This is a genomic window from Amycolatopsis circi (assembly GCF_003385235.1).
Lineage (GTDB): Bacteria > Actinomycetota > Actinomycetes > Mycobacteriales > Pseudonocardiaceae > Amycolatopsis > Amycolatopsis circi.
In genome coordinates, this window is the sequence record NZ_PQIA01000008.1 from 1 (window position 1) to 54,800 (window position 54,800).

The window sequence follows — 54,800 nt, forward strand, 5'->3', positions numbered from 1 at the left end:
GAAATCGGCAGCGGGATCCGGCCGCCGCGGGCGATCCGCACTCCGGCGGCGGCGACGGTCTGCCCGGCGAGCAGGGCCGCTCCGACGCCGTTGATCCCGAAGACCGGCATGAAGACCACCGCCAGCGCCAGCACGAGGATCGACAGCGTGGCCAGCAGGCCCGCGACGACCCCGACGCGCCGCCGTGCCCTGGCCTCGCTGACCGCCGCCGCGACGATGACGTTGGGGAGCGCGGACAGGGCCATCAAGACGAGCGCCCAGCGACCGGCGTCGGCGTAGCCCGGGCCCAGCAGCCGCAGCGCCCACGGACCCGCGCCGGCCACCAGGGCGACGGCGGGACCCAGCAGCAACAGGGATCTCCGCTCGATCCCCCGGCGCGCGGCAGCTGCCTGGACCGGGTCGCCCGCCGCGTGGGCGACCAGGGACTGGCCCATCGCCGCGGGAACCAGATACAGCGCGTACGCGATGGTCCACGCGATCGAGAACACCGCGGTCGGGCGTGCGCCGAGCGCGCCAAGCACGAGTACCGGAAGCAGTTGGGTGCAGGCAAGCCAGCAAGTCGCGCCTGCGAAGTCGCCGCCGAGGTACCCGGCCAGCGCGCGGACCGAGATCCGTTCGCTCGGCAAACCGGCGCGCTGGTGCGCGGGAAGCGCGCGAAGGAAGAGGTACGCCGTCGTGGCGAGCACCGCCGCCGCAGTGGCCGCCATCCAGGACACGGTGATCCCGCCGGCGGGCAACGCCGCGGCAAGCCCCGCCAGCAAACCCAGCTTCAGCACGGAGAACACGAGGTTCTCCACCGGCACCACCCGCGCGCGGCCGACCGCGGTCAGCACTCCGTCCTGCATCACGAAAATCGCCCAGACCGCGCAGGCCGCGGCGATGCCGGCGATCTGCGCGGGGCCGTTCACCAGCCCGCCCAGCTCCGGTGCCCACCACCGGACGCCGAGCGCGAAGACCAGGCCGGCGAGGCCGGCGAGCCCGCCGCCCACGAGATAGGCGAGCGCCACCAGTCGGACCGCCCGCGTGCCGGCGACCGGCACGAACCGGATAAGCACGTTGAGCAGATTCAGTTGCGCCACTCCGGCCAGGAACATGATCGCCGCGATCAGCGCCGAGTTCCGGCCGAGCACTGCCTGGTCGTAGCCCCGCGCCGCGACGACCCAGAACAGCAGGCCGATCGCGGACGTCAGCGCCGAACTCAGCACCAGCGCGTACCCGTGGCCGTAGAGCATCCGCCGTGCGGCGGTCGGCGGGCGGACAGCCGGCTCCGGTTGCCCCTCGATCGCGGTGGTCATCGACGCAGGCCTGCGGCGACCAGGCATCTCGCGATCGCCAACGGCAGGCCGCGGGCACCGCCGTTGGACGCGTCGAGGACCGTGAGCAAGGTACGGGTGCGTCGGCTCCGGGCCGGCGGACGGCACGCGTCGCACGTTCCAGGGCGATGTCCCAGCAACCGTTCGGCCGCTTGCGAGACCGCCCGCGCGTAGCCGCGGCGGAGCACTCGAACTCCCGACGCGCGCACCGCCCGGTCGGCGTTGGCGGGTGCGCACCCGACGGCTGCCAGACGCAACATCGGCAGGTCGGTCCCGGTGTCGCCGATCGCCAGCGCTACCGGCGCGCCGAGTTTCTCCGACAACAGCCGCAGTGCAGCGCCCTTGTCGACGCCGGCGGAGACGAAGTCCGTCTGGCCGACGCCCCTGATCACGCGAACCTGGGCCGCGTCCGGCAGACCGGCCAGCACCCGGTCGGCCAGCTCGCCGGGGAGCGCGCCGCCGGAAGCGCGACGGGCGCGGACGACGTGCTCGAAATCCATGTCCAGCAGGACGTCCTCGCGCGCGGAAAGGGCCGCCCGGACAGCGCTCAAGGCGTGCTTCCCTGCGGCGGGAACGAGGTCGTGCGCGGTGCCGTCGACGAAGATCGCCGAGCCGTACTCGGCTACTCCTCCGACCAGTCCGTACGTTGCGCAGCGCTCGGCCACCTCGTCAGTGCTGCGGCCGGTGGCCAGCACCGGGCGGAACCCGTGGACGTGCAGCGCACGGAGAGCGACGACCGCGGTCGGCGTGGCCATCGAGAAGCCGAGGGCGTCGGACTCCAGGACCCCGTCCACGTCGAACGCGACGAGTTCGCCGTCCGGCGCCGGAGGCGCGGCGGGCAGCACCTCCGCGAGGTAGCGCTGCATCGCCCGGGCGCCGGCCCTGGGCGCCGCGCGGCCCGCCCGCTCGCGGTCCCAGAGGTGCACCAGTTCGTAGAGCAGGAACCGTTCCGGATCGGAGGGGAGCTCCCGGCGCAGCGCGGCCACGAACTCCGGATCGCTGCTGCCCGGGTCGATGCCGGCCAGGTCGTATACCGGGTCGTAGCAGGCGAGGTCGGTATTGGCAAAATCCCGGACGTCGGCGTCCGCTTTGGACAGTCCGGCCGGCCCGCGGAACCAGTGCCTCAAGCCGGTCGCGCCGTCGACCACGGACGGGACGGGCACGGTGCACAGCCGGCGCACCGCGCGGTCGAGCAGGACCGGCCGCAACGCCACTCCGGCGCGCCCGTAGTTGCGCTGCAGGACTCGGCTGGCGGCTTCCCAGACAGGTTGCCGTCCCGCGAGTTCCCGGGAACGGTCGGACCCGGCCGGCATGGCCGCCGCCCGGTCGCGAACGTAGCCGGCCAGCGCTCGTGCGTCCGCGGGTTCGGCGATCGTGACGCGCTGGTGTTCCGGCAGCCAATCGCGGAACACGATCCCGTCCTGGACGCCGTAGGTCCGGGGCAGGCGGCCGGGCAGCGCGGCCGCGACCGCCAGCGCGTGCCGGCCGAAGAACCCCAGTCCCGCTCCGGCCGCGGCGATCCGCCTCGTCGTCCCGTCCGGGAACTCGACGTCGAACACGGCGCGCGCGTGCTCGCGGCCCTGAGAAAGGCTGGTGCCCGACACCCGGCCGACGACGCGAACCGGATGACCTGCCAACGCCGACAACGACCGCACGACGTTCTCGGTCTCGAGCCGGGCGTGCACGGCCCAGTCGCGGTAGGGGAGGGCGACGGTGTCGTACCCGGCCAGCGCGCTGGGCGCTGTGTCGCCGAACAGGGGAAGCAGCAGGGTGATCCCCTCGGCCGGGACCCCGGCTCGGCGCACAGCTTCCGCGACTTCGGCGATCGACTGCCCCGTTTCGGGCGGATCGTCGACCACCGCGACGCGGCCTCCGCGTCGCGCGACCCCTCGAAGCAACGCGCGCAGCGACGGCCGTATCCGGTAACCCGGTCGGACGGTGTCGGCGTGCACGTCGCGGTAGCCCTCGGCCCGCAATGCCGCAGCGGCCAGCGGCGCGAGGTAACTGCCCGAAGTGCGGACTCCGAGGACGACGACGGGCCGCTCGCGCTCCGGGTACCGTAGCCGGAACCGGGCGGCGAGGGCGACGAGGTCGGCCGGTTCCTGGTCGAAACTCCGAAAACATGACGGTATTCGCAGCACCGCCGAGGCGAGCTTCTGATCGAGCGACAGCAACGATCCGCGGAGCCGCGTCGCGGCCGCGAGTCGCCGTTCGCCGGACCCGCCGGGAACGGCGGCGACGACCTCCAGGGCGGCGTCGTCCCGCAGCTTGGCCGCGGCGGTTCGCCAGCGGAACGCCCTTCGGGCAGCTGGCCGCAATGAAGTGACGCCGCCAACCGCGGTCGCGGCCGCGCCCATGACTTCGGGCATCGGGCCAGCGGAGGCGTGCTCGCGGAAGTATCCGGCCGCGCGGCGCAACGCGAAAACGTCTCGCTGCAGGCGGTCCTCCACAACCTGAACCGCGGCGGACGCCAGCAAAAAAGTGTCGAGCGCGTCCTCTGCGACCGCCCGCCCGGCCAGGAGATGGGCGATTTCCGACAAATCGCAGAGAAGATCGGCAACGACGAGACGGCCACTGTCCGAGATCGGTTTGTCGCCGTATGAATACGCCATCGAAGATCCGTTTCTGCCGACCCGTCCGAGTTGTATTAAGAGAACTCGCCGATACCTGGTCCGCCGTTACAGTCCCGGGCCGCATCCGAAAATATTCCGGCAGAGTTGTAACCCCAGCGCTGCTCATGACGAACTACCTGGTGAGCGACCCGCGGCGATGGCGTCGAGGGGGCGAGGATCGAACGGACCGCGTCATGCATCGGCCCTACGCAACGAGCCCGGGAACGGCGACTGCCGACGCGCCCGTCGTGCCCGGGCTCGCGAAAATTGTCAGCCCCGCGCCGCGTGCGGAATGGAAAGCGATTCTGCACGCAGATCCTTATGCGTTGGAAAGTCAATCACCGGACTGGGCTGACGCGATGTGCGAAGCCCACGGATTGCGTGACGTCAGCAGAATGTACGAAACTGCCGCCGGGCGGAAATTCGTGTTGCCGATGCTGCGCGGCGCGCGAGCGGCGGGCTTGTTCCCGGCCGAATATTCGAATCCGCCGGCGTGCGGCCTCGGGGGAGTGATCGCACCGGGCGGGGCGCGCACCGACGATGTCAGCGTTGTGCTGGAGGATCTCGCGGGCCGTCGCGTCGTGGTCCAGTCGGTGTATCCGGGGCCGCTCGCGGCAGACGCGTGGCGCGATGCTCGGCACCCGCGTGCGCTCGTGCGTCAGCACCACGTCCATCTGCTCGACTTGCGCGCCGGTTGGGACGAGATTCTGGAACACCGGTTCACGAAGAACACCCGTCGCGGACTCCGGATCGCCACGCGCCGGGGCGTCACGGTGGAGCGCGGTCTGGGCGGCGAGCTGCTCCCCGAGTTCTACGGGCTCATGGAACACGCGGTGCTGCGGTGGGCTCGCAAGCAGCACGAACCCGCGTGGCTCGCCCGGGCCCGCTTGCACCGCCGTGATCCGCGTGAAAAGTTCGAAGCGATCGCCCGCCGGCTCGGGGACCGTTTCCAAGTGTGGCTGGCGCGTTCGGACGGCCGGATCGCCGCCGGCTGCCTCGTCGCGCGCAGTGCCAACGCGCACGACTTCAGGGCGGCGATGGACGAAGAACTGAAGCAATGCCGGGCCACTGACCTGCTGCAGGCGTTGGCGATCCGGGACGCCTGCCTGGCCGGCTGCCGGTACTACTACCTCGGCGAGTCCGGAACCGGCACTCTCGGGCAGTTCAAGGAACGGTTCGGAGCCCGCCCGTTCGTCTACCCCGAGTTCCGTCTAGAACGGTTGCCGGTGAGCCGGGCGGAACAGGGCGTGAAGACGATGGTGAAGAAGACGATCGGATTCCGGGACTGACGCGCCGCAGCCGGCTCCCGACGAGTGGACGACCGGCGTGCACATCCTGACTGTCGCTTGCGGACTGCCCGCCGGCCCCGACGCGTTCGACCGGGTACTACGCGCGCATTCACCGTCCGCTGGCGCAAAAAGTCCCCGGGCTGCTGGAGTTCACCGCGCGGCGCTGGACGGGGCGGAGCAGCCTTACTGCCTGTCTCCGAGCTGTCGCTCTCGTTGCCCGACAGCCTCGGGGCCGCGCGCTCCTCGCCGGACGGGCAGCCGCCGGCCTCGACAACTTCGCCGGCGGCGGCGCGACGATGTTCGTACAGCACGACTGACCTCAGTGGACGCCCCCGGCGCCGCGGGCCGAGCGATCACAACGACCACTTTCGGTTCGGAGAACGGCTTGGTCGCCGAGTTGGAGGACCTGTGCGTGGCGACGGCTTGTCGCCGGCACGGATTTCACGACGACATGCGACGGCTTCTCGCGCGCCGCCTGCCTGAACGTTGATCTTGGCGGCGAGCCAGATCTGCCGCGCCGGTCAAGACTGTCCTGGCGCGGTGCGGCGCTCGATGCCGGCGAGGATCCGGAGCATTGCCGGATGGCTGCGAAAATCCTCGCGCAGCTGGTCGTGATCGGCCGGGGTCAGCCAGCCTTGCCGGAGTCCGGTGCCGAGCTGCCGCAGGTGCTCGACTCGCTGGACGGTGTCGCGGCCGCAGGTCCGGACCAGAATGTCGTGGTATGCCTGGGCTTCGTCCGGTCTGCCGTCGTCGGCGGCGTCGAGGGCGAGCGTCTGGAGCCTCAGCGCGAACAGGAATGCCGGCGTCTCGCGAACTTCGGCGGCGAGGTGGTTCGCGATCCGCCGGGCCCGGGAGAAGTCGCCGGTGCGGCGGCCCTCGACCAGCGCCGTGCGCAGGTCCGCGCCGTGCCGGGAACCGAATATCTCCGGCAGCGGGATCGGATGGTCGGCCATGATCCCTCCTGAGCCGGGGATCCGTTGCCTGCTCGGCGATTTCGCCGGGCAGCCCGGCGTCGCCCGTTCGTCAAGGCGCGTCATCAATGAGTCGGAGCCGGAGCGGTCGCTGTTACGGCGGAGAAGCGGCCGCTCCGGTATGCGAGGAGCCGATTCTTCGCGTTTCGCTTCCTGGCGGCAAATCCGCTTCCTGCACGTCCGAGCGCGAAGTCCGCTCGGATCACTTGATCCGGGTCGTCCGGGCGGCATCGGCGGACCCTCCGGCTCGATGGATTCGTTCACGCTGAAGGGAATTGTCGCGATGCGCTCGACGAGCCGGACAACTCGGCGCTGTCGAGAAGACGTGATTGGAGGGCAACGTCGGCTCGGACCTATTCGGACACCTCGCGCTGCCGACGTCGTCCTCGGTGCGTTGAATCCGATGCCGGTCCGGGCACACCGGATTCTCCCGCCTTTGCTCGTGCCGGGTGTGCCGAGGCTGCCGGCACGAGCAAGGCGGGGTTACCCGAGGGCGGCGAGCAGATCGTTGAGCGCGGCCTTTTCCGCGGCGGGGTCGGGGCTGGTCGCGCGGAGCTGGCGGAGAACGGTGTCGATCTTGCCGTCGACGGTTGTCCAGGCTGCCTGGTTCTTGGGCTTGAGCCGGGCTTCGGCGTTGTCCCAGCCGGTTTCGAGGTCGTCGACGCGGCTGGTCGCGCCGGACTGGTCGCCGGAATTGAGCTTGGTCAATGTGTCCTGGGTGATGGTCTTGAACTGGGACAGGTCGCCGAGAGGCGACTGGTGGACCGGCGGGGCGGCGCCGGTTCCGGTCTGCGCGGGCGTCACCGCGGAGGCGGCGGAGGCGGAGTCGCTTTGGAGCGCGGAGGTCCGCACCGCGTATCCGATGACGGAGGCGACGACCGCCAGGCCGACGACCAGGATTGTTTGCCACAGGCCGCCGCGGACGGTGGCCGGCGGCGGCGTTTCGCGGGGCGTGACGTCGATTTTGGACAAGCTGAGGTAGATGACGACCGCGACGATGCCGAGGGTGAAGATCAGGCTGGTTGCCGTGGTGCCGAGGCCGAGCCCGCCGTTGTCGGGGGACTGGGAGAGGTAGTCGCCGATGGACGCGCCGAGCGGGCGGGTGAGCACGTAGATGAACCAGAACGCGAGCACCGGGTGCAGGCCGAGCCGCCAGCCGAGCGCGAGGACGGCGATGAGCCCCGCGACGATCAGGCCGGTGGGCAGGTAGCCGAGTCCGAGGACCTCGGCCATCAGGTCGCCGGTGGCGGTGCCGAGGGCGAAGGTGAAAAGGATCGCCAGCCAGTAGAAGGCTTCGCGGCGCCGGGTGACGATGGAGTGGATGGACAGCGTCTTTTCCGAGGCGTACCAGGCGAGGAATGTGATCGCCAGCAGCACGCCGAAAACGATCGTGCTGGTTTCCAGCGGTATGCCGGCCGCGTCGGTGAGGTTGTCGGTCACCAGGGTGCCGAACACGCTGACGAGCGCGACGGTGAGCCAGTAGGCGACGGGGCGGTAGCGGTCCGCGCGGAACTGGAACACGAGCGCGACGGCCAGCAGGACGCCGGTGACGACGGACACGCCGGTCAGGCCGAGGTTCAGGTTCACGTTCAGGAAGTCCGCCGCGGACTCGCCGACGGTCGTGCAGAGAACCTTGACGATCCAGAAGTAGGCCGTGACTTCGGGAACCTTGTTGAGCAGGGTGCGCTGCCCGGCCAGGGTGCTGCTGGGTGCGGTCATGGGCGTGCTGGTCCGTTTCGGGTCTGGGACAGGGATAGGCCGGCTACTGCGCGTAGCGGGCGGACCTTTGCGACGTTAGGGGAGAGCGGGTGAGGAGTTGGCGTGCGCGGGGTAAGGGCGCGGCAAACGATCTCCGTGCGAGCGGCCTACCGCGGCCGGAAGCCGAACCGGCCGGTGCGCGACGGAGCGGATCCGGCAGCGCGGAGGCGTTGTTCGCGCAACGCGGCGACTTCGGGCAGCGGCAGGGGCCAAGCGCCGTGCCGAGTGCCCAGCTCAGGAGAAGGTCGGCCAGCGCGGGGTTCCGCGCGAGCACCGGCCCGTGCAGGTAGGTCGCCACGATCTTGCCGGTGACGGCGCCGTCGGTTCCGTCTCCGTTGCCGGTCCCGGCCGTGACGCGGCCGAGCGGCTGGCTGCCCGGGCCGAGCCGGGTCCTGCCGAGGTGGTTTTCGAATCCGGTCAGGAGCCCGATGCCGGAGCCTGCCCGCACCACGATTTCACCGACCGACCGGCGCGTACCGGGGCTGGTGGTCAGGTCGAGCAGCCCGGCGCCGGGCTGCCAGGCGCCAGTGCCGGTGGTGAATCCCTGGCCGAGGATCTGCAGTCCCGCGCACACCTCCAGGACCGCCGCGCCCCGGCCGGCTGCTCGCCGCAGGCCGGGGTCGCTGCGCAGGCGGCTGGCGGCGAGTTCTTGTGCGGCGTCCTCGCCGCCGCCGACCAGGTAGAGATCGAGGGACGACGGAATCGGCGTGTCGTGGTCGATCTCGGTCACGGCCGCGGGGATCCCGCGCCAGCGCAGGCGCCGGACCAGGACCGTGGCGTTGCCGGAATCGCCGTAGGTGCCGAGCATTCCGGGAAGCACGAGCCCGATGCGCGGCGCCGATTCACGCATCGGCGTGCGGGACGAGGCGGGCTGGTCTGTTCACCCGTCCGATCATGCGCCGGATCGGGGCAGCGCGAGGTAAACCGCGGGTTATCCGTGCACAAGGTCCCGGCCGGGCAGGGCAGGCCAGGGCTCCTCGCCGATTCGGCGTCCGCGGCGACGACCGCACCGACCATCTACTACATTGCTGTAGAATTTCAGGACCGGCGAGGGTTGTGGAGGTGCGGATGGGCAGCCTGCTCGATCCGAAGTCGCTGCTGGGGACGTTCGGTCCGATCGGCGTCTTCGTGGCGATGTTCGCGGAAACCGGCTTGCTCGTCGGGTTCTTCCTGCCCGGCGACTCGCTGCTGTTCACCGCCGGCGTGCTCGCGGCGACGAGTGCCGGCTCGGCTTTGCACGTGTCGCTGCCCGTGGTGATCGCCGCCGCGGCGGCGGGGGCGCTGCTGGGGGCGCAGACGGGCTTCGTCATCGGCAGGCGCGGCGGGGCGGCGTTGCTGGCGAGAGTGAAGAACCGGCACCTGCACGAAGGCGTCGCGCGCGGGTCGGCGCTGCTGACGCGGTACGGCCTCGGCAAGGCGGTGGTGCTGGCGCGGTTTGTGCCCGTGGTGCGCACTGTGCTCAATCCGCTGGCCGGGATCACCGCGATGTCGCCGCTGAGGTTCCTGCTCTGGCAAGTGGCCGGCGGTCTGCTGTGGACGGTCGGGGTGACCGTGGCCGGATACGTGCTGGGCGCGTCGATCCCCAATATCGACACGTACCTGCTGCCGATTATCGCGGTGGTCGTGATTTTGTCGCTCAGCCCGTTGCTGGTGGAGGTTGTCCGTGCGCGCCGCTCGGGGCGGGATGTGGCCTGAACCTGTTCGCCTGACCTGGAACTCCGATGATCGGGGAGAAACTCGTGACGGCTGAAGACCGGGTGCGTTGTTCGGATTCCGAGCGGGAGAAGGCGGCGCAAGCACTGCAGACGGCAGCGGCCGAAGGCCGGCTCCCACTCGCCGAGACCGAAGAACGCACCGTCGCCGTCTACGCGGCGCGGTACCGGGAGGAGCTGCAGGCTGCTCTGTCGGAACTGCCCCGCCGAATCCCCGCCGTCGCCGGAGGCAGCAGGCTGGCTCCCGGTTCTCACGCTGTCCGGGAAGCAGCTTCTGGCGGACCTGGCGTTGCTCGCCGGTCGGCAGAGCGTCCCCGCCAACCGGCGGCGCCGGATTGCGCTCGCTGCGCTGGTCGTGCTCGGGGCTGTGTTCCTGGCATTGCTCGCCGTGCACGGCATCACGGGCGAAGGACATGAATTCGGAAGGCATTGACTCGGGACTTGCTGTCGCCGGTCCTGGATCCGAGGCCGCGCTGCCGGGTACCGCCAGGGCGCGGCGAATCCCGCCGCGCACAACGAGGCCAGCGCATCGCGCTGATGCCGCAAGCCGATTCCGGCGGATTCGAGACGCGGCCGGACTGGCTCGGGCCGACTGCCTGTGGTCATCGCGCGGTGCATGGGCGGCAAATACCGTCGTCTGCCCGACAGGGAAACGAGGCCCGATCGTCGGCACGGTGCGCAAGCGAGGCCGTCGAGCCGGGTCTCGGTACCTGCACCGGGATCTTGCGTCGGGTTCCGCGCGGCCGCGCGATTTCGGATTCAGGTTCTCGTCGCGTGCCGCCAACGGCCGGACGTCGTCGTCTGACCGCGCGTTCTCGCCGCGAGCAAGTCCTCCGGAGATCATGTCCCGGCAACGCCGCGCGGTGCGCCGACGGGCAGCGACCCAAACGATCGCAATGCGGTCGCGAAGAAGTCGCGCTGGTCGGGCTGCAGGTACCGGTCGGCCGCACCCGGGATGCCCGGGAGCAGTTTCGTCGGGCCGCGGCCGGGAAGATCGGGGCGGTAGCTGTCGAAGGTGACCATCGGCGAGTGGATGTCGAGTTCCATGCCCTGTTGGATGCCGGCTTGGGCCATCGCGGCGGCGAGCGTGTCGAGGGTGAGGCCGTTGCCCGCGACGTAGATCAGGTCGCCTGCCCGGTCGGTGCCGAGTCCGGAGCGCCAGGTGTACTGGTATTGGTTGGAGGCGCTGCCCCACGCGCCGGCGGGGTTGCGGCCGAGATCGGGGACAGTGCTCCCGTGGTCGACGACGAGGTCGAGGTTTTGCCGGACCGCGACGACATGGTCGGTGAGGGAGGCGTCGCGTCCCCATTGGGCGATCGAGACGCGTCCGGTGTCGTCGACCACCGCCGAGGCTCTGCCCGGCCGCAGCGGGGCGACAGTCGTGCCGTCGAGATAGACGCCGCCGTTGCTGTCCTTGAGTTTGAAGCCGGAATTGAAGACGGCGACCAGGGAGCTGCGCAGCGTGGCGGGCACGACGTTGGGCCCGGGGCCCCGGAAGTCTTTCGTGCCGGCGAAGAGCCGGGTGCGCACGAGACCCTGGTCGAGCCAGGCGACTCCGGCGACGACGCTGGCGTGCCGCGGGTCCGGCTGGAGGAACGTGGTGTATTCGGCGGTCCGGTCGCCGCTGCGCGCACCGGCGACCCAGACGCCTTCGCCGGCCGGCGCGCCGAAGCGGTGCCGGATCGGAGCCGGGCGCGGACCGGCGGCCGGGGTGCGGGAGGCAGCGGGGGCAGGCAGGTCGGACGGAGCGGGTGCCGCGTTGGCTGGCGGATGCCGGGTGTACCACCAGTTCTCGGCGGCGTTGACGACACCGCCGAGTCCGATGTCGCGGAGCCAGTCGACGGTGCGGACCGCGAAGCTGGCATTGCCGGGATAGGCGAGCGCCCGTACGTAGCTGCCGGCCGGATAGGCCAGCACGACGGCGAGGAGAACCAGAGCGATGCGGCCCCGGTGCCGGCGTCGCCGAGGAGCGGGAGTGGTCAGGATCGGTGCGGCCGCCATGGCTCAACGCTAGATTCGCCCCGGTGTGCGGCCGGGCAACGGAACGTTAGAGAACGGGAAAACATCTCCTCGGCGAGGTTTCGGGGAAATGGCCGGAATCGGGAAACATTCGGTTAACGCGCGGCAAGACGGTGCGTGACCGAATACCGCGATCGTGCCGCGATAAACTGCGTCGCATGGCCGGGATTCTGCTCGTGGAAGACGACGAAGCGATCGGCGAGATGCTGCGCACCAGCCTCGTCCAGCACGGGCACGAGGTCGTCTGGGTCACGCAGGGGCGGGCCGCGGTGCGCACGGGAGCGCGGCAGAGCTGGGATCTCGCGCTGCTGGACCTGGGGCTTCCCGACCTGGACGGCACGGAGGTGTGCCGGGAGCTGCGCGCGCAGTGCCCCGGCTCGGTGATCGTGGTCTTGACCGCCCGCGGCCAGGAAATGGACGTGATCGTCGGGCTGGAGGCGGGCGCGGACGACTATCTGGTCAAGCCGGTTCCGCTCGGCGAGTTGCACGCGCGGCTGCGGGCGCATCTGCGGCGCGTCAGCGGCCAGGCGGCTCCCGACCTCGCGCTGGGGCGGCTGCGCATCGACTCCGTGGCGCGTCGCGTGACCGTGGACGGGGCGGAAATAGCCTTGCGGGCCAAGGAGTTCGAGCTGCTGCTGCGCCTGGCCGCGGTCGCCGGCCAAGCGGTCAGCCGGGAGGATCTGATGGCGGACGTGTGGGACGCGCATTGGTTCGGTTCGACCAAGACGCTCGACGTGCACATCGCGGCGCTGCGGCGCAAACTCGCCGACGCCGGAGGGAGCCGGGAGATGCCGGAGATCGTGACGTTGCGCCGGCACGGTTACCGCCTCGAAGCCCCGGCGAGCTGAGCGCGTGCGGCGGCGGATCGCGGTCGGCACCATGGTCGCCGCGCTCGTGGCGATCTGCCTCTTCGGCGTCCCGCTCGCGGTGGCCGCGACGCGGTACTTCACCGCCACCGAACGAGCCGAGCTCGAACGGGCGGCGGAGGCCTACGCGCTGGACGTTTCGGCGGACGTCCTGCGCAATCGCACCCCGGACCCTTCGGCCACTGGCGAGGATCCGACCGAACTGGCCGTCTACCGCGCGTCCGGGAGCTTGCTGACCGGCAGCGGCCCGGCGGCATTGGACGGGGCCGACCGCGACGTCCGCCCGAACGAGGTCCGGGCTGCCGACGATCCCGAGAATCTCGTCGCGATCATCCCGATCACCGAGGACGGGGCCGTCGTCGGCCTGGTGCGGGCCGCGACGCCTCGGACCGAGCTCTATCAGCGCACCGCCGCGGTCTGGGCGGCCATGGCCGGCCTGGCGGCCGTGGCGCTCTTGTCGGCCTATCTGGTGGCTCGGCGGCAGAGCCGGCGGCTGGCGCGCCCGCTGGAGACGTTGTCGGCGACCGCGGCCCGGCTCGGAGACGGCGATCTCACTGCGCGGACCGGGCGGTCCGGGATCGCGGAGATCGATTCGGTGGGGGAGACCCTCGACGCGACCGCGGCCCGGCTGGACGATCTCCTCGCCCGGGAGCGGGCCTTCACCGCGGACGCCTCCCACCAGCTTCGCACGCCGCTGGCGGCGATGCGGCTGCAGATCGAACTCGCCATCGAGGACCCCGACAGCGACCCCCGCGCAGTCGTCGAAGCGAATCTGGACGCTCTCGACCGGCTGGACCGCACGGTCACCGACTTGCTGGCACTGGCGCGGGACACGCCCCCCGTCCGCGACGCCGCGGCCGCGCGCATCCAGCTGTCCGAGATCGAACGAGAATGGGCGCCTGTTCTCCGCCGTTGCGGGCGCGAGTTCACGATGACGGTCGAGCCGGGCATCGCCGACCGCCAGGTCTCGGAGGCGGTGCTGCGCCAGGTGTTGTCCGTCCTGCTCGACAACGCCGCTCGGCACGGCAGCGGTGCCGTGACCGTCGTGGCACGGGATGCGGGCGGAGCGCTTGCGGTCGACGTGGGCGACGAGGGCCCCGGCATCGCCGACGGCGCGGACGTCTTCCGCCGGCGTTCGCCGGCTGCCCAGGGCGCCGGGATCGGGCTGGCGCTGGCGCGCAGGCTGGCCGAGGCCGAAGGCGGCCGGCTGCGCGTGAAGCAGCCGAAGCCGGCGGTATTCACGGTGCTGCTGCCGCTGCAGGGCTGAACGGGCTACGCGCGAGGCGGCGCTGTGCGGTCGCCGAAACCGCGCGGTTCACCGCCAAACGGCGGCCGCAGGGCGAGCGGACCTTGATGCGCATTTCGCGGCTCTGCGTGGAGCAAGACTGGCCTCGCAGTGCTCGTCCTGGCCGCCAGTGCCTGCTGCGACGTGTACCGCATCGGCCGCTTGGACGCGGAGAAGAACGTGGACGACCTCCTCCGGGCCCTGCCGAAAGTCCCGACCCTGCACGCCACGCTCATCGGCGACGGTTCGTGCCGGACGGGGCTGGAACACCTCGCCGCCCGCCTGGACGTCGCGGACCGGGTGACGTTCCGCGGTTTCGTGCCCGACGCCGAACTGGTGCGCGCGTACCGGACCAGCCACCTGTTCTGCATGCCGGGCACCGCCGAACTGCAGAGCCTGGCGACGATGGAAGCGATGGCCGCCGGCCTCCCGGTGCTCGCCGCCGACGCGATGGCCCTGCCCCACCTGGTCGCCCCGGGCCGCACCGGGTGGCTCTACCCGCCCGGCGAGACGGAGACGCTGGGGGAGCGACTGCTGGAACTGACCGGAGACCCCGCCCTGCGCGCGAGAATGGGCCGAGCCGGTCAAGAAGCCGTTGCCAGGCACGGAATAGCGCGGACCTTGGACGCCTACGAGGGCCTCTACCAAGCCGCGACCGGGACGCTCCTGCACACTCCGGTGACCGGCCAGGCGGCGTAGCCCTTCACGGACCAAACCCCAGAACCGCCGGTGCTCCCCGCCGCCGATCCAACGCCCATCCATGAGTTCCGGTCATTCGACCCAGCGGCTGATCCGGCCGCGAAAAAATTAGGTAAGGGGGGAGCCGCTGGTGTTCCACCGCAGCGGGTTCCGGCCGCTGGCCGCTCACAGCGTTAGCCGGGGCACTCCCCGTTGGCGGCGAGCCGTGGCGGGTCGCCCCGTGTGGCTGGCAGGATGATCGGCGTGAGGTGGGTGCTCGGGGTCGATCCGGTGTTTCGGGCGGAGATCGAACGTCGGAATCCGGAAAGCTCTGCCTGGCTGGAGGGATTGCCGACGTTGTGCCGCGCCCTGGGCCGGCGTTGGGGAGTGGTGCAGGACGGGGCACCGCGTCATGGCCGGACCAGCATGGTGGTCCCGGTCGTCGGTGCGCGTGGGCCCGCGGTTCTGAAGCTGGTCAGCCCGGTCGGGCGGGTCGAGGCCGAAGCACGGGCGTTGTCGGTGCTTGCCGGGCGCGGCGCCGTCTCGCTGCTGGCCGTCTCCGTCGATGATCGAGCTCTGCTTCTCGACCGGATCGACGGGCCGTCGTTGGCCGGGCTGGATGATCCGCACGAGGCGGTCGGCCTCGCGGGTGAGGTCGCGGCGCGCGTGGCAGGTGTCCCGGCCCCTGATGACGCGCCGAAACTCGCGGCGCTGGCCGCCACGTGGCTGCGTGAACTGCGAGCACAGCACGTGAAGGCGCAGGAAGCCGGAGTACCCGTGCCCGAGGAATTGTCCTGCGCCGCGATCGACGTGATCGAGGCCCTGACGGGCGACACCACGGACACGCTGACACACGGCGATCTCAGCTTGGAGAACATCATGAGATCCGCAGCGGGCCGTTGGCTGGCCATCGACCCGCTGCTGCTGTGCGGACCGGTCGCGTACGAGGCGCACACCGTGGTGCGGAGCCTGCTGCCCCGCATCGTCGCTTCAGAGCGGCCTGCCGCCCTGCTGCGAGAGCTGACCCGACGCTTCTGCGACACCGCGCACGCCGACTACGAGCAATCCCAGCTGCTGTCGCTAGCCAGATCGGTGGCCTCCTACTACTGGGAGGCCCAGCATCACGGCAACCCGGCGAACGTCGAACGCTTGCGCCGCCTGTCGATGCTGACAGGTCGCATGCTCGCCTAGGCTTGACGATCCATCAGGTGGCCGGTCGGGACGCGCTCACCGCCATCGCCAGCCTCACGCTCCGGCACGTCCCCCACGAGTGAGGCGGCACCGCCGCTAACTGACGAACCCGAGGCGGACGGCCGTCGCGGTTAGTCGTGCGTCCGGTGAGCCTGATCCGTGCCTTGTGCTTCAGCCCGTTGCGTTGTGCAGGCGGGCAGTGCGTTCGGTCTCGGCATACCGAGCCAGCACACGTGCGTTTGCATCCGCTGCCCGCTGCTGCGCATCTTCACCTGTGTCCCTCCGAGCGGGTTCGACGTCGGTCTGCGGGCTGCGGTCAGCCGCAGCTTTCTCCCAATGTGGGTGTCTCTTGGTGCGGCGGGCGGCTTCGGGAAGACTCCGGGGTCCACTGTGGACTTGAGTGTGAGGCTGACGAGGGCGGCGGCGAGGTAGAGGGCGACGAATGCCCAGATCGCGCGGTCCATGTGGGCGCTGCCGCCGAGGAGGCCGACGAGGGCGGGCCCGGCGAAGGCGGAGAGCCCGGCGGCGAGGGTGTAGATGGCGAGTGCGCTGCCGGAATCGGACTCGGGCATGAGCGCGGTGAGGGGGACGAATCCGGCGAGCCCGATGCCGTAGACGGCCCAGCACAGCAGGGCGACGGCGAAGTTGGGGCCGAGCGCCAGGGGCACGTAGTAGAGCAGCAGCGCTCCGGCGGCGCACATCACGCAGCTGAACCAGGTGACGGTGCGACGCCAGCCGAAGCGGTCGCCGACGATGCCGAAGACCAGGTTGGCGAAAATGTTGGCGGTGTAGACGCAGGTGACGAGCAGCAGGTACTCGCCTTGGCTGAAACCGATGGTGTGGGTGAAGAAGAGGGGGGCGACGACGAAGAGGGCGAAGTTGGGCGCGGTGTTGACGAGCCGGACGAACGCGCCGGCGGTGACGCGGGGTTCGCGCCAGAGAATAGTGATGCCTTTGACCAGTTCGCGCAGCGGTGCTTCGCCCTCGGCGCGGACCGGGCCGGCGTGTCTGAGGTCGCGCACCCCGATCAGGGCGGCGAGCGCGCCGAGCAGGACGATTCCGAGCCCGACCCAGAACAGTGCCGTATTCGCCGACGACGGGGATGCAGGCGCCGGCCACGAGGGAGCCGAGGGTGGGCCGGCCGGCGCCGAAGGCGAACCAGAACCAGCCGACCGAGGTGCCGCGCTGCCGGGCCGGAGTCGCGGCGTTGATCCACACGAGGAACGCGTAGGCGAAGAAGGGGTAGCCGAGGCCGCGGATCCCGTAGACCACGGTGACCAGCACCTCGGAACCGCTCGGCCAGGTCCTGACTGTGGCGAGTCGCTCTCATTCTGGATCGGGCGCACCGCGCTGGCGACCGAGGAAGGGGTCTGACCGACAACCTGGCCGAGGTATCGGCCGTCGCGCGGGCGTGCGTCGACATCGCCGCGTCCCTGCCGAAGCTGAACCTTATTCTCTGGCTTTTACCTGTCGTGCGGGAGACTGGTCTGCCGGGTTCAGGTGGGCTTGTTCGTGCCCTCCTCCGACAGCGTGTCTGCGTCGCGGTGCTCTGTCGAGGGCTGTGCGAGCCGTGACGACTGCAGCGCTTCGGTGGCGGCCCAGGTGGCGAGCAGGTTGAGGCTGTCGGCTGAGGGGCTGGCGGGTTCGGCGGTGTAGGCGGTGAGCACGAGTCCTGGTGCTGCGACGAGTTCCATGGAGTCGTAGGCCAGTTCGAGGTAGCCGACGACGGGGTGGTTGAAGGTTTTGACGCCGCCTTTGTGGGAGCGCACGTCGTGGGCTCCCCAACGGGTGCGGAACGCTTCGCTGCGGGTGGCGAGTTCGCCGATCAGTTCGGTGAGGGCGGGGTCGTTGGGGGTGCGGCCGGCTTCGGTGCGCAGCAGGGCGACGGCGACGGACAGAGCGCCGTCGTGGTCGGGGTAGTAGTCGGCGGCGCGGGGATCGAGGAAGTCGAACCGGGCGATGTTGCCGCGGTGCGCGGGCTCGTCCAGGACGGGGGAGTACAGCGCTCGGCCCAGTGCGTTGGCGGCCGCGATGTCGAGTCGGCCGGTGCGCACGAACGCGGCGGTGCCGGCCATCGAGTCCAGGATCCGCTGCACGCTGGCCGGGATTTTCGGCGCGGTTCGCCGTGGCGGTGTGCGTACCGGTTTGGCTGCTCGGGCGAGGTTGAACAGGTGCTGGCGTTCGATGTCGCTCAGTCGCAGGGCGCGGGCGACGGCGTCGAGCACGTCCTCGGACACGCCGACGATGTGGCCTTTCTCCAGCCGCGTGTACCACTCCGGGCTGACGCCGGCCAGGACGGCGACCTCCTCGCGGCGCAGCCCGGGCACGCGGCGCCGCCCGCCTCCGGGCAGCCCGACCTGCTCCGGGGTCAGCTTCGCGCGCCGGGTCAGCAGGAAGTCCCGGATCTCTTCACGGTTGTCCACGCCGACCACGCTACGTCCCGGGGGCGGCGGCGAGGGGGGTTGAGGTTGTACCCCCGTAACGCGACCTGTCTGGCCTGCGCGAACTGCGGTGTGCTGGTGTGCGTGAACGACCCATGCATGTCAACGTCCGCCGGATCGCCGGCCGCTGCCGTGCTGGAACCCCCGCCGAGCCGCGACCGGCAGGCCGGGGCGGCGTTGGCGGCGGCGGTGCTCGGGTTCTTCGTGGTGACCCTGGACGCGGTGGTGGTGAACGTGACGCTGCCGACGATCCGGACCGATCTGGGCGGCGGCGTGGCGGGACTGCAATGGGTGGTCGACGGGTACACGCTGATGTTCGCCGCGCTGCTGCTGACCGCCGGATCGTTGTCGGACCGCCTGGGCACCCGACGAGCCTTCGGCTTGGGGCTGGCGGCGTTCGTGCTGGCCTCGGTCGCCTGCGGGTTCGCGCCGGGGTTGGGGACGCTGGTCGCCGCCCGGTTCGTGCAAGGCGCGGCCGCTGCGGCGGTCATGCCGGCGTCGACGGCGCTGCTGCGCGAGGCCTACCCCGAGGCCCGGGCTCGCGGCCGGGCCGTGGCGGTGTGGGCGATGGGCGGTGCGGTCGCCTCGTCCTGCGGGCCGGTGCTGGGCGGTGCGCTCACAGCGGTGGACTGGCGGCTGATCTTCTTCCTGAACGTCCCCGTGGGCGCGGTCGCGCTGGTGCTGCTGGCCCGGGCCCGGCGCTCGGCGCCTCGGGCGGCGCCGTTCGACGTGCCAGGCCAGGTCACCGCCGCGGTCGCGATGGTGGCCCTCGCCTTCGGGGTGATCGAGGCGGGAGCCCGCGGCTTCGGCGACCCGGCCGTGGCGGCGTCGCTGGCGGCGGCTGGCCTGGGCATGGCCGGGTTCGTGCTCGCGCAGCGGCGGGCGGCGCACCCGATGGTGCCGCCGGGCCTGTTTCGCTCCCGGACCGTCGTGATCACCGTGGTCACCGGGTTCGCGTTCATGGTCGGGTACTACGGGCTGCCGTTCGTGGTAAGCCTGTTCCTGCAGCAGGAGCGGGGCCTGACCGCGCTGAGCACGGGGATCGTGTTCCTGCCGATGATGGGGATCGGGCTGGCCCTGACCCCGTTCTCCGCGCGGCTGGCCGAGCGGCTCGGCCGCAAAACCCTGATCGTGACCGGGCTGGTGCTCATGACCGTCGGGCTCGCCGCCGTCGCCGTGCTGCCCGCCTCCGCGCCGCTGGGGGCGTTCGCCGCGCTGATGGTCCTGGTCGGCCTCGGCGGACCGACCGTGTCCCCACCCGCGACCGCGGTGCTGCTTGATGCCGTGCCGCACGCCCAGGCCGGGGTCGCGTCCGGGGTGTTCAACACCAGTCGCCAGATCGGGGGCGCGCTGGCGGTCGCCGTGTTCGGCGGTCTCCTGGCCCGGCCGGGAGCGTTCGTGCACGGCGCGCAGGCGAGCCTGTGGATCGCCGCCGGCGTTCTGGCCCTGACCGCGATACTCGCCCTTTTCCTGCCCACCGCGAAGGAGACCTCATGAACGACACGACACCGGCCTGGAGCGGCAGCGAACTGTCCCGGTTCGGCGACGCCGAGGAAATCGAGATCAGCACTCGCCGCCGGGACGGCAGTCTGCGGCCGTTCGTGCCGATCTGGGTCGTCGCCGTCGGCGGCGCGCTCTACGTCCGCTCCTACCGCGGAGCGGCCGGAGCCTGGTACCGCTACGCCGCCGGGCGCCCCGCCGGCGCCATCCGGATCCCGGGCCAGCAGGCCGAGGTCGTCGCTGCCGCCGCCGACCCAGGCGTGCGCGAGCAGGTCGACGCCGCCTACCGGGCCAAGTACGCCCGCTACGGCACCACCTATCTGCGGCCGATGCTCGCCGACCAGGCCGTGGCCGCCACCCTGCGGCTCGCTCCCGCGCACTGACCGTCCATCCGATCGAAAGGAACCCCGCTCATGACCGACAACCAGAACGAGAAGAACACCGGATGGACCGGAGGCCAGAACGCCTTCGGAGACTTCGCGCCCGGAATGGTGCACTACACCGACAAAGTCCTCTTCGACGAAGTATGGGAGCGCGCCGGCCTGTCCAAACGCGACCGCAGCCTGATCACGATCTCCGCGCTGACCGCGCTCGGGAAAATGGACCAGCTGCAGTTCCACCTCGCCTTCGCCCGGCGCAACGGCGTCACCGACGACGAGCTGAAGGAAGCCCTCCTGCACCTCGCCTTCTACTCCGGGTGGCCGAACGGCATGGGAGCGACCACAGTGCTGAAGAACATCGTCGAGAACGACGCCTGAGCGCACAACCGCCCAGACCCCGCGAAGAACCGCCGACACGAACAAGGAAAAGCCATGACCGCGAACGACTTCGACCAGATCTTCCCGCTCGGCGAGAAGAACGACGCCTACGCGCAGTACTTCACCGGCCAGAGCTACAACGCCCCCCTCGCCTCGGGAAGCGTCCCCGTCAACAACATCTCCTTCGAACCCGGCTGCCGCAACAACTGGCACGTCCACCACGGCACCGGCGGCGGAGGCGACCAGATCCTGCTGTGCACGGCAGGCAGCGGCTGGTATCAAGCCGAGGGCGAAGACCCGGTCAGCATGGAGCCCGGCACCGCGGTCCGCGTCCCGGCCGGCACCAAGCACTGGCACGGCGCGAAGGCCGACTCCTGGTTCTCCCACGTCGCCTTCATCACCCCGGGCGAGGGCGTCAGCAACGAATGGCTCGAGCCGGTCGCCGACGAGGAATACCGCAAGCTGCCGAAGAACGGAGAGAACGCATGACCATCCTGAACGAGACTTACTCCCTGGCAGGCGGTGTCGAGATCCCCAAGCTCGGCCTGGGAACCTGGTTCATCGACGACGGCAAAGCGGCCGAAGCGGTGCGCGCCGCGGTCGAAATCGGGTATCGCAACATCGACACCGCACAGGCCTACGGCAACGAACACGGCGTCGGCGAGGGAATCCGCACCAGCGATCTTCCCCGCGAGGAACTGTTCGTCTCCACCAAACTCGGCGCGGAGATCAAGGACTACGACCAGGCCACGGCCGCGATCGACGAGTCGCTGTCCACACTCGACATCGGCTACGTCGACCTCATGCTCATCCACTCGCCGCAACCGTGGAACGACTTCCGCGGCGACAGCTACGCCGAGGGCAACCTCGCCGCGTGGCGAGCGCTGGAGAAAGCGCACCAGGAAGGGAAGATCCGCGCGATCGGCGTCTCCAATTTCCTGCAAGCCGACCTCGACAACATCCTCCAGAACGGCACCATCGCGCCGCAGGTGAACCAGATCCTCGTGCACGCCGGAAACACGCCCGCAGAGCTGATCGCCTACTGCCAGGGCAACGACGTCCTCGTCGAGGCATACTCGCCCATCGCGCACGGCGAGATCCTGAACAACCCCGCTGTCGCGACGGTCGCCGACCGGTACGAAGTCTCGGTCCCGCAGCTGTGCATCCGGTACACGCTCCAGCTCGGCACCGTGTCACTGCCGAAAACCGCGAACCCCGACCACATGCGCTCGAACGCCCAGGTCGACTTCGTCATCTCCGACACGGACATGGACACCCTCCGGAACCTGGACGAACGGAACTACGGCGACTCCAGCGCATTCCCCGTCTACAGCGGCAAATAACGGCGACCAGCGCGGCCCGCGTCGCCGCTCAACCGGCCGGGCAGCCCGGCAGCGGACAAACCCGCCGCCTCCGCCCGGACCTGATCGGCCTCGACTTCTCCGGGAATGCGGCAGCAGATGGGGCTCGCCACAACTTATATCCGGGATCACCCGACCCGGGATTCCGAGTCTCCAGTCCGCGGTCGGCCTGCTCGCCGTTGCCCTCGTCGGCCGTCGGCCCGGACTAGGGTTCGCGACCGCGCGGCGTCGCGACTTGCGGAGTGAGTGTTGCGTGGCCTGTCCGCAACATTTGTGCTGTGGTTGGCCGTATCCGGCAGTTGAGACCAAAGGTTGCTGGCTCAGCATCGTGCTCGCGGTTGCATTTGACGTCGAATTCCGGAGGGCGGTTGGACAGCAGCCGTTTCGCCGGGGGCAGTGGCCTGATCAATTGCGAAGCGAGCGGAAAGACCCAACGATGGCCGGAAGGTCGCCGGGGTCGCCTATGCCGCTGCGGCTATCCGTGGGTCCGGGGCCGGTAGTCGCCGTACTGCTGACGACGGGCGGGTCCCCGGCGGCGGAGCAGGTGTGCGGGCACGTAGTGGCTGACCGGGGGCGACCATTGGTCGTCGGCGGTGACGAGCTGGTAGGTGACCCAGCCGAGCAGCCCGCCGTCCTCGCGGCGCGCCCATTCGAACAGCAGCCCGGGATGCTCGGTCTCGACCCGCAGCCCGGCGCGGTTGCGCGGCGCGAGGAGTTCGGTGCCGAGCACGAGCAGCTTGCGCACGCCCACCCACACGGGAATCGGCGGATCCACTTTCCGCACGGTCGACGGCCACTCGTTCACCTCAAGGTCACCCGCTCGCGTTCACGTTCCGGGCCGCCCCGGTTCCCGGCGACCCGGGACGGAAGTCGAACATGTGTTCGCATCGGGTGCCAAATTGGGCTGGACGGCCCGTGACCGGCAGCGGCTGTGGTCGGACGGATAGGACCGTATTCCGGCAAAGATCGCGAACTCGGGTGGTCACTATGGGTGAATTGATACTTGCTCTCGGCGAGGGGCGTCTGGTCGGACGACCTGGATCGTGCGATAGTCCACTTCGGACGGCAAGATTTCCCTGCCGCGACCGTATTGGTCGATCGCTGGTTGCGGCGGTTTTCTCCCGACAGCAACGACACGTTGGGTATGTCGCTCTACGCCCGAAGCCTGCGGCTGCAGGGAGACTTGCGGCAGGATCAGGGTCTGCTCCGCGGACCGCTATCGGCCAGGCAGAGCTACTCGTTCGCACGGGAGATCTTCGCCGAACTTGGCATGCCCAGACGGGTCGCGCAGGTCGAGTTGCAGTTGGCGGTGAACGAAGAGATGACGGGGTCGCACAGCCGGGCAGCAGAGAGGTACCTCGAATTCGCCGATGACGCGCGCTTGTCGAGGCGTGACCGCGCACGGTCACGGCTTTGGGTCGGTACTGCGCTGAGTAAGGCGGGCGACCCCGAGCAAGCCGTCCATTTCATCGAACCAGCGATCGTCGAGTTTGAGCGGCTAGAGGAACCTCTCGACTGGTCGACCGCCCATCAGAAGCTCGCGCTCGCGCATCGGAGTGCTGGCAACCTCCACGGCGCGACGGCAGCGATTGGCGTGGCGCTGGACGCGCGGGGTTCCGGTACGCCGATGCAGCAGGTCCGGTTGGACACCGCCTATAGCCACATCCTGCTTTCTGATCCGCGGACGGAGGCAGCTGGACTCTGCCGACTGGAGGATGCTGCAGACGTCGCGCGGCAATACGGCATGATGCACCAGTTGCAGAGCATTCGAAGTCTCCGCCTCGCTCATGAGGGCCGGGCGTGACCGAGAGGAGTTGACGGAGTACGTGGTGCGCGAGCTGACGGCTCAGGACTGGGCGGATGCCGAGGTCGTCTGGGACTATCACCAGCTCCACCACGAGCTTGTCCCGTGCTCGGCCGCACTGATTCTTGGCGGCAACGACCTCGGCGTCGCATCGTTCGCGGCCGAGCTGTACCACCGGAGCCTGTTCCCGGTGATGGTCATGAGCGGCGGGAAGGCTCCAGGGACCGAGAAACTCTTCCCGCGAGGGGAAGCCGAGCATTTCCGCGAGGTCGCGCTTGGTTGCGGAGTGCCGGACGAGGCGATTCTGCTCGAACCGAACGCGCGGAACACCGGCGAGAACTTCGTTCTGTCGCGTGAGGTCTTCGCGGCGGCGGGGATTCGACCGACTTCGTTGCTGTTGATCGCGATGCCGTACATGGAGCGTCGTGCCTACGCGACCTGTCGGCGGCAATGGCCTGAGGTGGATCCTCGGTGCGCGTCCGCGCCCGTCGGCCTGCGCGAGTACGTCGAGAGGATCGGATCCGCGGCGGACGTTGTCGACATGATGGTCGGCGACACGGAACGGGTCATGCGTTACCCCGACCTGGGGTTCGCGATCGCGCAAGACGTGCCGGAGCTCGCTCTCGCAGCTTATTCACGGCTCGTCGAACGCGGCTTCACCAGCCGGATGCTGAAAGCTTGATGAGGGGTTACCCCCGAGTTGGGACAGGGGTTTAAGAGGGTTCAAGCAGCCGTGCGGAGTGACTGCACCGGCAGTGCGGCCGACAGAGCGGGCAGCGCGCCGAACGTGGTGACGACCCGCGCGTCCACCAGCCTGCCGACCAGGCCGCACGCGAATCCGCAGATAGCCGCCCGGAATCCGCAGTCCCGCGGGGGCGGCTGCGGCCTACCGTGGAGTACTGGGCCGACGAGGGCCCGCAGACGGGAGGCGAACGACGTGACGGACCTGCTTCGGCCCCTCGAAGAACGCCATACGGCAGGTGACCTGCTCGCCGAAATCGCGGATCGCGCGCCCGCGCTCGGGGGCAACCCCGGCGGCTGGCCGGGCCTGACCTTCTACCGCTACACCCGGCCCGTCGCCCCGCAGTGGGAAGAGGTGCGGTCCCTGTCGCTGTGCATCATCGCGCAGGGGCGCAAGTGCGTGGTCGCCGACGGGCGCGCACACGCGTACGACCCGTTCAATTACCTGGTGCTGAGCGACCGCCAGCACTTCACCGCGGAGATTCTCGAAGCCACGCCGGCCAGGCCGTTCCTTTCGCTGGTGCTGCAGGTGGATCCCGCGCTGGTGCGGCGGGTGTCGGCCGACGTCCTCGACCGGCGGGCCACCACGTTCGACCGGGTTGCCCACCACCAGTCCGAGCGGGCGTTCGTCACCCCGCTGGACTGCACGCTGATGTCGGCCACGCTGCGGTTTCTCCGCGCGACGGGCACCGGCGCGGACCGCCGGGTGCTGGCGCCGATCTACCTGGCCGAGATGGTGTACCGGATCCTGCAAGCCGAGCAGTACTCGCGGCTGCTGGAGATTGCGGCGTCGGAGGTGGCGCGCAACCCGGTCAGCGAGGTCGTCTCCTACGTGCAGGACAACATGTCCGAGCCGCTGACGGTGAGCGACCTGGCGGAACGGGTTTCGCTCAGCCCGTCGGCGTTTTCGCATCTTTTCCGTGAGGTGACGGGGAAATCGCCGTACCAGTTCGTGAAGGAGATGCGGCTCAACCGCGCGCGCGACCTGTTGATCGAAGGAAGGTTGAGTGTCACGCAGGTGTCGAAGGCGGTCGGTTACGCGAGTGCGTCGCATTTCATCAACGAGTTCCGCGCGCGATTCGGGGCGACCCCGCGCGCGTATTCCGATCTTCGCTCGCTGCGGGAGGAATTCGGCGTCCGAAACGGATGACGGGGGTGCCCGCGGGCACCCCCGTCACGGCTCAGCGGACGGTCTCGACCGGTTTCAGCGCACCGGCGATCCGCTCGGCCAGCGGGGCCGACGAGGCCGGATTCTGTCCGGTGTAAAGGTTTCCGCTCACTACCACGTGGGCTTCCCAGGCGCTGGCACTCTTCTCGAACTGTCCGCCTCCGTCAACGAGGCGGTCCTCCAGCAGCCACGGCGCCTTGTCGGCGAAGCCGACCTGACCTTCCTCGACGTTGCTGAAGCCGGTCACCCGGCGTCCCGCGAACAGCCACCGGCCGTCGGCGTCCGTCGCCGGCAGCAGCGCCGCCGGCCCGTGGCAGACCGCGGCCACGGGCTTGCCCTCGGCGTCGAACTCCGCGATCAGCCGGCCGAACTCCTTGCTGGCAGCCAGATCTTCCATCGGCCCGTGTCCACCCGGGACGAACACGAAGTCGAACTCAGCAGGGTCGGCCTCGTTCAGGTCGGCGGGTGCGCCGAGTTCGCTCGCGATGCTTTCGAGGTAGGCGCGGAACCGTTGCCCTGGCTCGGCCGAGCCGCCATTCATCTCGGGGCTGAAACCGGCCTCGTCGGCCGTGGGGACCACCGCGCCCGGGGTGGCGATCACGAGATCGAAACCGTTGTCGCGGAAGATCTTGTGCGGCACCACCAGCTCCTCGGGCCAGAAGCCGCACGGGTGCCGGGTGCCGTCGGCCAGTGTCCAGTGTGCCGAGCCGGACACGGCGAACAGTACGCGTGTCATGGAAAAGACCTCGCTCTCGAAAAGGATGACTCCGGCGCCGTCGGCCGGAAAGACCGCCCCGAACGTAACCGCCGCGGCCGTGCTGCGAGCCGGTTCGTGCACGAATCTTGCAGACCTCGACCGGAACCCGCACCGGTTGCCGGAATCCGCACATCTTCCGCAGGAATCTTCGATGCGGCCGGGATGACACCGGAGCTAGCGTTTCGGCACGCCCACCGAAACCGCACGTTAATCTGGAGGTCACATGGCGCGCATCGCCTACCTCGTCTCGAGTGCGAAGGAGATCGAGCTCGCCGACGGCAGCCGGCACACCACTGGCTACTTCGCCGAGGAGGCCGTCAAACCGTATGACCGGTTCGTCGACGCCGGGGCCGAGGTGGTGGTGCTGACGCCCGACGGGGAGCCGCCGTTCGCGGATCCCTACGGGCTGGAGCCGTTTTTCCACTACCCCGAACCAGACCAGGACTTCTTCGCGTCCGTGACTCGCACGTTCCACCACGACCCGGACGACATCCGGATCACGCTGCACCAGACCACCGAACTGGGCCTGGTCGCCGCGCGGCGGATCGCCGAACGGCTCAAAGCCCGCGGGCTCTCGCCCGCCGAGGCCCACGCACTGGTCAGCAAGGCGGCCAAGATCGCCTGGCGCCAGGACCGGCAGCTCGCCGACGTGATGGTGGACGACGGTCTCGACGGCGGCCTGCCGGCGAGGGAGATCCGGGCAGCGGCCGCCGAACTGGACGCCGCGAGTCGTCAGCTGGCCGCGGACCGCAAGGCGCGGCTGGACGCCATCCCCGGCTTCCGGCAGCCCGCCTCGCTGGCGGGCCTGAGCGACGCACAGCTCGCCGAGTTCGACGCCATTTTCGCCCCGGGCGGACACGGGCCCATGGTCGATCTCGCCGACAACCCCGCCGTGGCAAGGCTGCTGAAGGTCCTACACGACAAACAGGCCCCGATCGCCGCGCTGTGCCACGGGCCCGCGCTGCTGTTGTCGGCCCCCGAACGCGACGACGGGCAGTGGCTCTTCGACGGGTACCGCCTCACCTGCTTCACCGACGAGGAGGAGGACCAGACGGTGCCGGGCAAGCTCGGCCTGCCGTGGTACGTCGACACGGCGCTCAAGAACGCGGGCGCGGTGTTCGACGACGGGCCGTCCGCGTGGGTCTCGCACGTGGTCGTGGACCGGAACCTGATCACCGGCCAGAACCCCGCCTCCACGGAGGCGACGGCCGACGCGTTGCTGAAGGCGGTGGGACAGCGATGAAACTCTTCACCCGCAAGGACCAGGACGAACACCGGGCCGATGCCGCCGGGGACCGGGCCGAAGCACCGCCGTCGCAGACCGTGTCCGCATTCCTGACCGCGTTCGGCAAGCGCGACATCGACGTTGCGATGTCCTTTGTGGACGATGCCGGTCGGGCGGTCATCCACCCGACCGGACTGCGCGAAGGCGGACCTGCCGATCTGCGGGCCTTCCTCACTGAGACCGCCACCGCGTTCCCGGACCTGCGCGTGACGGTGAAGAACCTGATCGAGACGGGCTCCGTGGTCACCGCGGAGCTGAAAGTGGAGGGCACGCAGGCGGCGGGCTACCTCGGCGCGATCAACCAGGAGAAGCATCTCGACGTGGACCAGGCCTGGCGATTCACCGTCTCCGGTGACCGCATCACCGGCGTCGACGCCTACTGGTGCCAGAACCAGCTGTACCGGCGGCTCGCCGTGAAGCGCCTCGACCAGATCTCGCTCGTGTGAGGGGAATCCGATGACGACAACCGAACCGCGGAGCCGCAGCCGGGAAGCCGCTGGACAGGTCACCGCCTTCTTCGACGCCTATCGGCGGCACGACGTCGACGCGATGACCGACCTGTGCGCCGACAACGCCGACTTCTTCTACGTGCCGTTCGAGGTGTGGGGGAAGCAGCGCGTGCTGCGCGCCGACGGCAAGGTGAAGACGGTCGGCAAGACCATCTGGGTCGGGCTGATCGCCTCCTTCCCCGACTTGTTCGCCGACGTCCACACCGTCGACGCGAACGACACCGGCGACGTGGTGGTCGCCTGCGACATCGGCGGCAGCCAGCAGCTCGCCTGGGGCGCCGCGGAGCCGAGAGGGCAGAAGTTCAGCGAGCCTCACCTGTTCATCTTCCACGTCGATGGCGACGGGCTCATCGACCGGATCTCCGCCTACTGGGACGGGGCAGGCATCAACCGCCAGCTCGGCCACCTCGAAGTCGACTGAGAAGGGAAGCACCGATGACGCTGCTGAAGCGGGAAGAGTGGCAGGGGTTCGTCCGCGACGTCGACTGGACCTACAGCTACGTCGACGACGAGGCCGTGTTCCCCGAATGGCACAGCGGCACCGGCAAGGTGCCGCGGGAAGTCTGGCTGGGCTGGGAAGAGGACTACAAGGTCACCTACCCCGACTACGTGACGACCCAGCGCGACAAGGAGCAGTCCGCGTACGCGGTCAAGGCCGCGCTCCAGCGCTCGACCGCGTTCGATCACCTCGACGAGGGCTGGAAGTCCTCGACCAAGATGCACTTCGGCGGCGTCGCGCTGGTCGAGTACGCGGCCGTGCTCGGCGAACTGAAAATGGCACGGTTCGGGCTCAACGCGGCCTGGCGCAACATGGCCGCCTTCGGTCAGCTGGACGAGCTGCGGCACGCGCAGATCACCACGTTCTTCGGGCACGAGTTCATCAAGAAGGACCCGCAATACGACTGGACCCAGAAGACGTTCCACATGGACAACTGGGTGCCGATCTCACTGCGGAATCTGTTCGACGGCATGATGATCGCGCCGAACGTGGTGGACCTGGCGATCGCGCTGCCGTTCACCTTCGAGACCGGGTTCACCAATCTGCAGTTCATCGCGCTCTCGGCCGACGCGCTGGAGGCGGGCGACGTGAACTTCGCCAACATGATCTCCTCGATCCAGACCGACGAAGCCCGCCACTCGCAGCAGGGCGGCCCCACGATGGAGATCCTCGTCGAGCACGACCCCGTGCGCGCCCAGTGGATCATCGACAAGAACTTCTGGGGCTCGGCCCGCGCGTTCGCCGCGCTCACCGGCCCGGCGATGGACTACTACACCCCGCTGGAACACCGGAAGCAGTCCTACCGGGAGTTCATGGAGGAATGGATCGTCGACCAGTTCGTCCGCACGATCGAGGACTACGGGCTGAAGAAGCCGTGGTTCTGGGACGAGTTCATGCGCGGCCTCGACACCTGGCACCACGGGCTGCACATGGGCCTGTGGACCTGGCGTCCGACGCTGTGGTGGCGCCCGAAGGCCGCCGTCAGCAAGGACGAGCGCGACTGGCTGCGCGAGAAGTACCCGAACTGGGAGAACGTCTACGGCGACAAGTGGGACGTGATCATCGACAACATCAACGCCAACAACGTCGAGGCCACGCTCCCCGAGACCCTGCCGTGGCTGTGCAGCATGTGCAACCTGCCCTGCTGCAACGCCGAGCAGACGCGGTCCGGCCGGTGGCGCGTCCCGACCTGGCAGCTGGACTACGACGGCAAGACCCATCACTTCTGCACCAACGCCTGCCGCCAGATCTGGTGGAAGGACCGCGACAACGTCAACCACGAGACGCTGATCGACCGGTTCCTCGCCGGGCAGATCCAGCCGATGGACGTCGGCGGCATCCTCGCCCACATGGGCCTCACGCCCGAGGTGATGGGCGACGACCCGGACTACGAGGCCTGGACCAGGGACTACGTCGGCCGTCCCGCGAAGGGCCTGGCACTGGCCGCCGGCACCGGGGAGGAGTGAGCCATGCCCGAGACCGTCGAGCTGGGTCCTGAGGACCAAGCGCCGCAGCTGGTGCCGCTCAACGCGATCTTCGCGGACGACTTCGTGCAGATCCTGGTGCCGGTCACCACCGCGGACACGATCCGGGAGGTGGCGGCCGCGGTCGCCCACCACGTCGAGGGCAAGCGCGTGCGGGCCCGCGACGCCGAGAAGGTCGTGTTCCACAAAGGACGGCGGCTGCCGCCGGAGCTGACCGTGGCCGAGGCGGGCATCGGGCCGCTGGACCACGTCCGCGTCGAGTACGACCTGCCGGAGGGAGCACGGTGAAGAACCCAGTGGGCCCGATCCTGCGGATGGGCGACGAGGTGGAGCAGGTGATCGCGGCGATCGAGGACGACAACCCGGACAAGGAGATCGAAGTCATCGACCGGGGCGCGTACGTCCGGGTCCAGGGCGAGGACCGGGTGGTGCTGACCGAGGAGACGCTGCGGCGCTACCTCGGCCACGAGTTCGAGATCCGCTCGCTCGAGACCATGATGTCGTCCTTCGCCGGGCGCGCCATCACCACGAGCGGCGCGATCGTCTGGGAACGGATCTCGGCGCGGAAAGCCGCGTCGGCCGGTGAAGGGGTGAAGGCATGACACAGCCGAAGAAAGCAAGGCCGCGCAAGACGTTCAGCGCGTTCGGCGACATCCGCCGGATGCCGAGCGACTACGAGATCGTCACGCACGCCCAGAACTGGACGCTGCGCAAGAACCGCACCGGCGCGTTCGAGCAGAACCCGTCCTCGCCGGCCAACCTGTGGTTCCTGACCTACCGCGACAAATCGCCGTTGCAGGTCGAGGACTGGGACGCCTTCCGCGACCCGGATGCGTTGACCTACAAGACCTACGTGACGGTGCAGGCGGAAGCCGAGGCGAAGACCGGTGGTGTGCTCGACGAGTACGCGGGTTCGGACGCCGCGCTCGCGCCCGGCCAGCTGGCCCTGCTGACCTCCCTGTTCACGCCGTCGCGGTACCTCCTGCACGGCTGCCAGCAGATCCAGGCGTACCTCGGTTACCTGGCCCCGACCTCGTATGTGACCAACACGGCGGGTTTCGCCACGGCTGACTACCTGCGCCGGGTCACGCTGACCGCGTACCGGACCCGCGAGTTGCAGATCGCGCACCCGGACAGCGGGGCCGGCACCGCCGAGCGGCGGCTGTGGGAAACGCTCGACGCCTGGCAGCCGGCCCGGCGCGCGGTGGAGAAGGCGCTCGTCAGCTACGACTGGGGCGAGGCGTTCGTCGCGCTGAACCTGGTGCTGGCGCCGACGTTCGACGACGTGCTGGTGCGGCAGTTCAAAGAGGTCTCGCGCGAGAACCGGGACGAAGAGTCCTGGCTGCTGCTGTCGTTCCTGCAGGAGGACAACAACCGGCGCAACCGGTGGAGTTCGGCGCTGGCGCGGTTCGCCGTCGAGCAGCGGCGGTCGAACGCCGACGTGCTGCGGCGCTGGATCGACCGCTGGTCGCCGATCGCGGACGCGGCGGCGGCCGGGCTGGGCGAGCTGCTCGAGACCCGGCCGGAGCACGGCCGTCCGGCGAGCGAGGTGGCCGCCGGCGCGAAGGCCGCCCGCGAGGCGTTCCACGAGCCGATCTTCGAGCCGGAAGCGAGGCGTGCGGCGCGATGAGCGGAACCGTGACCGGGCAGTGGCAGGAGGCGATGCAGCTCGACGAGCTGTGGGAAGGCGAGATGGCGGGCGTCGAGGTCGGCGGGGAGAAGGTCCTGCTGATGAACATCGACGGCGACGTGCGGGCGTACCGGAACCGCTGCCCGCACCAGGCCTGGGCGCTCGACGAGGGCGACTTCGACGGCGAGACCCTCACCTGTTCCCGGCACCTGTGGGAGTTCGACGCCCGCAGCGGCACCGGCGTGAACCCGGACAACTGCCGCCTCGCCTCGTTCCCCTGCCGGGTGGACGAGGACGGCACGATCCGGGTGGACGTCGGATGACGACCCGGCGTTGTGTGCTCGTGGGCGGCGGTGTCGCTGCCGCGTCGGCCGCCGCCCACCTGCGCAAACAGGGCTTCGACGGCGACGTCGTGCTGGTCGGCGAGGAGGTGGAAGCGCCGTACGAGCGGCCGCCGCTGTCGAAGGAATTCCTGACGGGGCCGCCCGAGCTGGTGCGGCCGAGGGAACCCGACTGGTACGCGGCCAACGACGTCGAGCTGCGGCTCGGCGTGCGCGCCGTGGCCCTCGACGTGGCAGGCCGAAGCGTGGGACTGTCCACAGGGGAGCGGCTGAGTTACGACGACCTGGTGCTGGCCACGGGTGCCCGGCCGCGGCACCTTCCCGGGTTCGAGGGCGAGGGTATCCACTACCTGCGCACGGCCGCCGACGCCGGACGACTGCGTGCCGAACTGGCGACGGCGCAGCGGATCGCGATCCTTGGCGCCGGGTTCATCGGATGCGAGGTGGCCGCGTCCGCCACCTCGCTCGGTGCCCAGGTCACCCTGTTCGAGCCCGAGCCCGCTCCGCTCGCGCGGGTGCTCGGCGCGGCGATCGGCGCGGTGCTGATGGACATCCATCGCGAACGCGGCGTGGAAATCCGCGCGGGCGAGCACGTCACGGCTGTCGACCGGGGCCGGCACGGTTTCGTGCTGACCACCAGCCGCGGCGACCGCGTGGAGTCCGATCTGGTGGTGGTCGGCATCGGCTCGCTGCCGAACGTCGAGCTGGGGCAGGACGCCGGGCTCGCCGTGGCCAGCGGCGGGCTTGCGGTCGACGAATACGGGCGGACCTCGGCGCCGCACGTGTATGCGGCCGGGGACCTCGCGGCCCAGCACCACCCGCGTTACGGCACGCGGATCCGGGTCGAACACCACGACACCGCCGTGCGCCAGGGCGCGAACGTCGCCGCCAACCTGGCGGGCGAGGCGACGCCCTTCGAGGAGGCGCACTGGTTCTGGTCCGACCAGTACGAGCACAGCCTGCAGTCGACCGGCCGCATGGGCGCCTTCGACTCGATGGTGCTCCGCGGTCGGCTGGCCGACCGCAGCTTCTCGGCGTTCTCGCTGGCGGACGGCCGGATTCAGGGGGTCATCTCGCTCAACCGGCCCGGTGACGTGCTCGCGGCCCGCCGGATGCTGTTCGCGCCGCACGAGGTGACGGCCGAGCAACTCGCCGACGAGTCGTTGCCGCTGAAACGGCTGATGCCGCGCACCAAGACAGCATCCCGGGCCTGAAGCCCGCCGAGTTCGCTAAGGAGGAACTGTCGTGACGACCATTGCGGTGCTGGAAACGCTGGAGTCCCAGACGCGGGTGACAGCCGCCGATGCCCGAGCGGCGCTGGCGCGAGTGCGTGGGCTGAGCGTGGTGGACGCGGTCGCGAAGCTGCGGCTGGGGCCGGGTCGTACGTGTGAGCCGGTCGCCCGGGTGCTCGACAAGGCACTGGCGAACGCCGGCCGAGCCGGGCTTTCGCCCGGGCAGCTGATCGTGGCCGGCGGTTCCGCCGCACCCGCGGAGCCGATCGTGCGGGTGCGGCGGAAGGCACACGGCAAAGCCGACTGGATCAGCAGCGAGACAGCCGACGTGCGGGTCGAACTGCAACCGGCGGGTGCGTACGAAGCCGCTGCGGTACCGGTGCCCGTCGGGGCCGCGGACGAACCCGTCGTCGACCGTGTGCCGGAGGACGCACGGTCGGTTCCGGTGCGGGAGGCGCTTTACGACGTGCTCGACCCCGACCTGGGGGTCAACATCGTCGACCTGGGGTTCGTGCGGGGCGTGACTGTGGACGAGCACGACGTCGCCACATTGACCATGACGCTGACCTCGCCCGCCTGCCCGCTGACGGGAATCATGGAGGACCAGATCCGGACGGCGCTGCTGGACGGCGGGGTCGTCGCGGACTTCCGCGTGGTGTGGGTCTGGTCTCCGCCGTGGCGGCCGTCGGACATCAGCGACGACGGCCGCGAACAGTTGCACGCCATCGGGTTCAGCAACTTTTGAGCAGTTCTGACAATTCTGAGCACTTTGGAGGGTTCATGGCATACGTCGTCGTCGCGACCTGGGTCGCGAAGCCGGGGCAGGGGGAGAGGATCCGGCAGATCCTGGAAACGGTCACGCCCGGCAACCGGGCGGAAGAGAAAGTGCTGGAGTTCCAGGCACACGTGAGCCGGGACGACCCGGACACCTTTGTGCTGTACGAGAAGTACGTCGATGCCTCCGGGTACGCCGACCACCGCGCTACCGAGGCGTTCCAGAAGCACGTGCTCGGCGAAGCGGTCCCGAACCTGGCCGAGCGGAGCGTGCGGGAGTTCGAGACCATCGGGTGAGCGGCCTGCGTCACTCGCCCGGGGAGCGTAAACTCTCAGGTCCAAACGGCAGAGTCGCCGGTGCGGTCGGGACGGCTCCGTGACGTCGGAGGCAAGCATGGTGCGGTCAGTTCCGCCGCTGGAAGACCGGATGACACCCGGCGACCTGATCGCCGAACTGGCGGAACGCGCACCGGAGATCGGCGGCAACACCGGGCTGTGGCCGGGCTTGACGATCTACCGCTTCCACGAGCCGACCGAGCCGAGCTGGGAAGAGGTCCAGTCGCTGTCGCTGTGCGTGGTCAGCCAGGGTCGCAAGTGCGTGACGGTGGACGGGCAGCCCTACCGGTACGACCCGTTCAACTACCTGGTCCTGAACAGTCACCTGCACTTCCAGGCCGAGATCCTCGAGGCCACCGTCACGAAGCCCTTCCTCTCCTTCGTGCTGCAGATCGACCCCGCGGTGGTCCGGCGGGTGTCGGTGGAAATGCTGGAACAGCGGCGCGCGGAAATGCTGGCCGACAGCCCTCCGGATCCGTCGAATGCCTTCGTCTCGGCCCTGGACTCCGGGCTGATGAGTTCGGTCATCCGGTTCCTGCGGGCGCTGTCCACCGGACCGGACCGGCGGATCCTCGCACCCGCGTACCTGCAGGAGATGGTCTACCGCGTGCTTCAGGCCGAGCAGTACGAGCGGCTGCTGGAAATCGCCGCGGCGCAGCAGAACCACGATCCGGTCGCGCGGGTCGTCACGTTCATCCAGGACAACCTGGCCGAGCCGCTGACCGTCACCGACATGGCGGAGCAGGTGGCGATGAGCCCGTCGGCGCTGACCGCACTGTTCCGGCAGTCGACCGGGAAGTCGCCGTACCAGTTCGTCAAGGAGATGCGGCTGACCAAGGCGCGGGACCTGCTGGTGCGGGGAAACGGCACCGTCGTGTCGGTATCCCGGGCGGTCGGCTACCCGAGCGCGTCGCACTTCATCAACGAGTTCCGCCGCCGCTTCGGGTTGCCGCCGCGGGCGTACTGCGACCTGAGCACGCTCCGTTCACAGCTGGGCGCGCAGCACACCGCGAACCCCACCTGAGCTGGTTCAGGTGTCAAACGCCGAGGCGCCCGCGTGCCAGTACCGGCAGCGCGGCCAGGCGGACCACGGTCCGCCGACAGGCCCTGCTTGAAACACTCCGCTCAGCTGCCGCGACCACGGGCCCGGGGTGAACCTCATGCACGGAGCCAAGCTTCGGCTCTAGGAGCCGCGTCCGCTAGGGAGTCAGCTTGAGGCGCCGGTTGAGCACTTCCCGCGGGTCGTAGCGAGCCGCAGCTTCAGCGAGCGGCTGGTGCGCTTCGCCGAGATGGTTCCGCCAGTCGTCCTCCGTGAAGGGTATTGCACCCACTGGATAACTGGTGCCGCTGAGGTTCACGGCGATGTCGTACCAGCGGCGGTTGCTCTCCACCATCTGCTCGGCGATCGCTTCGGTCGATGCGAAGCGGAGTGCTGCGACGAGGAAGACCGTCGGTGCGTCTGGCACGCGGAAGAGGGGCGTGGTGAACACGTCGGAGGGGACGGGGTAGGTCAGGATCAGCCCCGAAGCTCCGAGGTCGGCGTGAGTGAGGCCGTGCATGATCTTGTCGACGAAGGCGTCGGTGGTGCGGTCAGGAAGAAACAGGTTGGGCCACGGGTGGGGTGCGCGCCATTCGCCGGTGGTTTCGAGGTAGGTGACGGTTTCGTCGAGCCGGGTGGCGAACTCCCAGTAGCTGAGGTCTTCGATCTTGTCCCGAGTCGCGTCGAAACCAATGCCGTCGAGCAAGGCGACTTCGTCGGGTTCCGCCGGAGGGGTGTAGAAGGTAGCGAAGTCGAGCATGTGGACCCAGCCTGTGTCGCTGGGGAGGATCTGTCCCTGGAGGAAGTCGAACCGGCGCTCGCGGAGGAGTTTCCGTTGCTGGGCGCGCAGTTCGGCCGCAGTCGGATAGTAGACCTTGATTCTTCGTGCCCGCGCTGGTGCGGCGACGAGGGGGATGGTGGCGCGCACGATGATCCCGCAGCGGCCGAACCCGGCGAGCACTGCGTTGAAGAGGTCGGGGGATTCGGTCGGTGAACAGGTTCGGAGTACACCGTCGCCGGTGACGACATCGAGGGACAGCACGTTGTCGGTTTGGACTCCGTAGCGGTGAGTCGTGCCGCCGATGCCGCCGACGGACAACGTTCCGCCGACGGAAGTGCCGAGGTAGTCAGTGAGGACGCGGGGAGCCAACCCGCGCCCGAGTGTGGCAGTCAGAAGTGCGGCCCAGGTCGTGCCGGCGTCAACGACTACGTGGTCGGTACTGATGTTGTGCACGGTCTTGAGGCCGCTGAGGTCGAGCACGATGCCGGAGGGTGCCTGGGCTTGCCCCATGCTGGTGTGACCTTCCCCCGTGGGGTCACCGAAAGGCCGTGCTCTGCAGCGAATCGTGTTCGCGGCGATCGGAGCGCCCTGGGTTCCGCTGCTCGCCGTCGTCCTTGCGTTCGGCGACGTGGCTCCTCCCGTCATCCTCACCGGCGCGTTGTCGCTGGCGACAGCTGTGGTCGGCTGGATGCTGCCGGCCGCGAGCCTCAAGTCGAAGGTCGCCTGCGCACGGACAGAGCTGCGCGGGGCGCTGGCGTGCTACTGCCGTCTCGTCGCGCTGGGCCGGGTCGGCGACCGAGGCCCGGTCGAGGCACTCCGCTACCCCGCAAGCTTGGGCGCCGGCTGGACGTTCCGCCGCATCCGCGAAGCGATGGACGAGGCCGCCCTGCTCGGCGACATGCCCTGGGACGGCCTGCAACGACTCGGAATCGCGACGGGAGTCCGCGAACTGAGCGACCTCACCCACGTCGTCGCCAGCGCCGGTCACGACGGCGCGAGCATCGTCACCTCGTTGCGCGCCAAGGCCGACTCCATCGAGCAGCAACTGGCGGCCGACCGCAAGACAGGCGCGGCAATGCGGTCGGACCGGATGGATCTCCCGCTTGCTCTGCTCGGACTCGCGTTCGTCGTCTTCCTCGCCTTCCCCGGCGTCGCCACCATGCTCACCACCTAAGGAAGGAAACCGTCATGACCCGCTTCGTCCTGACCTGCTGGCTGTACGCGCACGAACTGCTTTCAGCTCGGCTGCAGGAGTTTCGCCGCGACAGCGAACGCGGCGACGAGAACATCACCAAAGCGCTGTACGCCGCGCTGGCGGTCGGCATCGCCACGCTCATCGCCGGTGCGATCACCGCGTACGTCAACGGCAAGATCCCGCTGATTGGCGGGCATTGACATGTGCTCCGAACGCCTGCGCACGGGGGAGCGGGGCGACGACACGATCACCGCGGTCCTGATCATCAGCATCCTGATGGTCGCCGCGCTGACGGTGTTCCAGCTCGTCGCAGTCTTCCTCGGCCGGGCCATCGCACTCGAAGCCGCCCGCGACGGTGCCGACCGAGCCCGCATCCCGCCCGCCGACGTGACCGGGGCCGCCCAGCAAGCCGCCGGATACGCCCGCAACGCCACCGGTACCTGGCTGTCCAATGTGGACGCAAACGGACGCTCGGACGGCAACGTCGTCCGGGTAACGGTCAACGCTGAGGTCGCGTCCTTCGTGCCGTTCCTGACCGTGCGGATCAGCCAGACCGCCGCCGCGCCGATCGAGCGGATTCAGCCATGACGACCCGCCTCGCCGACCTGCGCGCCGAACGCGGCGACATGAACATCGAAGCCGTCATCGGCGTCTCCGCCCTGATCGCGCTCCTGGGTCTCGGTTTGCTGGGCATGCGCGTCGGAACCGCCCAGTCCGCCGTGGACGCGGCCGCACGGGCGGCCGCCCGGCAAGCGTCGCTGGCGCATGACGGCCGGGCAGCCGCGTCCGCTGCTGAGAAACGGGCCCGCGCCACGATCGAGGAGCAGGCCCTCACCTGCATCCGGCTGACCGTCGACGTCGATGCTAGCGAGTTCGCCCGCCCTGCAGGCACCGATGGCACTGTCGCCGCGCACGTCCGCTGCGATGTCCCGCTCGCCGACCTCCTCCCCGGACTGGCCGGGACCAGGCCGGTCGAGGCCACCTTCCGTTCTCCGATCGACCGCTACGGAGCCCGCCGATGAACCTGTTCCGCGACGAACGCGGCTCCATTTCCGTGCTGATCCTCGGTCTCAGCCTCGCCCTGATCATCGCCGTCGGCCTCGCCGTCGACGGCTCCCGCAAAGCACTCGCCGCATCACGGGCCACCGCGGTCGCCGAAGAAGCTGCCCGCGCCGGCGGCCAAGCCCTCGACCCGCACGCGCTAGCTGACGGGCGAACAGCTCACGTAGATCCCGGTCAAGCTGCGGTGGAAGCCAAACGCTACCTCGCAGCAGCCGGCATCTCCGGGACCGTGCAGGTCCAGGACAACCGCATCGCGGTGGACACAACCGAAACCCTCCGCACCGTTTTCCTCGGCGTCATCGGGATTCCCGCGTTGACCGTCCACGGCCACGGCGCGGCAGACCTGATTTCCGCCGGCTGAGCACGAAGGAGCCGATCATGCGTCCCGTCACCAGCATCGTCCGGTTCCTGGGCGGACTACTCGCCCTGACCGCGATCCTCGCCGGGCTGCCGACCGCCTTCTGGACCTTCCGCGACGTCCTGCTCCCGAACCACGTGCACACCGTCGCCGACGTGCTGGCCGCACTCGTCACACGCGACAGCGGGCAGATCTTCCTGACCCTGCTTGCATTCGCGGGCGTCGTCGCTTGGCTGCAACTCGCCGCCGCAGTACTCGTCGAAGCGACCGGCCGCCTCCGCAGACTCCCGGTGCGTCAGGTCTTCGGGCTCGGCTGGGCGAGGAAGCTCGTCGCCGGAGTACTGCTGCTGATGATCGGGACCGCCACCGTCGCCACCGCGGCGGAACCGCCCGTCGCTCCCGCGTCGCAGTCGCGCACGACTGCCTACCTCGTGCGACCCGGGGACAGTCTGATGCGCATCGCCGCCGAACAACTCGGCGACGAACGCCGCTACACCGAGATCTACGACCTCAACCACGCCCGCCGCCAGCCCGACGGGGAAACCCTCCGCGACGTCGCACTGATCAAACCGGGATGGCACCTCGACCTGCCCGCGAAGACGCCAAGCAACGGATACCGTGTGCAGCGAGGCGAAACCCTGACGTCGATCGCCCGTGACCGGCTCGGCAACGCGGGCCGCTACCAAGAAATCCTGCGGCTCAACAAGAACCTGCACAACCCGGACGTGATCCGCGCTGGCGACACCCTGCAGCTGCCGACCGCCTTGCCCACCGTCCCCGCACCGCGACCACCTCAACCGCAGCCCTCGACACCGTCTCCGCCGGTGACCAGCCCGATCCCTGCGCCGGCCGCGAAGCAGGAGACCAGCGCACAACCGGCACCGTTGCCCGGCCCGGCAGTCAACACGCCGCTCGTCATCGCGGGAGCCGTCGGACTGGCGGCGGCCGCTGTCCTGAGCGCGGTCGGCATCCGCCGCCTCCGAGCAGCCCGCCGGCACGACCCGGGCGGAGCGAAGGCCGGACTGGTTGAGGACCCGCTCGACAATCTGGACCGTGCCTTGCGCCAGTTCGCTCGTCACGCCGAGCGCGAGGGGAGCAAGCTGCCGGGAATCCGGATGGTCCGCCTCGGCAGCAAGGAAACAACCGTTCTTCTGGACGAGCCCGCGGATCCGATCGCGCCGTTCACTGCCACCGCGACCAGCACAAAATGGGAATTGACCCACCCGGTCCCGCCGAGTCACGCGGACGGAGATGCTCCATACCCGTTCTTGACCGGCCTCGGCCACGACCCGGACGGCAACCTGATCCTGCTGGGCCTCGACCACATCGGTGCACTTCTCCTCGACGGAGAGCCGGAGGACATCGCGGAGGTCGGCGCGGCTATAGCTCTTGAAATCGCCAGCTCGCCCTGGGCACACGACGTCACCGTCGACCTCGTCCGCGCCGGGCACCTCCTCGACGGCACAGACGGCATCGAACGCCATCAGTCAGTCGAGGACCTCCTCGAGCATCTGGCCGACTCCATCGAGCGACGTCCGCACGTCGTGATCGTGCCGAGCCCCCTTGCGCAGGACGACGTCGACCGTCTCGCCACCAGCGACGCCGCGGCCGACATCGTCGCCGTCGTCGCAGGCACCGGTTCGGGCACGCACGTCCCTGGCGCATGGGAACTCGACCTCCGCCAGCACCCGACCCCGGTGGAACAACTCGACGTCCGCGTCGCACTGCAGCGTCTCCCGCAGGACGAACCACCGGATATTGCCGAGACCGCCGGTCGCGCTCCGGACGAGACTGTCGCCCGCCCATCGCGGGCGGAGCGAGACGAGCCCGAGACGTCTGCCGAGACCGGCCCCGAACCGGCGGTGCCGGAGCTGCGGCTTCTCGGCCGGGTCTCGCTGCGCGGCGTCGACTACAGCCGGGTCGAAGGCAAGAAGGTCAACCGCCTCACCGAACTGGCCGCGTTCCTGGCTCTCAATCCGGGAGTCCACGCCGACGAGATCTCGCAGCAGTTGGGCACCGCGACCCAGCCGTGGTCGGCCGCCACCAGGCAGGGCTACATCTCCCGCCTGCGCACCTGGCTCGGCCACGATCCCGACGGCGCGCTGTATCTGCCGAACGTGGATGCCAAGAATGGCGGCTACCGCCTCGCCGACACTGTGCTCTGCGACTGGTTCCGATTCCAGCACCTCGTCAAGACCGCAACCGGCGAGAATCGGCTCAACCGACTGCAGCAAGCGCTCGACCTGGTCGACGGCCTGCCGTTGAGCAACGTTCCGCGAGGCCGCTACGAATGGAGTTCCTGGCACCAACGCGACATGATCGACCAGATCGTCGAGGTTGCCCATACACTCGTGACCGCATACCGAGCTGCCGGTGACCTCACGCTGGCGCGCCGAGCCGCCGCCCGCGGGCTCCGCGCCGAACCGGTGAGCGAACTCCTCAGCCGTGACTTGTTGCAGACCGAGCTTTCGGCAGGGAACCGTGTTGCAGCTGCTGCCGTCGCGGGTCGGCTCGAGGAAACCAGCGTCGTGCTGGGCGTCCCGCTGGAGGACGACACCCGCGACCTGCTGAAACAAACCCGGTAGCGAGCGGGGCGCGGGCGAAACCATCGTTCGTGGACCCGCCCGCGCCCATGGGGATCTCTCTGCTGTCAGGCGGCCAGGATTCTCGGCCGTTCCTGTTCGTTCTCCAGCCGGGCGAGCCGACCGGTGGCTTTCCACCCGCGCAGGACGCGTCGTCCGTAGTTGTGGGTGTTGGCGACACGGTCGAGTTCCGCGCCGGTCGGGATGCGTCCGTGCGCGTGCTCGCGGACGAAGTGCTGCCACATCCGCTGTTCGGCGGTCAGCGGGGCCGTCTCGGATTCGGTTTCCGGGATCCGCACCGCGGTCTCGGTGGACATCTCGGTTGTCTCGTCCGCTTGTGCGGAGCTGCGGTGCAGTGCGCGGTTGAACAGTTCGACTGCAAGGAGGAGCGCGATGGGCGGGCTTGCGGCGACGATGACGCTGAGGACGGTGAGGTTCTCGGCTGCTCCGATGTTGGCGCAGAGCGAGAGCGAGATCCCGAATGCGAAAGAAGCCCACGCCGTGCGGCGGCCGGTGTCGGCGGTGCGTTTCCAGAGTTCGACTGTGGCGATGACGAGGAGTCCGTCGACGATGAGCGGCCAGATCGCGGCGGTCGTCTGGTCAGCACCGAAGCGGAGCGCGAATGTGCGTCCGTGGCGGTAGGAGGCGTAGGCGGCGCCGAGTGCGACGAGCGCGGTGCACGCGCATTGCACGGCCAGGGAGGCGGACCATCGAGGAGTCCGGTTCATGACGTGCCTCCTGGAATATGCCGGTGGGCCAAGGGATGCGGTTCGCCGGTGAGGGCGGACAGGGCGGTGGCGACGTCGTGGATCGAGGCTTTGATGTAGGTGACGGTGGCGTTGTCGGCAGAGCCGAAGTGTCCGGCGTAGGCGTGGGCGATGCCGTAGCCGAAGCGGCGTTCGACCCAGGTGAGGGTGGTGTGGCGGAGCCAGTGGGTGGAGATGTTCTGGTTGCGCACGAACGGGAGGTGCTGCCCGGTCCGTTTCCAGAGATGGTCGTAGCGGCGTTTGGTGATCGGTTCGCCGTTGCGGTAGCGCAGCAGTTGCCCGTCGGGATGCGTCGAGCCGCGCTGCATGCCGTGGTCGAGAAGGAGCCCCATCAGGGTCGGAGACACTGGTTGGAAGCGGCTGGTGCCTTCTTTCTCGCGGAGGTAGACGAGACATTCGGCTGGGTCGACGTCTCGGGGCCGGAGACTGAGCGCGCCGCCGCGGCGGCAGGCGGTCTCGGTGTGGAGGCGGAGCAGGAGGGTGTCGAGATCCGGGTCGTCGCCGGTCTCGGCGGCGACGGTGTTGATCTCGGCGAGTTCCTCGGCGGTGAGGGCGCGTCGTGGCGAGGGCAGGCGGCGGGGTTTCGCGACTTTGAGCGCGGGGTTCTGGAGTTCGGTGATGAGTTCGTCGTCGACGGCGTGGCGGTAGAGGCAGCGCAAAGCGGCGATGAAGTTCTCCATCGCGTATCGGCCGCCGCGGGAGTTGCTCCGCACCAACGCCTTCGCCCGGGATTGCTCGGCTAGCGCTTTGATCTCCGATGGTGTGGGTTCGTCGATCCGCCGATCGCCCCACACCGCCTCGACCTGCGTCCAATAGGAAGCGTAGGAGCGTGCGGTGGCAGGGGATACCGAGCGCGCGACGACCGGGATGTAGACGGAGAAGGTCGGCATCTCCGCCGACGGTGTCGGGTCGCCGAGGAGGTCGGCGGGGGTGAGGCCCATTTTCGAGAGCAGGAGCCGGGCAGCGTCGAGTTCGGCTTGGCTAGTGGTCATCGCCGGGGCCTCCGATCAGAGAGGCGTGCCGGGCGAGCACGATCTTGTCCAAGGCTGCTGTCGGGTGGACGACCAGGATGTTGTCCCGGGTGTCGGCGACCAGGAGCGCTTGGTCGCCGGTGCGCAGGCGGCAGGGTCGGCGGAGCAGGAGCGGGACGACGACTTTGCGCTTGGGATCTAGAGCGAATACGCCGTGCCGGTCCGGACGGAACACCACGGAAGTTCCGATGACGGTGGCCGCGAGGCGGATCGAGGTCCGCCACCGGAGCTGCGCCAGGACCCCGGTCGCGGACAGTCGTCCGGAGGCGTCGAGACGGGACAACGCGTAAACCAGTTCCGTCTGCCGGGCCGGTGCCGGGGGAGTGGGCAAGGGGAGCTGTTCAGCGTCCGGAGCCAACGACGCGAGAGTGCCGGCGGGTCCGGCTCCGGGGATGAGCGGCGGCACCACGGCGGTCATGCGGACCACCGTCCGGAGACCGGGACAAGGCTGGTCGACGAGGAAAGCCGACCACCCTTGTGTTGGGTGATCGGCTGCTGCGAGACTTGGGGAAATCTCACCAGTTTTGGTGTCCGAGGAGCGAGTTGCACACTATCCACCCGTCTGTTGGTGCCGTAGCGACCACGTTGGCGAACATCCGGCCGGGGGCGCTGCCAAGCACAAGCTGCATACGCCGTGCGATCGTCCATGGACTTCGGAGTGCAAGGTGGCGTCGGCGCTAATCTGTGCCGATGGTTGACGCACCGAATCCCCGCGCCCGGCTCTACAAGGCTAACGGCGACATCGAAGACGTATCTGAGAACATGCACGGAGCACAGGCGTATTTCGACGCATGGCAGAACGAAGTGGATACACCTCAATTACAGCAGGTAACCGCTTGGCAGCGGTCCGATGATGACCATCAACCTGGAGCCGGCAGGTCCGCTTACCGAGTCGTATATAAGACGCTGAAGATAGTGCCCTACCCCTCAGTGGAAATGAAATGGCCCAATTTAAAGGTCAACTTCTACTGCGGCAGTGTTGAGCGAGGAGGAATTAGGTTTGACGGTACAATAAGTGGGCGTCGCAAAGACCAGGAGATTATCCCTGAGCACGGCCGTATTCTTGATTATGGCGGCACGCGCCCGATGTATATTCGATGTCCAAACTTGAACTTTCACGTGGAGGCCTGGGAGGACACCGTCCAGGCTGTCTCGGTTGTAGAGGTGATCTGGGTATCTGATGTATCATGCGACAAAGGCGAAGCTCTCATTGACGCTGGGCGAACAGCCGTCGGGCCGCTTCTTACGCAGTTGGAGTTCGAGTTCGGCCCCCGGTTGCTGTCAACTAGAATTGCGGAAGAGGCGGGGGAAGTATTTGATGACTGGCATTGGAACCGTCGTATTTTCACGGGAACAGTCTACGCGGAGAGTCAAGCATCCCTCCTTCATCAGGATGGAATTGACTTTGTCCGCAGATTTCAGAAAATGCACTCCGAGTATGAAAGACTGAGCATCGAAGAACGTGAACGTCTCCGGCTGGCGTCGCGTTGGTACTGGATCGCACAGGAGGAATCTGACGCAGCATCTGCTTTCGTACAATGGTGGTTCATAGTCGAAACATTGGAGATGCCGACATCGACGGACATCAAGCCTGCGGTTGCGCAAATAGCGGCTCTTCTACGTTGCGACGTATCGATCGTGAAAGGGAAGGTGGGCCGCCTATTCGGGATGCGAAGCAAGGTAGTCCACGGGAAACTCAGAGATGTGCCCGACGAGTGGCGCACGGCAGTCGAGGCGATAGCCAGACTGCTGCTGGCCTATAGGTCAGGTGCTTCCGCAAAGGAAGAGCTGGCTGCCGCAAGAGCTATATTCGGTATTCAGTAAGCTCATGGTTTGTTAACTGCGCTCATACCCCAATCCGGAGAAGTGTTGCGGGAACGGATAGGTTTGGCCTATCGATACTTGTTATTCGTCAACTTGCGCGGCAGCGATCTCTTCAATTAAGTTCCGTTGATTTTGAAGCTCTGCCGAACCCTCGTCGCTAGTGGCATACGATTCAATTCGGGCAAGCTCGGCGCGGGCGTCGTCGACCCTTCCGCACCACGCAAGTACGACCGCATACTGTGCACGAACAGGAACAAGTAATTCATTTAACTTGAAGGCGTTCACCACTGACACGATCGACTCGGAACAATTCAACGCCACGTCAAAAAGTTCGGCCTTGGCGAGGAAATTGTCAACCGCCTCCTGGCCTGCATGTACATAGGACCGCCACGCGCAAGCCATTCTGTAGAATTTCATCGCGTTTGTAAATTCGAATAACGCAATTTTTTTCCGCTTATTACTGATGTAGCCCAGGAGTAGAAAACAGTCGCCGACATGATGATAGATGACGTGAGGATTGTCGACAGCGGTTACCTTCGAGAGAATTTCATCAGGGTTTACGCCAAAAGTATCCTTTGCAGTGATTCCTAGACGGCAATAATACTTGTCGATTAAATCTTCAACAAGCGGTTTGGCAATGTCATAATTTGCTAAGTTAAACTGTGCTACAGAATAGTTATACTGTAGCACGCTTCGCGCTTCATTCGATGCGCTTCCTAGGTATTGCTGCCCTGCTTCGTAAGCGCCTTCTACGCCCCGCTCATCACCAGTTGTCGCTGCTGAGATCATTTGTTTATTGAGTAGGGACACTAAAAGCGTTGTGTTCGATGCTTGACCCGCTAGCCTCGGCAATCTCGGACATGCGATGGACTAGAGGTGGGATAGCATCGTAGCGTCCATCGCGGTGAAGCCACTTGACCATGGCGTCGAAGGCCCAAAATCTCACCTCGGGTGTCAGGTCATCCTGTTCCGCGGCAGCTTCAATTGCGGACCATACGCCACGCTGGTCACCTGCTTCGTGGAAAAATTCTTGAACCGCGATATTAATAAGGTTCTCGATTCGGCCTGTCTGCGACAGCAGCTTTATCCATAGGCTGAATCGGCCTGCATTGCCACGGCTTGGTAGGGATTTCTCTATAATATCTGCCAACTTCACCCGGGCATCTTGAAGTTTTCTTGATGAATCGGCCGACTGCGAGTCAACGGCAACTATTCGATACGCATCATGAAGTTTTACCGAGCCGTCAATCGATGCACTAGCGAGGCCCCTGGAAGTAAGATCACGAATTGCTGAAGCAGTCAAGTCGGCTGACTGGGATTCAATGGCGGTTAGTTCATGAATCTCATCGGCAAAAAGCGGAACGCTTGCAAGCGAGAGCAATGCCGCCACAGTTTTAGAGGCAGGACTTAATTTTTCGAACACTTCACTCAGTATTACCTCTTGGGCAGACTTGGTGATGTTTCTACGGGATTCTATTGCACTAATAAACTCGTCGACATCACCATGGTACGCCTCAGCCGTCAGCTGGGCGCCATTAAGTACGTAAAGAGGCGCTCCGCCCGTGATCTCGATAACCCGGGCAGCATGTCCAGCGTTGATGGCACAACCAGCCCTTGCGAACGCTGCAGCGATGGAGTCCAGTGACCAGCCCCGAAACATCTCGGCCTTGATGTTCAGGCGGACCTCGAGTTCTGACATGCCTGTCCATGGCTGCGCAAGCAGTATAAAATTGACACCGCTCAATGCTTCGATGATTGACCTAACGGTGCCTGTTTGTAGCTGATGCGTGTCGTCAAGTACAATGGTTATGTCACGGCGGCTCCGTGCGACTTGTTTGTCGATAAACTTCAGTAATTCTATTCCTGTTGCTGTCGACGCCAATCCGATACCGCGAAATTCTAATTCAAATTCAAACCGAGCCGCAAGTTCGCGAGCCAATGTAGACGATACTGCCGACTCTGGCATTTCCCCCACTGACAAGTATGTGCTCTCCCTCGTGCTTAGACGCGCGATCTGAGACGCCCAGGATGTCTTTCCTGATCCAGACGGCCCGACGAGTAGTCGGATACGCTCAAGTGTAGCCATTTCAGGCTCGCCCCGCTGTGGCATATAAATCTTCGGTGCGGATGGAAAATCCTGTAGCTGAACAACTAGTTGTTCGAGGTATCCCTTTACGTCATCAAGGTTGGCGCGATGATTATTGTGTCCAGCGGAAAACCGCTGCGCTAATCCAGCCAACTTTAAGACTAAGGTTGCGGGCGACAAGCTTCGGAATGGAATATTATTCGCTAGCTTTACGCATGACGAATAAGCTGTATCTAGATCAGCGGAGACAGGTGGCAGACTGAGGTGTGCGCCGTCGTCGTAAACTCCTGGCCATAAGATTGCTACATCGCTCGGCCACGATTCCGTAGCCAGCATACGATGCAGTTCCGGCCCAGGCTTGACATTGCTAATAATCGCAAATTCTGCATTCCTTTTACGATTACCGAGAGTGTGCTCGTTGCGTATTTGAGCGAAGCGGTCTAGCGTCGAGGATATATCGCTTAGAACTAGCGAATTCTGACGCGTCTTGATTTGCAAGTATATATGCGTATCGGCTCTTAATAGTTCAACATCTTCGTCGTGTTCGAAAATTACCGAAATCGTACCTGTTGCGTTCATGGTCAGCAGGCAGGCAACACCGTAGAGATTTTGGTAGGTGAAGCCTCTATGGGTAGCTTCGATACGTACGAGCTGTTCTGAGTCGAGAACGGGGTCTAGAGGCTCCATGGTTACAGTGTGCATACTTTGCGTGTCCGGGGGAACGAATGCAGCCAACTCGTGTCCAGGCTGAACGTGTTCGAGCGGTGGCTGTATGTAGTGGTCGCTGCTTTTGATCTAAGCGTCGGACGTAAGCTCCGCTGATCGACCTGTAGTGATGGTGCCGCTGGGTGCTCGTGAAGGTTCGCAGAAGTCCACCTGCTCGGGGCTGTGAGTCGGCTTTGGCTGTGTTGTCATGTGAGTCGTTCTAGATGTTCGCGCGATCTTGGTGCCGCGGAGTCAGCTACTCGATAGCGTGACCCGCTGTGAAGGCGCTTTCGGAGAGTCGTCAACGGATCCTGTGGGCGGCAGCACTGCATGCCGCCTCCCGACAAGGTTCGTGGAACCCGCCGCCGCGCCACCTGGGTCACCCGTTCGCGCGCGCCCGGACGGCATCCCAATCCCAGCACGACCGTCCTGTGGGGAGATTAAGGGCATCCGCCGGAACAACCCGGGGAGATGCGCAGGGCAATCGCCGAGCCGTCGACCCGGACGGTGACATGGAGTAGTCGGCCGATGCTGAGGATGCGCCGTCGCTAAGACGCAAGAGCTGAACCGGGCGTCGGCGGGAAGCCGGGCATTCTTCCGTGGCTTGCCGCGATTTGCCGGACTAACTTGATATCTGCATCAAACGGACTGCCGGTCTCACGCGGATCGACCGTAAAGATGCCAAGGCCTCGTTGTCCGCAGTAGACAACCGATTCTCCGCTGTTCATGGAGTATCGGTCGAACGCCGTCGTGAGGCCAGCCTGCCAGGCCAGATCAGCAGGGACAATGTGAAGTGCGAGAGATCGTGACCCCGCGGCAGTGCGGGCAAAGGATCGTAGGGTTTGGCTTGGGCCCCCAACCCCCTCGCGGAGAGCCTGATCGGTTACGAACGCCTCCAGGGGGGCAGACTGGGTGTCCGGGCGAGGGCGCAGGATCCGAAGCACCTCCGGGATGCCGAACGGATCCCATGTGACGATCGACTGCGCGGACTCATCGTGCGCGGCGAGCGCCATGGTCCGAGCCGGAGACCCCAGTGTGCCGCGGACGACCCAGCATTGTTCTGCTGTGCCGTTGGCAATGCAGAGAATGTCGCGCCTTACCTGGCCGACGGCACCGATTGCGCCGAGGATGCCGGCGACGTCGGTGAGGCTCGGCGTGCGGCGCGCTTGTTCCCAGCTGGACAGCATCGCGGGCGCAACGCCGATTCGGCGTGCCAGCTCGCGGAGTCCGAAGTTGGCTTCGATGCGTGCGTTTCGGAGGCTGACTCCGAGGATGCGCGTTCGAGGAGTCGGGGGCATCGGCAGTTGGCTCTATCTCGTGCTACCGCGACAGCGCGGGATGATTCGACGGGATGGGGAAGCCGTTGGCGCGGCGGTACTGGTAGTCGCAGTGGACGCACGTGACGAGGACGCAGTTGGGGTCGCGGCTGTCGCGTGACTTGAAACCGGCCGGCGCGGTGAGACCACACATCATGGTCACGTCTTCGCCTGGATCCGGGACTGAGTCGAGGAGGGCGCGGTGCCACACGCCATCCACGACTGGGCGGACGTGATCGAGATCGATGAAGATCAGCGCTCGCATGAGGATCCCCGTACCGGTGGTTGGTGCGTCTCGGAGCTGTCACAGAGTGCCGGGCGGCCGCGGAGTGGCGTGACGCGACGAAAGCGGCTTTAAGCTGGGCGAATCACGGTGTGACGGCTGTGACGTGTCCCAGGCCGATGCTCACTAGAGCGCCTGAGACGCCCAGTTCGAGCCGGAGTCGACTGCTGCGGCTGGTGTCACACAGCCTTTCCGTCCCAACTGGCATCCGACCTCCTCGACCGTCTGCGATCTGTTGAAATCATTCAATGCGTTCGGCTGGTGCGAGACCACGGCGCTCGTGTGGCAAGGCTGTGGCACTTGTGCGGATAACCTGCGTCTGCATTTGCTATCGTCCAACTTGGCTGGCCGGAAGGGGTGAGGTGCGGCGATGGCGGAGCGGCGAGAAGCGCTGATTTTGGCTCGCGAAGACGCTGGTCACACGCAGGAGACGCTCGCCGCGGTGCTCGGCGTCGACCGGACGACCGTCGCGCGCTGGGAATCCGGTGGGCATCGCCCGTTGCCGCATCAGTGGCCGGAGCTGGGAAGAGTGCTCGGGCGACCGGTGGCGGACGTGCGGGCATTCTTCGGGCAAGGCTCGCCCGAAGCGGGAGGCCCTGCGCTTACGTCCGCGTTCGAATGGTTGGACAAGTCGGCGGGCTGGGCTGCGGGGACAGCTCGGCATGCTGTGCGACCGAAGTCGGGCCGTGAGCGTCGGATCGGTCGCCGAGCTGAGGAGGCGGAGGCACTTCGACAGTTCTACGGCGCTCCCGAGGGCGAACACTGCTACTTCGGTGCGGAGGTCGGCGGCGAACTGGTCACCACGAGCGTGGTGACCAGACCCGACTGGACCGATCTCCGCTGTTCGCTGGACGCCCAGCGGGATGTGCTCGTGCTAGATGCACGAGTTGCCGTGGCGCAACGAGTGAGGACAACGGACGCCGCGTTGGCTCGGCTGGCAGAAGCAGCGACGGCGGACGTCCGGATTGCCGCTCGGCCGCTGTACCGGCTGCTTGACGTTGACGTTTGCGCTGATCATGTCGGCGGCACAGTCGGCACCGCCTCGTTTGTCGAGTACGCGTTGGGTCCGGACCTGCTCGAACGGGAGTTAGCGGCTGGCGAGACCCAGTTGCGGAGCGAGCTGTTGCCAGACCTTGCTGGTGTTCTCGACGTGCGCAGTCGTCTTTGTGCCGGTGGCGTCCTAGCCCTGACGGCTATCGCCCGACCAGCGGATCCCGTGCGCGGTGAAGCTGACTATCTCTTGCTGGTCCAGGAACGATCCGGCCAAGTGGTCAACGGCTCGGGGCGGCTCGCCGTCATTCCGAAGGGGTTCCACGGCCCGCTCGCGGACCAACGCGGAGACGCGCGGATCAGTGCAACGCTAAGGCGTGAGCTGGAGGAAGAGCTGTTCGGCCGGGACGACGTCGACACCACGACGGAGGTGCAGCGCGCGGCTGACCCGATGCACCCGACGCGGCTCTCGGAACCGATGCGGTGGTTGACGGCGGAGCCGGGTCGGATGCGGACGGAGTGCACCGGGTTCGGGTTCAACCTGGTCAGCGGCAACTACGAGTTCGCGGCGCTCGTCGTGATCGAGGACGAGGAGTTCTGGCCGCGGTTCGGTGGTGTGGTCGAGGCAAACTGGGAAGTCTCCGGCCTGAGGCAGTACTCGTCGCTCGACCGTGAGCTGGTCGGCGAGCTGATCACCGACGAGAAGTGGACGAACGAGGGCCTGTTCGCCTTCTTGCTCGGCCTGCGCCGGTTGTCGGAGATCGGCGGTGCGCGGGTGTCGTTGCCGCCGATCGACCTACGTTGCTGACGGCCACCGGACGGTGAGCACGACAGAGTCGGCTAGCGCTTCCCAAGAGTGGTCGATTCCTGGACCCCACATGACGTAATCACCTTGGCGTGACATGGTTTTCGCGCCGCCGGTGACGTCGATGCGGAACTCGCCGGAGATGAGCATGACGAGCGTGGTGCGCTGATCATCGGCCGTCCACTCGGGACGCTTGTCTCCCGCGGGATGGTTGGCCCACTTGACTTCCACGTCGTTTGTCGCTCGAACTCCGTGCGAGGGGTCGAGGAAGTGGCCGACCAGCCAGCCGCGGTTGTCTGCAGCGTCTTCGTTGGCGTTGCCGCTGGTCCAGCCCTCGGTCACTCGCTGATCTCCCACTCGATCGTTGGCAGGCGCACCCGGTCTCCGCCGATTTCCGCGAGGCGTCGAAGTCCTTGCGTCATTGCGAACAAACCTTCGTTGCTCCACGCTACATCAGTCAGCAGTTCGGTCAGAAGCTCGATGTCCGTGGTCGAATACTGGCGCAGCGTCGAGGATTCCCAGTTCGCCGCGACGACTCCGCCGTACTGGTTCCAGAACTCTTCGTCTTCGATGACGATGAGGCTGGCGAACTCGAAGTTGCCGCTTACCAAGTTCAACCCGAACCCGGTCGTCTCCATGCGGAGGCGGCCGGGTTTTTGCATGAGCCAGCGCATCGGCTCGGACAGGAGCGTCGGGTGCATCGGGTCTGCGGTTAGCGAGTCGGTGACGGTGTTGTCGATGTCCGGGCGGCCGAACAGTTCCTCTTCCATCTCGCGCCGAAGGGTTGCGCCGATCTGAGCGTCGCGGCGGACGTCGGTGAGCGGCTGGTGGAAGCCCTTCGGGATGACGGCCAGGCGGCGTGCGGCGTTCAGGACGTTGCCCGAGCGTTCTTGGACTAGTAGGACGTAGTCGGCTTCTCCGCGGAACGGGTCGGTGGGGCGGGCAATTGCGGTGAGGGCGAGTGCGCCGCCGGCGCAGAGCCGGGTTCCGACGTCGAGGATGGACGCCAGGTTGGGAAGGTAACGGTCTCGCAAAGGGAGCTTGAGCGGCCCGCCGGCGATGATGGCGTCGACCAGCTCGCCTTCCAGGAGGTCCAGCGTCAGGGCGTAGTGGACGAAGTGCGTGGTGCCGAAGGATCCGGCGAGTTGGTGTTCAGCGATGTCCAGGGCGAGCGCGCGGTACAGAGGGCTGTTCACGAGGCGGGTGTTCATGGCCAGCGACTCGGCGAGCCGATGAACTGCTGCGGTGGCGGCGCGCTCGTCGAGGGCCAGGTCTGCCTCGGGCTGCGCGGTGGCGACCTTGAATCGGTCTGATGCGGGGCGTAGCTCGCAGTCGAGATCCAGCCAGTTCGCGCAGGTCAGGACGCTGGTGTTCACGAGTTCGGTGCTGACCCGCGCGGTGTACAGGCCGTGGTCGCCGGTTCGGCTGCCGTAGTAGGCGGTAAGCGCGTCGGCGGTGTCGCGTTGGGTGACCCAGCTACGGCGGGTGCTGCGGTCGCGCAGGGCTTGGGTGTCCAGTTGCGCGGCTTTGGCGGCGACTGCGCGGCGCGCGGTTCCGGGAAACCAGTGCGCGTGCTGGTCGATCCATTCGAGCGCGGACGCGATGTTTGGGTCGTCATCCAGGCGGGGATCTCCGGGTGCTTCGGCCGGTGCGGTGCCGGTCAGCTCGGCGAAGCGGGCGCGCTCGGCATCGCCGAGCTGCTCGTAGGCGCGATCGAGCACCTGTTGCATCTCCGACCGCGGGCGCAGGTCCGGCTTTTGGTGCCAGGACGCGACCGTGCGGACGCCGATGCCTAGGTGCGCGGCGAAACCCTCGTTGCTCATTCGGAGAGCTGCTTGCAAGGCCGATGCGGTGCGGCCCGTCCATTCGTCGGCAGGATTCATCGGCGCGCGCATTCCGAATTCGAAGCTGCATTAGTCGTGCACTGCTCGTGCACTGCCGATGCATGGGAACGGTCGCCGTTTCGGCCTTGAATTCGGGGTATGGAAATCACCTGGTTCATCAGCCCGCAGCGCAAGCCGTCAGCGCTTCTTCTGCACGTGGTCGACGACGGTCGCCAGGCTGGTCTGGACGTCGTCCAGCCGGTCGAAGATCTCGTCCAAGCGCTGCTCGAGCGCGTCGAGGCGGGTCGAGAGTTCGCCGCCGTCATCGGCCGGCTCGTCAGGGTGCGGCGGCGTGCGGTTCTGCAGCACGGCCTGCAGATGTTGCGGGTGCCAGCCGAGCGTGGTCGACAGTGCTTCGAGCGTGCGCGCGCTCCGTCGGCGCTCGACCGTGTGGTGCTGCAGCTCGCGCACGATCGCCTGCGACACGTGCGACCGCTCGGCCAGCTCTCGCTGTCGCCAGCCGAGTTCGTGCACGCGCATGTCGATCGCCTTCGCGACCGCCGCCCAATCCTCCGACACCTATTCCTCCGCGCTCCGCCTCAGCGCCGAGATTAGCGCGTCATTGCGCTTTTCTCGCGCCGCGTAGCGCGTGTGCCGCGGCGCGTCGGATATCTATGCCCTTCGGGAAGCTGAAATCAACAACATAGTCTTGAAATCATCAGATTGGCCTTTTCTTATGAACTCGAATGTCACTTTTCACACGCCGGATGAAGCGGCTTGGCTGCTCGGTGTCTCGCGGGGCGCGGTCAGCCGGGCCATCCGGAGTCGCAAGCTGCGGGTGGTCCGTCGCCGGGAAGGGCTGCGGATCCCGTCCACCGAGCTGACGCGCGTCCTTCGCGGAGGTGCGGCGTGATGGACGAACTCGCCTTGATCGGGATCGCTTGGCGGCTCGACGCGCTTCGTTGGGTGCCGTCCGATGTGCTCTACGACGTTGTGACCAGGGACGGACTCTGTATGTGGCCACCGGACGGTGACCCGCCACCCGCGTCGTCGGACGCGGAACTCGCTGCCCGGATGTGCGGCGGGTGTCCGGTCCGGGACATGTGCTTGGAACTGGAGTTGCGGACGGCCGGGGCGGCGACGGTTGGCGTCTGGGGCGGGATGACCGACGACGACCGGCAGGCGTTGCACCCACACTGGCTGCGCCGCGGCGAGCGGGCTGGGGGTGCGCGATGAACGGGCTGACCGTGTCGCCGACGCAGCTCGTGGCCGGAGTCGGCGTGCTGCTGGTGCTGTTTTGGGTGTGGCGTGCGGGTGCGCGCCGGGCGAAGGCGGCTGCGGAGAAGGCGCGGTCTGGGGCTCGGCTGGTGTCGTTGGCCGGGCGGGTCGTGTTCAATGCGGCGCTGATCGTGGCGGTTCAGTGGGTGGTGATCGCTCACCAGGGCGGGACGTGGGTCTTGCTGGCGGTGTTGGGGTTGCCTGCGCTGTTCGCTGCGCACGCACTGACTCGGGCGCTCACCGTGACGACGGTCGACACCTCGAAGCGGGGTGGTCGGCGATGAGTCGGGCGCAGAAGTTGGCGCAGGACGCGGCTGAGGCTGCGGAGGTTCGGGCGTACCAGACGGATCCGGACGTGGTGGCGCTGCGGATTGAGCGGGTGCGGCGGCAGGTCGACTGGATGGCGTGGTCCGGGATCATGCTCGGGCTGGGCTTCACGATGACGAACGTGCAGACCTTCGCGTCGGCGGATACGGCGGTGTGGTCGTTGCCGTGGCTGGCGGCGTGGGTGCTGGATCCGACGGTTTCGTTGGTATTGCTCGCGATTCTCCGGGCGGAGCA

Annotated in this window: 59 protein-coding genes and 1 pseudogene (1 of these 60 running past the window's edge); 39 read left to right on the top strand and 21 right to left on the bottom strand. The window is 67.7% G+C overall.

The window, feature by feature from the left end; translation table 11 throughout:
• Both D0D37_RS03610 and D0D37_RS03615 read right to left on the bottom strand, forming a co-directional pair.
• On the bottom strand, window positions 1-1,295 hold a 1,295-nt coding region (locus D0D37_RS03610; RefSeq protein ID WP_208719782.1), incomplete at its 3' end, for a lipopolysaccharide biosynthesis protein.
• Complete coding sequence (locus tag D0D37_RS03615) at window positions 1,292-3,925, bottom strand: HAD family hydrolase (RefSeq protein WP_116199065.1); 2,634 nt, start codon at window positions 3,923-3,925, stop codon at window positions 1,292-1,294. The genes D0D37_RS03615 and D0D37_RS03610, both read right to left, overlap by 4 nt.
• A gap of 395 nt (window positions 3,926-4,320) precedes the next feature.
• On the opposite strand from D0D37_RS03615, the gene D0D37_RS03620 reads away from it, so the two are divergent.
• Entirely contained in the window at window positions 4,321-5,214 is an 894-nt protein-coding gene (locus D0D37_RS03620; protein ID WP_162834062.1) for a GNAT family N-acetyltransferase, read from the top strand.
• 521 nt (window positions 5,215-5,735) lie between these two features.
• On the opposite strand, the gene D0D37_RS03630 is transcribed toward D0D37_RS03620, so the two are convergent.
• The 3 genes and pseudogenes from D0D37_RS03630 to D0D37_RS03640 all read right to left on the bottom strand — a co-directional run bounded on the left by D0D37_RS03630 (window position 5,736) and on the right by D0D37_RS03640 (window position 8,793).
• A complete protein-coding gene (locus tag D0D37_RS03630; protein ID WP_116199067.1) occupies window positions 5,736-6,167 on the bottom strand; it encodes a hypothetical protein in 432 nt (143 codons plus the stop codon).
• A 501-nt stretch (window positions 6,168-6,668) separates the two neighbouring features.
• Window positions 6,669-7,904: a COG4705 family protein gene (locus D0D37_RS03635; RefSeq protein ID WP_116199068.1), complete on the bottom strand. Its 1,236-nt coding sequence runs from the start codon at window positions 7,902-7,904 to the stop codon at window positions 6,669-6,671.
• Between the two features lie 146 nt (window positions 7,905-8,050).
• Window positions 8,051-8,793, bottom strand: a pseudogene (locus tag D0D37_RS03640) (type 1 glutamine amidotransferase).
• A gap of 218 nt (window positions 8,794-9,011) precedes the next feature.
• Here D0D37_RS03640 and D0D37_RS03645 point away from each other — a divergent pair.
• Both D0D37_RS03645 and D0D37_RS48725 read left to right on the top strand, forming a co-directional pair.
• Entirely contained in the window at window positions 9,012-9,638 is a 627-nt protein-coding gene (locus D0D37_RS03645) for a DedA family protein (protein ID WP_116199172.1), read from the top strand.
• Between the two features lie 26 nt (window positions 9,639-9,664).
• Window positions 9,665-10,072, top strand: coding sequence for a DUF1707 SHOCT-like domain-containing protein (locus D0D37_RS48725; protein ID WP_116199069.1), 408 nt, complete (start codon window positions 9,665-9,667; stop codon window positions 10,070-10,072).
• Between the two features lie 423 nt (window positions 10,073-10,495).
• Here the strand turns inward: D0D37_RS48725 and D0D37_RS03655 are convergent, their stop codons facing one another.
• The gene (locus D0D37_RS03655) at window positions 10,496-11,656 is read right to left on the bottom strand and encodes an RNA-binding protein (protein ID WP_116199070.1); all 1,161 of its coding nucleotides are present in this window, start codon (window positions 11,654-11,656) and stop codon (window positions 10,496-10,498) included.
• 176 nt (window positions 11,657-11,832) lie between these two features.
• On the opposite strand from D0D37_RS03655, the gene D0D37_RS03660 reads away from it, so the two are divergent.
• The 4 genes from D0D37_RS03660 (at window position 11,833) to D0D37_RS03675 (ending at window position 15,694) form a co-directional block, all read left to right on the top strand.
• A complete protein-coding gene (locus D0D37_RS03660) occupies window positions 11,833-12,522 on the top strand; it encodes a response regulator transcription factor (RefSeq protein WP_116199071.1) in 690 nt (229 codons plus the stop codon).
• Window positions 12,523-12,526: 4 nt separating this feature from the next.
• Entirely contained in the window at window positions 12,527-13,807 is a 1,281-nt protein-coding gene (locus D0D37_RS03665; RefSeq protein WP_116199072.1) for a sensor histidine kinase, read from the top strand.
• Between the two features lie 129 nt (window positions 13,808-13,936).
• Window positions 13,937-14,524, top strand: coding sequence for a glycosyltransferase (locus D0D37_RS03670; RefSeq protein ID WP_116199073.1), 588 nt, complete (start codon window positions 13,937-13,939; stop codon window positions 14,522-14,524).
• Between the two features lie 252 nt (window positions 14,525-14,776).
• On the top strand, window positions 14,777-15,694 hold the full coding sequence (locus D0D37_RS03675; protein WP_162834063.1) for an aminoglycoside phosphotransferase family protein: 918 nt from the start codon (window positions 14,777-14,779) through the stop codon (window positions 15,692-15,694).
• A gap of 131 nt (window positions 15,695-15,825) precedes the next feature.
• On the opposite strand, the gene D0D37_RS03680 is transcribed toward D0D37_RS03675, so the two are convergent.
• Together D0D37_RS03680 and D0D37_RS03685 are read right to left on the bottom strand one after the other, a co-directional pair.
• Window positions 15,826-17,040 carry an MFS transporter gene (locus D0D37_RS03680; protein ID WP_116199075.1) on the bottom strand — a complete coding sequence of 405 codons (1,215 nt, stop codon included), beginning with the start codon at window positions 17,038-17,040 and terminating at the stop codon, window positions 15,826-15,828.
• Between the two features lie 150 nt (window positions 17,041-17,190).
• Window positions 17,191-18,117, bottom strand: a complete 927-nt coding sequence (locus D0D37_RS03685) for a helix-turn-helix transcriptional regulator (RefSeq protein WP_116199173.1) — start codon at window positions 18,115-18,117, stop codon at window positions 17,191-17,193.
• A gap of 117 nt (window positions 18,118-18,234) precedes the next feature.
• Between D0D37_RS03685 and D0D37_RS03690 the strand changes: the two genes are divergently transcribed.
• From D0D37_RS03690 to D0D37_RS03710, 5 genes are read left to right on the top strand one after another with little or no spacing between them, the layout of a single operon-like run.
• Entirely contained in the window at window positions 18,235-19,632 is a 1,398-nt protein-coding gene (locus tag D0D37_RS03690; RefSeq protein ID WP_116199076.1) for an MFS transporter, read from the top strand.
• Complete coding sequence (locus D0D37_RS03695) at window positions 19,629-20,018, top strand: DUF2255 family protein (protein ID WP_116199077.1); 390 nt, start codon at window positions 19,629-19,631, stop codon at window positions 20,016-20,018. The genes D0D37_RS03690 and D0D37_RS03695 overlap by 4 nt, the downstream gene beginning before the upstream one ends.
• A gap of 30 nt (window positions 20,019-20,048) precedes the next feature.
• A complete protein-coding gene (locus D0D37_RS03700; protein WP_116199078.1) occupies window positions 20,049-20,393 on the top strand; it encodes a carboxymuconolactone decarboxylase family protein in 345 nt (114 codons plus the stop codon).
• 54 nt (window positions 20,394-20,447) lie between these two features.
• On the top strand, window positions 20,448-20,882 hold the full coding sequence (locus D0D37_RS03705; protein ID WP_116199079.1) for a cupin domain-containing protein: 435 nt from the start codon (window positions 20,448-20,450) through the stop codon (window positions 20,880-20,882).
• Window positions 20,879-21,736 carry an aldo/keto reductase gene (locus tag D0D37_RS03710; RefSeq protein ID WP_116199080.1) on the top strand — a complete coding sequence of 286 codons (858 nt, stop codon included), beginning with the start codon at window positions 20,879-20,881 and terminating at the stop codon, window positions 21,734-21,736. The genes D0D37_RS03705 and D0D37_RS03710 overlap by 4 nt, the downstream gene beginning before the upstream one ends.
• 493 nt (window positions 21,737-22,229) lie before the next feature.
• Here the strand turns inward: D0D37_RS03710 and D0D37_RS03715 are convergent, their stop codons facing one another.
• A complete protein-coding gene (locus D0D37_RS03715) occupies window positions 22,230-22,559 on the bottom strand; it encodes a hypothetical protein (protein ID WP_116199081.1) in 330 nt (109 codons plus the stop codon).
• A 339-nt stretch (window positions 22,560-22,898) separates the two neighbouring features.
• Between D0D37_RS03715 and D0D37_RS03720 the strand changes: the two genes are divergently transcribed.
• The 3 genes from D0D37_RS03720 to D0D37_RS03730 all read left to right on the top strand — a co-directional run bounded on the left by D0D37_RS03720 (window position 22,899) and on the right by D0D37_RS03730 (window position 25,449).
• Window positions 22,899-23,558, top strand: coding sequence for a hypothetical protein (locus tag D0D37_RS03720; protein ID WP_162834066.1), 660 nt, complete (start codon window positions 22,899-22,901; stop codon window positions 23,556-23,558).
• Window positions 23,559-23,583: 25 nt separating this feature from the next.
• Window positions 23,584-24,240 (top strand): YdcF family protein, encoded by a 657-nt coding sequence (locus tag D0D37_RS03725; RefSeq protein ID WP_341867969.1) that lies wholly within the window; start codon window positions 23,584-23,586, stop codon window positions 24,238-24,240.
• Between the two features lie 255 nt (window positions 24,241-24,495).
• A complete protein-coding gene (locus tag D0D37_RS03730; RefSeq protein ID WP_116199084.1) occupies window positions 24,496-25,449 on the top strand; it encodes an AraC family transcriptional regulator in 954 nt (317 codons plus the stop codon).
• Window positions 25,450-25,480: 31 nt separating this feature from the next.
• Here D0D37_RS03730 and D0D37_RS03735 read toward each other — a convergent pair whose 3' ends face one another.
• Entirely contained in the window at window positions 25,481-26,203 is a 723-nt protein-coding gene (locus D0D37_RS03735) for a type 1 glutamine amidotransferase domain-containing protein (RefSeq protein WP_116199174.1), read from the bottom strand.
• 244 nt (window positions 26,204-26,447) lie between these two features.
• Here D0D37_RS03735 and D0D37_RS03740 point away from each other — a divergent pair, with 244 nt between their 5' ends.
• The 12 genes from D0D37_RS03740 (at window position 26,448) to D0D37_RS03795 (ending at window position 35,338) form a co-directional block, all read left to right on the top strand.
• Window positions 26,448-27,467, top strand: coding sequence for a type 1 glutamine amidotransferase domain-containing protein (locus D0D37_RS03740; protein ID WP_116199085.1), 1,020 nt, complete (start codon window positions 26,448-26,450; stop codon window positions 27,465-27,467).
• The gene (locus tag D0D37_RS03745) at window positions 27,464-27,955 is read left to right on the top strand and encodes a nuclear transport factor 2 family protein (RefSeq protein WP_116199086.1); all 492 of its coding nucleotides are present in this window, start codon (window positions 27,464-27,466) and stop codon (window positions 27,953-27,955) included. The genes D0D37_RS03740 and D0D37_RS03745 overlap by 4 nt, the downstream gene beginning before the upstream one ends.
• A 10-nt stretch (window positions 27,956-27,965) precedes the next feature.
• Window positions 27,966-28,439 (top strand): nuclear transport factor 2 family protein, encoded by a 474-nt coding sequence (locus tag D0D37_RS03750; RefSeq protein ID WP_116199087.1) that lies wholly within the window; start codon window positions 27,966-27,968, stop codon window positions 28,437-28,439.
• Between the two features lie 14 nt (window positions 28,440-28,453).
• A complete protein-coding gene (locus D0D37_RS03755) occupies window positions 28,454-29,983 on the top strand; it encodes a ferritin family protein (protein WP_116199088.1) in 1,530 nt (509 codons plus the stop codon).
• Window positions 29,984-29,986: 3 nt separating this feature from the next.
• Window positions 29,987-30,289 (top strand): toluene-4-monooxygenase system B family protein, encoded by a 303-nt coding sequence (locus D0D37_RS03760; RefSeq protein WP_116199089.1) that lies wholly within the window; start codon window positions 29,987-29,989, stop codon window positions 30,287-30,289.
• Window positions 30,286-30,603, top strand: a complete 318-nt coding sequence (locus D0D37_RS03765) for an MmoB/DmpM family protein (RefSeq protein WP_116199090.1) — start codon at window positions 30,286-30,288, stop codon at window positions 30,601-30,603. Before D0D37_RS03760 ends, D0D37_RS03765 begins: the two co-directional genes overlap by 4 nt.
• Entirely contained in the window at window positions 30,600-31,631 is a 1,032-nt protein-coding gene (locus tag D0D37_RS03770) for a ferritin family protein (RefSeq protein WP_116199091.1), read from the top strand. The genes D0D37_RS03765 and D0D37_RS03770 overlap by 4 nt, the downstream gene beginning before the upstream one ends.
• Entirely contained in the window at window positions 31,628-31,954 is a 327-nt protein-coding gene (locus D0D37_RS03775; protein WP_116199092.1) for a Rieske 2Fe-2S domain-containing protein, read from the top strand. Before D0D37_RS03770 ends, D0D37_RS03775 begins: the two co-directional genes overlap by 4 nt.
• A complete protein-coding gene (locus D0D37_RS03780) occupies window positions 31,951-33,186 on the top strand; it encodes an NAD(P)/FAD-dependent oxidoreductase (protein WP_116199093.1) in 1,236 nt (411 codons plus the stop codon). Before D0D37_RS03775 ends, D0D37_RS03780 begins: the two co-directional genes overlap by 4 nt.
• Before the next feature lie 31 nt (window positions 33,187-33,217).
• Window positions 33,218-33,949 carry an iron-sulfur cluster assembly protein gene (locus tag D0D37_RS03785; protein WP_116199094.1) on the top strand — a complete coding sequence of 244 codons (732 nt, stop codon included), beginning with the start codon at window positions 33,218-33,220 and terminating at the stop codon, window positions 33,947-33,949.
• 35 nt (window positions 33,950-33,984) lie between these two features.
• Window positions 33,985-34,275 (top strand): putative quinol monooxygenase, encoded by a 291-nt coding sequence (locus tag D0D37_RS03790; protein WP_116199095.1) that lies wholly within the window; start codon window positions 33,985-33,987, stop codon window positions 34,273-34,275.
• A gap of 97 nt (window positions 34,276-34,372) precedes the next feature.
• Window positions 34,373-35,338 carry an AraC family transcriptional regulator gene (locus D0D37_RS03795; protein WP_244223366.1) on the top strand — a complete coding sequence of 322 codons (966 nt, stop codon included), beginning with the start codon at window positions 34,373-34,375 and terminating at the stop codon, window positions 35,336-35,338.
• 175 nt (window positions 35,339-35,513) lie between these two features.
• Here the strand turns inward: D0D37_RS03795 and D0D37_RS03800 are convergent, their stop codons facing one another.
• Entirely contained in the window at window positions 35,514-36,644 is a 1,131-nt protein-coding gene (locus tag D0D37_RS03800; RefSeq protein WP_162834067.1) for an FAD-binding protein, read from the bottom strand.
• Between the two features lie 19 nt (window positions 36,645-36,663).
• Between D0D37_RS03800 and D0D37_RS03805 the strand changes: the two genes are divergently transcribed.
• From D0D37_RS03805 to D0D37_RS03830, 6 genes are read left to right on the top strand one after another with little or no spacing between them, the layout of a single operon-like run.
• Window positions 36,664-37,308: a type II secretion system F family protein gene (locus D0D37_RS03805; protein WP_116199176.1), complete on the top strand. Its 645-nt coding sequence runs from the start codon at window positions 36,664-36,666 to the stop codon at window positions 37,306-37,308.
• A gap of 14 nt (window positions 37,309-37,322) precedes the next feature.
• Window positions 37,323-37,529, top strand: a complete 207-nt coding sequence (locus D0D37_RS03810; protein WP_116199097.1) for a hypothetical protein — start codon at window positions 37,323-37,325, stop codon at window positions 37,527-37,529.
• The gene (locus D0D37_RS03815) at window positions 37,516-37,917 is read left to right on the top strand and encodes a hypothetical protein (protein ID WP_244223367.1); all 402 of its coding nucleotides are present in this window, start codon (window positions 37,516-37,518) and stop codon (window positions 37,915-37,917) included. The genes D0D37_RS03810 and D0D37_RS03815 overlap by 14 nt, the downstream gene beginning before the upstream one ends.
• Entirely contained in the window at window positions 37,914-38,351 is a 438-nt protein-coding gene (locus D0D37_RS03820; RefSeq protein WP_116199098.1) for a hypothetical protein, read from the top strand. Before D0D37_RS03815 ends, D0D37_RS03820 begins: the two co-directional genes overlap by 4 nt.
• The gene (locus tag D0D37_RS03825) at window positions 38,348-38,752 is read left to right on the top strand and encodes a pilus assembly protein TadG-related protein (protein ID WP_116199099.1); all 405 of its coding nucleotides are present in this window, start codon (window positions 38,348-38,350) and stop codon (window positions 38,750-38,752) included. The genes D0D37_RS03820 and D0D37_RS03825 overlap by 4 nt, the downstream gene beginning before the upstream one ends.
• A gap of 17 nt (window positions 38,753-38,769) precedes the next feature.
• Window positions 38,770-41,334 carry a LysM peptidoglycan-binding domain-containing protein gene (locus D0D37_RS03830; protein ID WP_116199100.1) on the top strand — a complete coding sequence of 855 codons (2,565 nt, stop codon included), beginning with the start codon at window positions 38,770-38,772 and terminating at the stop codon, window positions 41,332-41,334.
• Window positions 41,335-41,399: 65 nt separating this feature from the next.
• On the opposite strand, the gene D0D37_RS03835 is transcribed toward D0D37_RS03830, so the two are convergent.
• From D0D37_RS03835 to D0D37_RS03845, 3 genes are read right to left on the bottom strand one after another with little or no spacing between them, the layout of a single operon-like run.
• Window positions 41,400-42,059, bottom strand: coding sequence for a DUF2637 domain-containing protein (locus tag D0D37_RS03835; RefSeq protein ID WP_116199101.1), 660 nt, complete (start codon window positions 42,057-42,059; stop codon window positions 41,400-41,402).
• Entirely contained in the window at window positions 42,056-43,090 is a 1,035-nt protein-coding gene (locus D0D37_RS03840) for a tyrosine-type recombinase/integrase (RefSeq protein WP_116199102.1), read from the bottom strand. Before D0D37_RS03840 ends, D0D37_RS03835 begins: the two co-directional genes overlap by 4 nt.
• Entirely contained in the window at window positions 43,080-43,547 is a 468-nt protein-coding gene (locus tag D0D37_RS03845) for a hypothetical protein (protein ID WP_116199103.1), read from the bottom strand. The genes D0D37_RS03840 and D0D37_RS03845 overlap by 11 nt, the downstream gene beginning before the upstream one ends.
• A gap of 272 nt (window positions 43,548-43,819) precedes the next feature.
• On the opposite strand from D0D37_RS03845, the gene D0D37_RS46435 reads away from it, so the two are divergent.
• A complete protein-coding gene (locus D0D37_RS46435; RefSeq protein WP_162834068.1) occupies window positions 43,820-44,953 on the top strand; it encodes a HEPN domain-containing protein in 1,134 nt (377 codons plus the stop codon).
• Window positions 44,954-45,034: 81 nt separating this feature from the next.
• Here D0D37_RS46435 and D0D37_RS46440 read toward each other — a convergent pair whose 3' ends face one another.
• From D0D37_RS46440 to D0D37_RS03860, 4 genes are all read right to left on the bottom strand, one after another.
• Window positions 45,035-45,742, bottom strand: coding sequence for a hypothetical protein (locus D0D37_RS46440; RefSeq protein WP_162834069.1), 708 nt, complete (start codon window positions 45,740-45,742; stop codon window positions 45,035-45,037).
• A 4-nt stretch (window positions 45,743-45,746) separates the two neighbouring features.
• Entirely contained in the window at window positions 45,747-47,726 is a 1,980-nt protein-coding gene (locus tag D0D37_RS03850) for a dsDNA nuclease domain-containing protein (protein WP_162834070.1), read from the bottom strand.
• 566 nt (window positions 47,727-48,292) lie between these two features.
• The gene (locus D0D37_RS48730; RefSeq protein WP_116199105.1) at window positions 48,293-49,042 is read right to left on the bottom strand and encodes a helix-turn-helix domain-containing protein; all 750 of its coding nucleotides are present in this window, start codon (window positions 49,040-49,042) and stop codon (window positions 48,293-48,295) included.
• 22 nt (window positions 49,043-49,064) lie between these two features.
• Complete coding sequence (locus D0D37_RS03860; RefSeq protein WP_116199106.1) at window positions 49,065-49,325, bottom strand: HC3 family zinc finger protein; 261 nt, start codon at window positions 49,323-49,325, stop codon at window positions 49,065-49,067.
• A 388-nt stretch (window positions 49,326-49,713) separates the two neighbouring features.
• Between D0D37_RS03860 and D0D37_RS03865 the strand changes: the two genes are divergently transcribed.
• Entirely contained in the window at window positions 49,714-51,141 is a 1,428-nt protein-coding gene (locus tag D0D37_RS03865) for a helix-turn-helix transcriptional regulator (RefSeq protein WP_116199107.1), read from the top strand.
• Here the strand turns inward: D0D37_RS03865 and D0D37_RS03870 are convergent.
• From D0D37_RS03870 to D0D37_RS03880, 3 genes are all read right to left on the bottom strand, one after another.
• Complete coding sequence (locus D0D37_RS03870; protein ID WP_116199108.1) at window positions 51,130-51,480, bottom strand: signal peptidase I; 351 nt, start codon at window positions 51,478-51,480, stop codon at window positions 51,130-51,132. The genes D0D37_RS03865 and D0D37_RS03870 overlap by 12 nt on opposite strands.
• Complete coding sequence (locus D0D37_RS03875) at window positions 51,477-52,961, bottom strand: transcriptional regulator (RefSeq protein ID WP_244223368.1); 1,485 nt, start codon at window positions 52,959-52,961, stop codon at window positions 51,477-51,479. Before D0D37_RS03875 ends, D0D37_RS03870 begins: the two co-directional genes overlap by 4 nt.
• Before the next feature lie 198 nt (window positions 52,962-53,159).
• A complete protein-coding gene (locus D0D37_RS03880) occupies window positions 53,160-53,540 on the bottom strand; it encodes a helix-turn-helix domain-containing protein (protein WP_116199109.1) in 381 nt (126 codons plus the stop codon).
• A 157-nt stretch (window positions 53,541-53,697) separates the two neighbouring features.
• On the opposite strand from D0D37_RS03880, the gene D0D37_RS03885 reads away from it, so the two are divergent.
• The 4 genes in view from D0D37_RS03885 to D0D37_RS03900 are tightly spaced (each overlapping or abutting the next) and all read left to right on the top strand, a layout consistent with a single transcriptional unit that may run on beyond the window.
• Complete coding sequence (locus tag D0D37_RS03885; protein ID WP_081655285.1) at window positions 53,698-53,874, top strand: helix-turn-helix domain-containing protein; 177 nt, start codon at window positions 53,698-53,700, stop codon at window positions 53,872-53,874.
• Window positions 53,874-54,197, top strand: a complete 324-nt coding sequence (locus tag D0D37_RS03890) for a WhiB family transcriptional regulator (protein WP_116199179.1) — start codon at window positions 53,874-53,876, stop codon at window positions 54,195-54,197. Before D0D37_RS03885 ends, D0D37_RS03890 begins: the two co-directional genes overlap by 1 nt.
• The gene (locus tag D0D37_RS03895; protein WP_116199110.1) at window positions 54,194-54,523 is read left to right on the top strand and encodes a hypothetical protein; all 330 of its coding nucleotides are present in this window, start codon (window positions 54,194-54,196) and stop codon (window positions 54,521-54,523) included. The genes D0D37_RS03890 and D0D37_RS03895 overlap by 4 nt, the downstream gene beginning before the upstream one ends.
• Window positions 54,520-54,800 carry the beginning of a hypothetical protein gene (locus D0D37_RS03900; protein ID WP_116199111.1) on the top strand. It continues 415 nt past the right edge of the window, so only the first 281 of its 696 coding nucleotides appear in the window; the start codon lies at window positions 54,520-54,522; its stop codon lies off the right edge, out of view. Before D0D37_RS03895 ends, D0D37_RS03900 begins: the two co-directional genes overlap by 4 nt.

Bases quoted from the DNA above. Each gene is read 5' to 3' on its own strand.
- D0D37_RS03615 (WP_116199065.1), bottom strand. From the start codon at position 3,925: ATGGCGTATTCATACGGCGACAAACCGATCTCGGACAGTGGCCGTCTC.
- D0D37_RS03620 (WP_162834062.1), top strand. From the start codon at position 4,321: ATGTACGAAACTGCCGCCGGGCGGAAATTCGTGTTGCCGATGCTGCGC.
- D0D37_RS03630 (WP_116199067.1), bottom strand. From the start codon at position 6,167: ATGGCCGACCATCCGATCCCGCTGCCGGAGATATTCGGTTCCCGGCAC.
- D0D37_RS03635 (WP_116199068.1), bottom strand. From the start codon at position 7,904: ATGACCGCACCCAGCAGCACCCTGGCCGGGCAGCGCACCCTGCTCAAC.
- D0D37_RS03645 (WP_116199172.1), top strand. From the start codon at position 9,012: ATGGGCAGCCTGCTCGATCCGAAGTCGCTGCTGGGGACGTTCGGTCCG.
- D0D37_RS48725 (WP_116199069.1), top strand. From the start codon at position 9,665: ATGATCGGGGAGAAACTCGTGACGGCTGAAGACCGGGTGCGTTGTTCG.
- D0D37_RS03655 (WP_116199070.1), bottom strand. From the start codon at position 11,656: ATGGCGGCCGCACCGATCCTGACCACTCCCGCTCCTCGGCGACGCCGG.
- D0D37_RS03660 (WP_116199071.1), top strand. From the start codon at position 11,833: ATGGCCGGGATTCTGCTCGTGGAAGACGACGAAGCGATCGGCGAGATG.
- D0D37_RS03690 (WP_116199076.1), top strand. From the start codon at position 18,235: ATGTCAACGTCCGCCGGATCGCCGGCCGCTGCCGTGCTGGAACCCCCG.
- D0D37_RS03695 (WP_116199077.1), top strand. From the start codon at position 19,629: ATGAACGACACGACACCGGCCTGGAGCGGCAGCGAACTGTCCCGGTTC.
- D0D37_RS03700 (WP_116199078.1), top strand. From the start codon at position 20,049: ATGACCGACAACCAGAACGAGAAGAACACCGGATGGACCGGAGGCCAG.
- D0D37_RS03705 (WP_116199079.1), top strand. From the start codon at position 20,448: ATGACCGCGAACGACTTCGACCAGATCTTCCCGCTCGGCGAGAAGAAC.
- D0D37_RS03710 (WP_116199080.1), top strand. From the start codon at position 20,879: ATGACCATCCTGAACGAGACTTACTCCCTGGCAGGCGGTGTCGAGATC.
- D0D37_RS03720 (WP_162834066.1), top strand. From the start codon at position 22,899: ATGTCGCTCTACGCCCGAAGCCTGCGGCTGCAGGGAGACTTGCGGCAG.
- D0D37_RS03735 (WP_116199174.1), bottom strand. From the start codon at position 26,203: ATGACACGCGTACTGTTCGCCGTGTCCGGCTCGGCACACTGGACACTG.
- D0D37_RS03740 (WP_116199085.1), top strand. From the start codon at position 26,448: ATGGCGCGCATCGCCTACCTCGTCTCGAGTGCGAAGGAGATCGAGCTC.
- D0D37_RS03745 (WP_116199086.1), top strand. From the start codon at position 27,464: ATGAAACTCTTCACCCGCAAGGACCAGGACGAACACCGGGCCGATGCC.
- D0D37_RS03750 (WP_116199087.1), top strand. From the start codon at position 27,966: ATGACGACAACCGAACCGCGGAGCCGCAGCCGGGAAGCCGCTGGACAG.
- D0D37_RS03755 (WP_116199088.1), top strand. From the start codon at position 28,454: ATGACGCTGCTGAAGCGGGAAGAGTGGCAGGGGTTCGTCCGCGACGTC.
- D0D37_RS03760 (WP_116199089.1), top strand. From the start codon at position 29,987: ATGCCCGAGACCGTCGAGCTGGGTCCTGAGGACCAAGCGCCGCAGCTG.
- D0D37_RS03770 (WP_116199091.1), top strand. From the start codon at position 30,600: ATGACACAGCCGAAGAAAGCAAGGCCGCGCAAGACGTTCAGCGCGTTC.
- D0D37_RS03775 (WP_116199092.1), top strand. From the start codon at position 31,628: ATGAGCGGAACCGTGACCGGGCAGTGGCAGGAGGCGATGCAGCTCGAC.
- D0D37_RS03780 (WP_116199093.1), top strand. From the start codon at position 31,951: ATGACGACCCGGCGTTGTGTGCTCGTGGGCGGCGGTGTCGCTGCCGCG.
- D0D37_RS03790 (WP_116199095.1), top strand. From the start codon at position 33,985: ATGGCATACGTCGTCGTCGCGACCTGGGTCGCGAAGCCGGGGCAGGGG.
- D0D37_RS03795 (WP_244223366.1), top strand. From the start codon at position 34,373: ATGGTGCGGTCAGTTCCGCCGCTGGAAGACCGGATGACACCCGGCGAC.
- D0D37_RS03800 (WP_162834067.1), bottom strand. From the start codon at position 36,644: ATGGGGCAAGCCCAGGCACCCTCCGGCATCGTGCTCGACCTCAGCGGC.
- D0D37_RS03810 (WP_116199097.1), top strand. From the start codon at position 37,323: ATGACCCGCTTCGTCCTGACCTGCTGGCTGTACGCGCACGAACTGCTT.
- D0D37_RS03820 (WP_116199098.1), top strand. From the start codon at position 37,914: ATGACGACCCGCCTCGCCGACCTGCGCGCCGAACGCGGCGACATGAAC.
- D0D37_RS03825 (WP_116199099.1), top strand. From the start codon at position 38,348: ATGAACCTGTTCCGCGACGAACGCGGCTCCATTTCCGTGCTGATCCTC.
- D0D37_RS03830 (WP_116199100.1), top strand. From the start codon at position 38,770: ATGCGTCCCGTCACCAGCATCGTCCGGTTCCTGGGCGGACTACTCGCC.
- D0D37_RS03835 (WP_116199101.1), bottom strand. From the start codon at position 42,059: ATGAACCGGACTCCTCGATGGTCCGCCTCCCTGGCCGTGCAATGCGCG.
- D0D37_RS03840 (WP_116199102.1), bottom strand. From the start codon at position 43,090: ATGACCACTAGCCAAGCCGAACTCGACGCTGCCCGGCTCCTGCTCTCG.
- D0D37_RS03845 (WP_116199103.1), bottom strand. From the start codon at position 43,547: ATGACCGCCGTGGTGCCGCCGCTCATCCCCGGAGCCGGACCCGCCGGC.
- D0D37_RS46435 (WP_162834068.1), top strand. From the start codon at position 43,820: ATGGTTGACGCACCGAATCCCCGCGCCCGGCTCTACAAGGCTAACGGC.
- D0D37_RS46440 (WP_162834069.1), bottom strand. From the start codon at position 45,742: ATGATCTCAGCAGCGACAACTGGTGATGAGCGGGGCGTAGAAGGCGCT.
- D0D37_RS03850 (WP_162834070.1), bottom strand. From the start codon at position 47,726: ATGGAGCCTCTAGACCCCGTTCTCGACTCAGAACAGCTCGTACGTATC.
- D0D37_RS48730 (WP_116199105.1), bottom strand. From the start codon at position 49,042: ATGCCCCCGACTCCTCGAACGCGCATCCTCGGAGTCAGCCTCCGAAAC.
- D0D37_RS03860 (WP_116199106.1), bottom strand. From the start codon at position 49,325: ATGCGAGCGCTGATCTTCATCGATCTCGATCACGTCCGCCCAGTCGTG.
- D0D37_RS03865 (WP_116199107.1), top strand. From the start codon at position 49,714: ATGGCGGAGCGGCGAGAAGCGCTGATTTTGGCTCGCGAAGACGCTGGT.
- D0D37_RS03875 (WP_244223368.1), bottom strand. From the start codon at position 52,961: ATGAGCAACGAGGGTTTCGCCGCGCACCTAGGCATCGGCGTCCGCACG.
- D0D37_RS03885 (WP_081655285.1), top strand. From the start codon at position 53,698: ATGAACTCGAATGTCACTTTTCACACGCCGGATGAAGCGGCTTGGCTG.
- D0D37_RS03890 (WP_116199179.1), top strand. From the start codon at position 53,874: ATGGACGAACTCGCCTTGATCGGGATCGCTTGGCGGCTCGACGCGCTT.
- D0D37_RS03895 (WP_116199110.1), top strand. From the start codon at position 54,194: ATGAACGGGCTGACCGTGTCGCCGACGCAGCTCGTGGCCGGAGTCGGC.